Annotated in this window: 53 protein-coding genes and 1 tRNA gene (2 of these 54 only partly in view); 14 read left to right on the top strand and 40 right to left on the bottom strand. The window is 74.7% G+C overall.

Translation table 11 applies throughout. The features are described 5' to 3' along the window. The 5 genes from PHK61_RS02250 to PHK61_RS02230 all read right to left on the bottom strand — a co-directional run. Window positions 1–205 carry the 5' portion of a DUF742 domain-containing protein gene (locus PHK61_RS02250; protein ID WP_274279328.1) on the bottom strand. 176 nt of this gene lie to the left of the window's left edge, so only the first 205 of its 381 coding nucleotides appear in the window; it begins with the start codon at window positions 203–205; its stop codon lies beyond the left edge, outside the window. After that, a complete protein-coding gene (locus PHK61_RS02245; RefSeq protein WP_274279327.1) occupies window positions 202–621 on the bottom strand; it encodes a roadblock/LC7 domain-containing protein in 420 nt (139 codons plus the stop codon). The genes PHK61_RS02250 and PHK61_RS02245 overlap by 4 nt, the downstream gene beginning before the upstream one ends. Then, the gene (locus PHK61_RS02240) at window positions 618–2,696 is read right to left on the bottom strand and encodes an ATP-binding protein (protein WP_274279326.1); all 2,079 of its coding nucleotides are present in this window, start codon (window positions 2,694–2,696) and stop codon (window positions 618–620) included. Before PHK61_RS02240 ends, PHK61_RS02245 begins: the two co-directional genes overlap by 4 nt. A gap of 444 nt (window positions 2,697–3,140) precedes the next feature. Then, window positions 3,141–3,992, bottom strand: a complete 852-nt coding sequence (locus PHK61_RS02235) for an NAD(P)-dependent oxidoreductase (RefSeq protein WP_274279325.1) — start codon at window positions 3,990–3,992, stop codon at window positions 3,141–3,143. A 1-nt stretch (window position 3,993) separates the two neighbouring features. Then, window positions 3,994–5,496, bottom strand: coding sequence for a flavin-containing monooxygenase (locus PHK61_RS02230; RefSeq protein ID WP_274279324.1), 1,503 nt, complete (start codon window positions 5,494–5,496; stop codon window positions 3,994–3,996). A 233-nt stretch (window positions 5,497–5,729) separates the two neighbouring features. Between PHK61_RS02230 and PHK61_RS02225 the strand changes: the two genes are divergently transcribed. Next, window positions 5,730–7,070, top strand: a complete 1,341-nt coding sequence (locus PHK61_RS02225; protein ID WP_274279323.1) for an MFS transporter — start codon at window positions 5,730–5,732, stop codon at window positions 7,068–7,070. A 68-nt stretch (window positions 7,071–7,138) separates the two neighbouring features. Here PHK61_RS02225 and PHK61_RS02220 read toward each other — a convergent pair whose 3' ends face one another. Both PHK61_RS02220 and polA read right to left on the bottom strand, forming a co-directional pair. Then, a complete protein-coding gene (locus PHK61_RS02220; protein WP_274279322.1) occupies window positions 7,139–7,612 on the bottom strand; it encodes a GyrI-like domain-containing protein in 474 nt (157 codons plus the stop codon). A 129-nt stretch (window positions 7,613–7,741) separates the two neighbouring features. Continuing rightward, window positions 7,742–10,498 carry a DNA polymerase I gene (gene polA, locus PHK61_RS02215; RefSeq protein ID WP_420791333.1) on the bottom strand — a complete coding sequence of 919 codons (2,757 nt, stop codon included), beginning with the start codon at window positions 10,496–10,498 and terminating at the stop codon, window positions 7,742–7,744. An 81-nt stretch (window positions 10,499–10,579) separates the two neighbouring features. Between polA and PHK61_RS02210 the strand changes: the two genes are divergently transcribed. Continuing rightward, entirely contained in the window at window positions 10,580–11,023 is a 444-nt protein-coding gene (locus PHK61_RS02210; protein ID WP_274279321.1) for a PaaI family thioesterase, read from the top strand. Window positions 11,024–11,075: 52 nt separating this feature from the next. On the opposite strand, the gene PHK61_RS02205 is transcribed toward PHK61_RS02210, so the two are convergent. The 12 genes from PHK61_RS02205 to lon form a co-directional block, all read right to left on the bottom strand. Next, window positions 11,076–11,795 carry an ABC transporter ATP-binding protein gene (locus PHK61_RS02205; RefSeq protein ID WP_274279320.1) on the bottom strand — a complete coding sequence of 240 codons (720 nt, stop codon included), beginning with the start codon at window positions 11,793–11,795 and terminating at the stop codon, window positions 11,076–11,078. Continuing rightward, on the bottom strand, window positions 11,792–12,778 hold the full coding sequence (locus PHK61_RS02200) for an ABC transporter ATP-binding protein (protein WP_420791332.1): 987 nt from the start codon (window positions 12,776–12,778) through the stop codon (window positions 11,792–11,794). The genes PHK61_RS02205 and PHK61_RS02200 overlap by 4 nt, the downstream gene beginning before the upstream one ends. Beyond that, entirely contained in the window at window positions 12,778–13,953 is a 1,176-nt protein-coding gene (locus tag PHK61_RS02195; protein WP_274279319.1) for a branched-chain amino acid ABC transporter permease, read from the bottom strand. The genes PHK61_RS02200 and PHK61_RS02195 overlap by 1 nt, the downstream gene beginning before the upstream one ends. Beyond that, window positions 13,950–14,936 carry a branched-chain amino acid ABC transporter permease gene (locus tag PHK61_RS02190; protein WP_274279318.1) on the bottom strand — a complete coding sequence of 329 codons (987 nt, stop codon included), beginning with the start codon at window positions 14,934–14,936 and terminating at the stop codon, window positions 13,950–13,952. Before PHK61_RS02190 ends, PHK61_RS02195 begins: the two co-directional genes overlap by 4 nt. 189 nt (window positions 14,937–15,125) lie before the next feature. Beyond that, entirely contained in the window at window positions 15,126–16,289 is a 1,164-nt protein-coding gene (locus tag PHK61_RS02185; RefSeq protein WP_274279317.1) for a branched-chain amino acid ABC transporter substrate-binding protein, read from the bottom strand. A gap of 218 nt (window positions 16,290–16,507) precedes the next feature. After that, entirely contained in the window at window positions 16,508–17,728 is a 1,221-nt protein-coding gene (locus PHK61_RS02180; RefSeq protein ID WP_274279316.1) for a branched-chain amino acid ABC transporter substrate-binding protein, read from the bottom strand. 208 nt (window positions 17,729–17,936) lie between these two features. Beyond that, window positions 17,937–18,566, bottom strand: coding sequence for an ANTAR domain-containing response regulator (locus tag PHK61_RS02175; protein WP_274279315.1), 630 nt, complete (start codon window positions 18,564–18,566; stop codon window positions 17,937–17,939). A gap of 198 nt (window positions 18,567–18,764) precedes the next feature. After that, window positions 18,765–18,838 (bottom strand) — tRNA-Leu (locus PHK61_RS02170). A 99-nt stretch (window positions 18,839–18,937) separates the two neighbouring features. Beyond that, a complete protein-coding gene (locus PHK61_RS02165) occupies window positions 18,938–19,600 on the bottom strand; it encodes a rhomboid-like protein (RefSeq protein WP_274279314.1) in 663 nt (220 codons plus the stop codon). Further along, window positions 19,597–21,342, bottom strand: a complete 1,746-nt coding sequence (locus PHK61_RS02160) for a GGDEF domain-containing protein (RefSeq protein ID WP_274279313.1) — start codon at window positions 21,340–21,342, stop codon at window positions 19,597–19,599. The genes PHK61_RS02165 and PHK61_RS02160 overlap by 4 nt, the downstream gene beginning before the upstream one ends. Window positions 21,343–21,492: 150 nt before the next feature. Next, complete coding sequence (locus PHK61_RS02155) at window positions 21,493–21,810, bottom strand: winged helix-turn-helix transcriptional regulator (RefSeq protein WP_274279312.1); 318 nt, start codon at window positions 21,808–21,810, stop codon at window positions 21,493–21,495. Window position 21,811: 1 nt separating this feature from the next. Then, entirely contained in the window at window positions 21,812–24,124 is a 2,313-nt protein-coding gene (gene lon, locus PHK61_RS02150) for an endopeptidase La (RefSeq protein WP_274279311.1), read from the bottom strand. Between the two features lie 90 nt (window positions 24,125–24,214). On the opposite strand from lon, the gene PHK61_RS02145 reads away from it, so the two are divergent. Beyond that, window positions 24,215–24,577, top strand: coding sequence for a nuclear transport factor 2 family protein (locus PHK61_RS02145; RefSeq protein WP_274279310.1), 363 nt, complete (start codon window positions 24,215–24,217; stop codon window positions 24,575–24,577). 7 nt (window positions 24,578–24,584) lie between these two features. Here the strand turns inward: PHK61_RS02145 and PHK61_RS02140 are convergent, their stop codons facing one another. The 5 genes from PHK61_RS02140 to PHK61_RS02120 form a co-directional block, all read right to left on the bottom strand. Then, complete coding sequence (locus tag PHK61_RS02140; protein WP_274279309.1) at window positions 24,585–24,995, bottom strand: OsmC family protein; 411 nt, start codon at window positions 24,993–24,995, stop codon at window positions 24,585–24,587. A gap of 43 nt (window positions 24,996–25,038) precedes the next feature. After that, window positions 25,039–25,320 carry a WhiB family transcriptional regulator gene (locus PHK61_RS02135; RefSeq protein WP_274279308.1) on the bottom strand — a complete coding sequence of 94 codons (282 nt, stop codon included), beginning with the start codon at window positions 25,318–25,320 and terminating at the stop codon, window positions 25,039–25,041. Window positions 25,321–25,432: 112 nt separating this feature from the next. Further along, window positions 25,433–26,290: an esterase/lipase family protein gene (locus tag PHK61_RS02130; RefSeq protein WP_274279307.1), complete on the bottom strand. Its 858-nt coding sequence runs from the start codon at window positions 26,288–26,290 to the stop codon at window positions 25,433–25,435. A gap of 86 nt (window positions 26,291–26,376) precedes the next feature. After that, complete coding sequence (locus tag PHK61_RS02125) at window positions 26,377–26,832, bottom strand: MaoC family dehydratase (RefSeq protein WP_274279306.1); 456 nt, start codon at window positions 26,830–26,832, stop codon at window positions 26,377–26,379. A gap of 21 nt (window positions 26,833–26,853) precedes the next feature. Then, on the bottom strand, window positions 26,854–27,738 hold the full coding sequence (locus tag PHK61_RS02120) for an SDR family oxidoreductase (RefSeq protein ID WP_274279305.1): 885 nt from the start codon (window positions 27,736–27,738) through the stop codon (window positions 26,854–26,856). 65 nt (window positions 27,739–27,803) lie between these two features. Here PHK61_RS02120 and PHK61_RS02115 point away from each other — a divergent pair, with 65 nt between their 5' ends. The 5 genes from PHK61_RS02115 (at window position 27,804) to PHK61_RS02095 (ending at window position 33,449) form a co-directional block, all read left to right on the top strand. Further along, window positions 27,804–28,994 carry an MFS transporter gene (locus PHK61_RS02115; protein WP_274279304.1) on the top strand — a complete coding sequence of 397 codons (1,191 nt, stop codon included), beginning with the start codon at window positions 27,804–27,806 and terminating at the stop codon, window positions 28,992–28,994. Between the two features lie 61 nt (window positions 28,995–29,055). Then, window positions 29,056–29,814 carry an SDR family NAD(P)-dependent oxidoreductase gene (locus tag PHK61_RS02110; protein WP_274279303.1) on the top strand — a complete coding sequence of 253 codons (759 nt, stop codon included), beginning with the start codon at window positions 29,056–29,058 and terminating at the stop codon, window positions 29,812–29,814. Beyond that, window positions 29,811–30,590: a crotonase/enoyl-CoA hydratase family protein gene (locus tag PHK61_RS02105; protein WP_274279302.1), complete on the top strand. Its 780-nt coding sequence runs from the start codon at window positions 29,811–29,813 to the stop codon at window positions 30,588–30,590. The genes PHK61_RS02110 and PHK61_RS02105 overlap by 4 nt, the downstream gene beginning before the upstream one ends. 219 nt (window positions 30,591–30,809) lie before the next feature. After that, on the top strand, window positions 30,810–32,384 hold the full coding sequence (locus PHK61_RS02100) for a hypothetical protein (protein ID WP_274279301.1): 1,575 nt from the start codon (window positions 30,810–30,812) through the stop codon (window positions 32,382–32,384). A 114-nt stretch (window positions 32,385–32,498) separates the two neighbouring features. Further along, window positions 32,499–33,449 carry a hypothetical protein gene (locus PHK61_RS02095; RefSeq protein WP_274279300.1) on the top strand — a complete coding sequence of 317 codons (951 nt, stop codon included), beginning with the start codon at window positions 32,499–32,501 and terminating at the stop codon, window positions 33,447–33,449. A gap of 85 nt (window positions 33,450–33,534) precedes the next feature. On the opposite strand, the gene PHK61_RS02090 is transcribed toward PHK61_RS02095, so the two are convergent. Together PHK61_RS02090 and PHK61_RS02085 are read right to left on the bottom strand one after the other, a co-directional pair. Then, entirely contained in the window at window positions 33,535–34,056 is a 522-nt protein-coding gene (locus PHK61_RS02090; protein WP_274279299.1) for a VOC family protein, read from the bottom strand. Between the two features lie 20 nt (window positions 34,057–34,076). Further along, a complete protein-coding gene (locus PHK61_RS02085) occupies window positions 34,077–34,856 on the bottom strand; it encodes an adenylate/guanylate cyclase domain-containing protein (RefSeq protein WP_274279298.1) in 780 nt (259 codons plus the stop codon). A 343-nt stretch (window positions 34,857–35,199) separates the two neighbouring features. Between PHK61_RS02085 and PHK61_RS02080 the strand changes: the two genes are divergently transcribed. From PHK61_RS02080 to PHK61_RS02065, 4 genes are all read left to right on the top strand, one after another. Next, a complete protein-coding gene (locus PHK61_RS02080) occupies window positions 35,200–35,754 on the top strand; it encodes a peptidase associated/transthyretin-like domain-containing protein (protein WP_274279297.1) in 555 nt (184 codons plus the stop codon). Continuing rightward, on the top strand, window positions 35,751–36,395 hold the full coding sequence (locus PHK61_RS02075; RefSeq protein WP_274279296.1) for a ferric reductase-like transmembrane domain-containing protein: 645 nt from the start codon (window positions 35,751–35,753) through the stop codon (window positions 36,393–36,395). The genes PHK61_RS02080 and PHK61_RS02075 overlap by 4 nt, the downstream gene beginning before the upstream one ends. Window positions 36,396–36,405: 10 nt before the next feature. Then, window positions 36,406–36,603, top strand: coding sequence for a hypothetical protein (locus tag PHK61_RS02070; protein WP_274279295.1), 198 nt, complete (start codon window positions 36,406–36,408; stop codon window positions 36,601–36,603). A gap of 102 nt (window positions 36,604–36,705) precedes the next feature. Further along, complete coding sequence (locus PHK61_RS02065) at window positions 36,706–42,450, top strand: ATP-binding protein (protein ID WP_274279294.1); 5,745 nt, start codon at window positions 36,706–36,708, stop codon at window positions 42,448–42,450. Window positions 42,451–42,627: 177 nt separating this feature from the next. Here PHK61_RS02065 and PHK61_RS02060 read toward each other — a convergent pair whose 3' ends face one another. Then, entirely contained in the window at window positions 42,628–42,894 is a 267-nt protein-coding gene (locus PHK61_RS02060) for a hypothetical protein (protein ID WP_274279293.1), read from the bottom strand. Between the two features lie 217 nt (window positions 42,895–43,111). On the opposite strand from PHK61_RS02060, the gene PHK61_RS02055 reads away from it, so the two are divergent. Further along, window positions 43,112–43,990, top strand: coding sequence for an enoyl-CoA hydratase-related protein (locus PHK61_RS02055; protein WP_274279292.1), 879 nt, complete (start codon window positions 43,112–43,114; stop codon window positions 43,988–43,990). Window positions 43,991–43,993: 3 nt separating this feature from the next. On the opposite strand, the gene PHK61_RS02050 is transcribed toward PHK61_RS02055, so the two are convergent. From PHK61_RS02050 to PHK61_RS02020, 7 genes are all read right to left on the bottom strand, one after another. Beyond that, window positions 43,994–44,650, bottom strand: coding sequence for a winged helix-turn-helix transcriptional regulator (locus PHK61_RS02050; protein ID WP_274279291.1), 657 nt, complete (start codon window positions 44,648–44,650; stop codon window positions 43,994–43,996). A 138-nt stretch (window positions 44,651–44,788) separates the two neighbouring features. Beyond that, window positions 44,789–45,190, bottom strand: a complete 402-nt coding sequence (locus PHK61_RS02045; protein ID WP_274279290.1) for a VOC family protein — start codon at window positions 45,188–45,190, stop codon at window positions 44,789–44,791. A gap of 32 nt (window positions 45,191–45,222) precedes the next feature. Next, window positions 45,223–46,029, bottom strand: a complete 807-nt coding sequence (locus PHK61_RS02040) for an enoyl-CoA hydratase (protein WP_274279289.1) — start codon at window positions 46,027–46,029, stop codon at window positions 45,223–45,225. A 75-nt stretch (window positions 46,030–46,104) separates the two neighbouring features. After that, window positions 46,105–46,812 (bottom strand): DUF4383 domain-containing protein, encoded by a 708-nt coding sequence (locus tag PHK61_RS02035; protein WP_274279288.1) that lies wholly within the window; start codon window positions 46,810–46,812, stop codon window positions 46,105–46,107. After that, window positions 46,809–47,102 (bottom strand): hypothetical protein, encoded by a 294-nt coding sequence (locus tag PHK61_RS02030; RefSeq protein WP_274279287.1) that lies wholly within the window; start codon window positions 47,100–47,102, stop codon window positions 46,809–46,811. Before PHK61_RS02030 ends, PHK61_RS02035 begins: the two co-directional genes overlap by 4 nt. Before the next feature lie 89 nt (window positions 47,103–47,191). Next, entirely contained in the window at window positions 47,192–47,941 is a 750-nt protein-coding gene (locus tag PHK61_RS02025) for a histidine phosphatase family protein (protein WP_274279286.1), read from the bottom strand. 19 nt (window positions 47,942–47,960) lie between these two features. Next, window positions 47,961–49,043, bottom strand: coding sequence for an alpha-hydroxy-acid oxidizing protein (locus PHK61_RS02020; protein ID WP_337993906.1), 1,083 nt, complete (start codon window positions 49,041–49,043; stop codon window positions 47,961–47,963). Between the two features lie 312 nt (window positions 49,044–49,355). On the opposite strand from PHK61_RS02020, the gene PHK61_RS02015 reads away from it, so the two are divergent. After that, window positions 49,356–49,796, top strand: a complete 441-nt coding sequence (locus PHK61_RS02015) for a nuclear transport factor 2 family protein (protein ID WP_274279285.1) — start codon at window positions 49,356–49,358, stop codon at window positions 49,794–49,796. Here the strand turns inward: PHK61_RS02015 and PHK61_RS02010 are convergent. The 6 genes in view from PHK61_RS02010 to PHK61_RS01985 are tightly spaced (at most 17 nt apart) and all read right to left on the bottom strand, a layout consistent with a single transcriptional unit that may run on beyond the window. After that, window positions 49,787–52,393 (bottom strand): helix-turn-helix transcriptional regulator, encoded by a 2,607-nt coding sequence (locus tag PHK61_RS02010; protein ID WP_274279284.1) that lies wholly within the window; start codon window positions 52,391–52,393, stop codon window positions 49,787–49,789. The genes PHK61_RS02015 and PHK61_RS02010 overlap by 10 nt on opposite strands. A gap of 17 nt (window positions 52,394–52,410) precedes the next feature. Further along, complete coding sequence (locus tag PHK61_RS02005) at window positions 52,411–53,109, bottom strand: alpha/beta hydrolase family protein (RefSeq protein ID WP_274279283.1); 699 nt, start codon at window positions 53,107–53,109, stop codon at window positions 52,411–52,413. Further along, window positions 53,099–53,548: a RidA family protein gene (locus PHK61_RS02000; RefSeq protein ID WP_274279282.1), complete on the bottom strand. Its 450-nt coding sequence runs from the start codon at window positions 53,546–53,548 to the stop codon at window positions 53,099–53,101. Before PHK61_RS02000 ends, PHK61_RS02005 begins: the two co-directional genes overlap by 11 nt. Then, window positions 53,545–54,252, bottom strand: a complete 708-nt coding sequence (locus PHK61_RS01995) for an HAD-IA family hydrolase (RefSeq protein WP_274279281.1) — start codon at window positions 54,250–54,252, stop codon at window positions 53,545–53,547. The genes PHK61_RS02000 and PHK61_RS01995 overlap by 4 nt, the downstream gene beginning before the upstream one ends. Next, a complete protein-coding gene (locus PHK61_RS01990; RefSeq protein WP_274279280.1) occupies window positions 54,249–56,108 on the bottom strand; it encodes a PEP-utilizing enzyme in 1,860 nt (619 codons plus the stop codon). The genes PHK61_RS01995 and PHK61_RS01990 overlap by 4 nt, the downstream gene beginning before the upstream one ends. Beyond that, window positions 56,098–56,699, bottom strand: partial view of a PEP/pyruvate-binding domain-containing protein gene (locus PHK61_RS01985; RefSeq protein WP_274279279.1) — the 3' portion only. 487 nt of this gene lie beyond the right edge of the window; only the last 602 of its 1,089 coding nucleotides appear in the window; the start codon falls outside the window, past its right edge; its stop codon occupies window positions 56,098–56,100. Before PHK61_RS01985 ends, PHK61_RS01990 begins: the two co-directional genes overlap by 11 nt.

Raw genomic sequence — 56,699 nt, 5'->3', positions numbered from 1 at the left:
GCGGCTCGGTGCTCGCCTCGACGATCGCCCGCGCCTCGGGCGGCATCCCGGGCGCCTTCGCGAGGCCCATCTCGGTGGCGGTCACCAGGGCCTCGATGGGCATGTCGCTCCCGGCGAGCGACCTGGTCCGGCCCGCGGTGAACGCGTAGTTCGGGACGACCCGCCCGCCCTCGGCCTGCGGTCGCTGGCGGCGGTCCACGCTCACGGCGCTGACGGGTGGCCGCCACGTCCGGCGGCCACACCCGGGGTGAGGGCGTGCCCGACGCGGGACGCGAGCAGGGTCATCTCGTAGCCGACCAGGCCCATGTCGGCGGACCGGTCGGTGACCACCGCGAGCGTGGAGCCCAGGCTGATCGAGGTCGCGAACAGGTAGCCGCCGTCCATCTCCACGATGGTCTGGGTGACCGGCTCGGCGTCGAGCAGCGTCGCGGTGCCCCGCGCGAGGCTGACCAGGCCCGACACCGCGGCGCAGAGCTGGTCGGCGAGGTGCGGGTCGACCCCGTCGCTGACCGCCAGGCGCAGCCCGTCGGCGGACACGACGAGGACGTGCCGCACCCCGGGCGTGCCGCTCGCGAACTCGGAGAGCAGCCAGTCGAGTCCGCTGTCGGTCGGTGCGCTCACGTCTGCCTCCCGGAGGTGCTCCCGCGCTGCGGGTGGTCGTCGTTCTCCTCGGCCATGGCGGACCGGGCCGCGGCGCGGCTGGCCTGGTAGGCCGAGAGCGCGCTCACGGCGCCGTCACCGGACGGGGCGTCCGGGCGACCGTCCTCCCGGCCGTCCTCCCGGCCCCGGGGTGGCGCGCCGGCCTCGGGGCCGGTGCGGGCCGCGGTCACGGGCGTCGCGGCCGGGATGGAGGGCGTGCGGCGGATGAGCTCGGGCGCCAGGTGACTCTGGGGCCGGCGCCGGGCGAGGACGAGGCCGTGGGGTCCGGCGGGCGCGGGGGCGTCGCCGTCCGGGCGGCGCGGGGCGGGGGCCGCCGGACCGGCCTCGCCGTCGGGCACCGGGGCCGGCGGCGGCACGACGATCGGGTGGATGAGGCCACGTCGGGCGGGGGCCGGCGCGCCCTCGGGAGTCCCGGCGGGCGGGGTGTCCTCGAGTGTGGCGTGCGGGTCGGCCCCGTCGGCGGCGGCCGCGCCGGCGGGCTCGACGGGCGCGTCCGCGGGGGCGGCCTCGTCGTCCCCGGCGGGCGCGGCGTGGGCGGCCCGGCGGCGCTCGGCCCGGGCGGCCGGGGCGTCCGGGGTGTCCGGGGTGTCCGTGTGGTCCGGGGCCACCCGGCCCGGCCAGGCGTGCCGGCCGTTGACCGGGACGGGCCCGGAGGCGGGCCCGGAGCCGTTGCCGCGGGAAGCGGCGTGGCCGGCGTCGGCCGAGCCGCGCCGTGGCACCGGCACCGCCGAGGCCGGGACCTGCTCGAGCCCCCGGTCCCCGACCGCCGGCACGGTCGGCGCCGACTCGGCGAACAGCGCCGCCGGGAGCAGGAGGACCGCCGTCAGACCGCAGCCCGGGGTCGGGGTGAGCGAGACGCCGATCCCGTGGCGCTCGGCGAGCCGCGCGACGACGTGGAAGCCGAGCCGCCGCGCGGCCGCCGACACGTCGGTCTCCTGCGGGTGGGCGAGCAGCTCGTTGGCCGCGGCGAGCCCGGCGGGCGGCATGCCGATGCCGGTGTCCTCGATGACGAGCAGGTGTGCCCCCGGCGTGCGGTGGTAGGGGCGGCTCTGGAGCACCACGGGCGCCGACGGCGGCGAGTAGCGCGCGGCGTTCTCGACCAGCTCGGCGATCATGTGCGTGAGGTCGGCGACCGTGCTGCCCACGAGGCGCGGGCGCTCGTCGACCGCGAGCGTCACGCGGTCGAGGTCCTCGGTCTCGGCGACGCCCGCCCGCACGACGTCGCGCAGGGCCACCGGGGCCGACCACACGCGGGCCGGCTGCTCGCCGGAGAGCACGAGCAGGCTCTCGGCGTTGCGCCGGACGCGGGTCGCGAGGTGGTCCAGCCGGAAGAGGTCGGCGAGCGCGTCGGGGTCGCGCTCCCGCTCCTCGAGATCGTTGATGATGTCCAGCTGCCGGTGGAACATGCTCTGGTTGCGCCGCGCGAGGTTCAGCAGCAGTTCCGACGTGAACTCCTGCTGGCGCACCGTCGACTCGTGCAGTTCCTTGCCGAGCTCGATGCGGCGGCGCTGCTCGTCCTGCGTGATCTTCACGAAGATCGCGACGCCGGCACACGCCAGCAGGACCGCGAAACCGTGGATCGCCGACCACAGCCACGGCGAGTGCTGGGCGGCGTGGTGGTTGAAGAACAGCGTCGGCACGAGCAGCGTGCCGAGGCCGTGGGAGAGCGTCGTGAAGACGATGTTGACCGCGAACGGCACCCAGTGCTGGTACAGCATGAGGAAGCCGATGATCACGAAGAACGAGAAGTGCGCCTCGATGTAGCCGCCGGAGAGGATCACGAGGCCGCCGCACGACGCGGACAGGCCCGCCGACACGAAGATCTCGCCGGCGAGGCGGCCGGGCACGAACCACCCGCCCGCCGCCGTGAGCAGCGGGACGAGGGCGACCAGGCCGGCCAGGAGGAACGTGTTGCCGACGGCCAGCCCGAACACCAGCAGGAGGGGCGCGAGCGAGACCAGGACCCCGACGAGGAAACGGTGGCGCCGCTGCCAGGCCGCGTCGTCGACCATGTCCCCACGGGGGAGGTAGTCCATGACACGGGTCATTGCGGGCGATTCACCGTCCTTCGGGTCACCGGTCCAGTCGGTCGAACGCCGCGGAACCGTACACGCGCCGCTCACCCTGTCCTCCGGACGAAGGGCTCGATGCCCTCCCGCGACCCGACGCGCGACCCGTGCTCTCACCCACCGCAACCACACGGAGGTTGTTCGAGGGCGGACGACGTATCGGCGACGTCCGGGAGGAGTGCGCGTCCTCGACCGTTCGGTCGCGCCGGGATCCGGTGCCCGGGAGGCAGGAAATGGCTCCGAAAGAGTTCGTGGATGGGCCGCAGGTGGGACGGCGCCCGGGGACCGGGGCTCCGCGGCGGAGCGATCGGAGGGACGCGCACACCCGGACGGCTCACGGGTCGGCGAGCGAACGCGCCGGACCCGGACGAGCACGCCCCGTGATGCGGTGATCGCGCTCCGGGACGGAGGTCAGCCGGAACCGTCCGGGCGCAACCCCGAGGGATCGGTGAGGTCCGCGGGGACCTCGTCGGGCCGCCGCCCACCCCACGCGCTCGTCGCGAGCGCCCGGTACACCGCCGCGAGCGCCTCCCCCAGCGCCGGCGTCAGGCCGGCCTCGGCCTGCGTCGCGGCGATCTCGGTCATCTCGTCGACGAAGCGCCACGCCTTGGTCGCCGCCACGGCCGCCGTCGGCACGCCCGCGTCGGGGAAGTCGAGGCGGAGGTCGTCGACGACGGTCTCGAGGACGTCGTGCTCCGCCGCGGTGACGAGCGCCTGCGCGAGCAGCGCCTGGTGGCCCTTGCGGACCGAGGCCGTGCACATCTTCGCCGCGCTCGCGGCGCCCACCGGCCCGTCGATCACCAGCCAGCGCACGCCGGGCGCGACCAGCGTCGCGACCTCGCCGGCGCGCGGCCCGGACAGGAAGACGCGCGTGGGCCGCCCGGCGTCCGGGTGCGGCGGGGGCCCGGAGACGGCCCCGTCGACGAGGTCGGTCGGCAGCTCCTCCGCGACGGCCGCGACCGTCGCCGGGGCGACGGCGTCGAGCTCGGCCACGAGCGGGCGCGCCCCGGTGCGGGTGCACGCCTGCGCGACGTCGGCGCCCGCGGCGCGCGCCGCACCCGGCGGCACCACGAGCAGCAGGACGTCGACGTCGCGGACGAGGTCGTCGAGCCCGCCGGCGTCCTCCAGCACACCGCGGGCGCGGGCGACCGTGTCCGCCGAGCGCCCGGCGAGGCTCGCCAGCACGCGGTGACCGCCCGCCGTCAGGCACCCGGCGAGCGCGGTGCCCATGGCCCCGGGCGCGACGACCCCGACGACGGCCACGTCAGCCCGCGGCGCGCTCGGCCGGGGGCACGCGGCGCGCGGCCGCGGGGACGAAGCGCATCGCCGCGTCGTCGACCCGACTGCGGCGCAACGCCACGGCGTCGACGGCGTAGTTCATCGCGAGCCGCCAGGGGGCGCGGGTGCCCTGCTTCGGGAGCTCGTCGATCGAGCGCTGGACGTAGCCGGCGCCGAAGTCCAGGAACGGCGCCTCCTCGACCTCCGGGTCGCGCTCGGGCACCGCGACGCCGAGCCCGCGGTCGCGGAGGTGGCGCAGGAGCCGCACGACGTACTCGCCGACGAGGTCGACCTTGAGCGTCCACGAGGCGTTGGTGTAACCGATCATGTAGACGAGGTTCGGCACACCGGAGAGCATCATGCCCTTGTAGGCCATGGTGTCGGGCAGGTGCACCGGCTCCCCGTCGACGACGATCTCGGCGCCGCCGAACATCTGCAGCGTCAGGCCGGTGGCCGTGACCACGATGTCGGCCTCGAGCTCCTGCCCCGACCGCAGGCGGATGCCGGTCTCGGTGAACGTCTCGATGGTGTCGGTGACGATGTCGGCGTCCCCGCGGCGGATCGCCCGGAACAGGTCGCCGTCTCCGACCATGCACATCCGCTGGTCCCACGGGTCGTACCGCGGGTTGAAGTGGGTGTCGACGTCGTAGCCCGCCGGGAGGGCGGCCAGCGTGGCCTTGCGGAGCAGGCCGCGGACGAACCGCGGGAACCGCTGGCTGAGCTGGTAGAGCGTGATGATCTGGGCGATGTTCTTCGCGCGCGTCAGCGGGTCGGCGACCGCACGGGGCAGCCACCGCGAGAGCGCCTCGGCCACCACGTCGGTGCGCCCGATCGAGAGCACGTAGCTCGGCGAGCGCTGCAGCTGCGTGACGTGCGCGGCCCGGCCGTCCCCCTGGGTCCCCTCGTCGAGCAGGGCGGGCACCAGCGTCACCGCCGTGGCGCCGCTGCCGATGACCACCACACGGCGGCCGGCGTAGTCGAGCTCGGGGTCCCAGAGCTGCGGGTGCACCACGGTGCCGCCGAAGCGCTCGATGCCGGGGAGGTCGGGCGTGTAGCCGTGGTCGTAGCGGTAGTAGCCCGAGCACATCAGCAGGAACGAGCAGGTCAGCGTGCCCTCGCGCCCCGGCATCTCGAGGGTCCAGCGCTGGGCGTCGGAGTCCCACGACGCGCGGGTGACGCGGTGCCCGTAGCGGATCTTCCGGTCGACCCCGTACTCCTGCGCGGTGTCGCGCACGTACTCCAGGATCGACGGGCCGTCGGCGAGCGCCGTCGCGCTGCTCCACGGCCGGAACCGGTAGCCGAGCGTGTGCATGTCGGAGTCCGAACGGATGCCCGGGTAGCGGAACAGACTCCACGTGCCGCCGAGGTCCTCCCGCGCCTCGAGCACCGCGTAGCGGGTGCCCGGCAGGTCGCGCTCGAGGTGGCACGCCGTCCCGACCCCGGACAGGCCCGCGCCGACGATGACCACGTCGAGATGCTCGGTACTCACGCGTACCACCGTAGCGGGTGGTACCGCGACGTACCAGAGCGGCACCGCGCTCACGGTCCCGACGGATCGCGACGGCGGCGAGGTCGGCGGGACAGGAGGTCGACCTCGCTGACGATCGGGTCGGCGTCCGTCGCCCGGCGGGACCATCGTCCCTGGCCGCGGCCACCACCGGCGGCGACGGTGGTGGGTAACGGGAGTGTGCACAGGCCGGATGATCGGACGCGAGGAGCGCGATGGCAGCCGACGCCGAGGCGCCGCCCAGTACCCGGGGGGAGCGGATCGGCTGGTACTTCTACGACTGGGCCAACTCGGCATTCTCGACCACGGTGGTCACCGTTTTCCTGGGCCCCTATCTGGGGTCGATCGCCGACAACGCGGCCGACGCGAACGGCCGGGTGCACCCCTTCGGCGTCCCGGTCGCGGCCGGTTCGCTCTTCGCGTACACCGTGTCCCTGTCGGTCGTGCTCCAGGTCCTGGTGTTGCCGGTCGTGGGCGCGATCGCCGACCGGTCCCCGCACAAGAAGCAGCAGCTGGCGCTGACGGCCTACATCGGCGCGGGGGCCACGACAGCTCTGGTGTTCCTCACCGGCGACCGATACCTGCTCGGTGCGCTGCTGTTCCTGGTCGCCAACATCGCCTTCGGCGCCAGTGTGGTGGTCTACAACTCGTTCCTGCCGCAGATCGCCGGGCCCGACGACCGCGATCGGGTGTCGAGCATCGGCTGGGCGGTCGGGTACATCGGCGGCGGCCTGCTGCTCGCGCTCAATGTCGCCGCGGTCAGCGGTGCGGAGGCATTCGGTGTGTCCAGCGGCGAGATCGCCCGGTGGAGCATCGTCTCGGCCGGTGTCTGGTGGGCCGCGTTCACCACGATCCCGCTGCGGCAACTGCACGACCGACCGGCGGTCGCGGGTGCGGCAAGTGGCTCGGCCCTCCTCGACGGGTTCCGTCAGCTGGGCCGGACCTTGCGGGAGCTGAAAGGCTTCCCGTTGACCTTGTTGTTCCTGATCGCCTATGTGATCTACAACGACGGCATCCAGACGGTGATCGCACTGGCGAGCGTGTACGCCGACAAGGAGCTGCGCCTACCACAGTCGGTGCAGGTCCAGACGATCCTCCTGGTGCAGCTCCTGGCGTTCTTCGGGGCCCTGCTGCTGGGCTGGATCGCCCGCCGGTTCGGCCCCTGGAAGACCGTTCTCGGCAGCCTCGTGGTGTGGGCGGTGGTGCTCGCCGTCGCCTACACGTTGCCGGCCGGACAGCCGATACCGTTCGTCCTGCTCGGCGCACTGATCGGCCTCGTGCTCGGCGGCAGCCAGGCCCTGAGCCGGTCACTGTTCAGCCAGCTCATCCCGCAGGGCAGCGAGGCCCAGTACTTCGGCATCTACGAGATCTCCGACAAGGGGACGAGCTGGTTGGGGCCACTGCTGTTCGGGGTGACCTTCCAGGTCACCGGCAGTTACCGGACGGCGATCATCTCGCTGATCGCCTTCTTCGTGATCGGATTCGTGGCTCTCGCGGCGCTCCCCCTCCGCAACGCCATCCTGGCCGCCGGGAACACCCCGCCCCGCGTCCTGTAGTCGTGCGCTCGGGGCTTCGCGCCTGCAACCGGGCCACGCCACGCGATGGGGCCGCGGGGAGGCACCGCTCAGTGCGGAGACGTCAACGGCCGGAAGACGACGGTGCGCGTCTCGGCCGGCGACGTCCCCGGGTCGCTCCAGTACTCCTCCCACATCGGGCCCGTGTCATCGACGTGGCGGCCGCGGGCGGCGACCCCCTGACCGAGCGCGTCGTAGGCCTTGTCCAGCTCGTCGTAGGGGCCGACGTGCGTGATGGTCGCGACCTCGACCTCCGGGAGCCGGTACGGCTCGACTCCCTCGCCCGGCTCGAACTCGCGCTCGACCACGAAGCCGGACATGACGTGGAAGGCGTCCTCGTCCGCCTCGAAGATGGAGATGGCCGGGCCGGCGATGGGGACCTCGATCCGGGCGAGGTGGACCGCGACCTTGCGGAAGGCTTCGACGGCCTTCGGTCCGATGTCCTGGGGCCGGGCCTCGTACTGCACGACGGCCAGCCGACGGCCGATCTCATGGGCGAAGGTGACATCGTCGTTCCGGGGCATCGTCGTCCTTCCGGCCTGCTGGGATCGGTCTCCTGTCGCGAGGGGACCGGGAGCCGGCCGGCCGCACCAGGGACGGAGGTCCCGCACCTGGCGGTGCTGGGTGTCCTGTGCCGCCCTGGCATGCGAGCGCTAGTGCGCGGCCTGGTCCCAGGACTTCCCGAAGCCGACCGACACCTCGAGCGGCACGTCGAGCTCGAACGCCGCCCCCATCTCGCGGCGGACCAGCTCGGTGACCGCGTCCTTCTCCTCGGCGGCGACCTCGAGCACGAGCTCGTCGTGCACCTGCAGCAGGATCCGCGAGCGGAAGCCCTCGTCGCGCAGCGCCTGGTGCACCCCGAGCATCGCGACCTTGATGATGTCGGCGGCGCTGCCCTGGATCGGCGCGTTGAGCGCCATCCGCTCGGCCATCTCGCGGCGCTGGCGGTTGTCGCTCGTGAGGTCGGGCAGGTAGCGGCGGCGCCCGAGGATCGACGACGTGTAGCCGTCCTTGCGGGCCTGCGCCACGACCTGGTGCAGGTAGTCGCGCACGCCGCCGAAGCGCGCGAAGTACTCCTCCATCAGCTCCTTGGCCTCGTCGGTGGAGATCCGGAGCTGGGCGGACAGGCCGTAGGCGGACAGGCCGTACGCCAGCCCGTAGTTCATCGCCTTGATCTTGGCGCGCTGCGCCGGGTCGACCTCGTCCTCGGCCACCGAGAACACCCGCGCGGCCGTCGCCGAGTGGAAGTCGTAGCCGGACTGGAACGCCTCGATCAGCGCGTCGTCGCGGGAGAGGTGCGCCATGATGCGCATCTCGATCTGCGAGTAGTCGACGGTCATGAGGTCGGAGAACGCGCCGTCGGCGGAGTCGGAGCCGACGACGAACGTGTCGCGGATGCGCCGGCCCTCGGCGGTGCGCACCGGGATGTTCTGCAGGTTGGGGTCGGTGGAGCTCAGCCGCCCGGTGCGCGCGATGGTCTGGTTGAACGTGGTGTGGATGCGCCCGTCGTCGGACAGCGCGTCGAGCAGGCCCTTCACCGTGACCCGCAGCCGCGTCGCGTCGCGGTGCTCGAGCAGGTGCTCGAGGAAGGGGTGCGGGTTCGACTCGTTGAGCGTCTGCAGCGCGTCGGCGTCGGTGGTGTAGCCGGTCTTGGTGCGCTTGGTCTTCGGCATCTCCAGCTCGTCGAACAGCACCACCTGCAGCTGCTTCGGCGAACCGAGGTTGATCTCCTTGCCGATGACGTCGTACGCCGACTGCGCCGCGGCCTGCACGCGCGCCCCGAACTGCGACTCGAGGTCGTGCAGCGCGCTGACGTCGACCGCGACGCCGGCGGCCTCGAGGTCGGCGAGCACCGCGAGCAGCGGCAGCTCGAGCTCGGTGAGCAGGGCGGTGCCCCCGAGCTCGGCGAGGTCGGCGTCGAGCTTGTCGGCGAGGTCGATCACCGCGCGGGCACGCAGCATCTCGGCCTGCGCGAGCGCCGTGTCGGCCTCCTCCTCGCCGCCGTCGAGGGTGAGCTGCTCGCTGCCGCCCGACTCCTCGACGCGCAGCTCGCGGCGCAGGTAGCGCAGCGCGAGGTCGGCGAGGTCGAAACTGCGCTCGCCGGGGCGGGCGAGGTAGGCCGCGAGCGCGGTGTCGCTGGTGACGCCGTCGAGCGTCCAGCCGCGCGCCCGGACCGCGTGGATCGGCCCCTTGATCTCGTGGCCGGCCTTCGGGACGTCGACGTCCGCGAGCCACGTGGCGAGCGCCTTCTCGTCGGCCTCGTCCATGGCGTGCACGTCGAGGTAGGCCGACTCGCCGTCGGCGGCCGCGAGCGCGATGCCCTCGAGATCGCCGGTGCCGTGCGCCCACCGGCCCCGGAACGCGAGCCCGACCCGGCGGCCGTCGCGGGCGTGGTCGGTGAGCCAGTCGGCCACCGCGCCGGTCTCGAGCGCCGAGCCGCGGACCTCGAAGCCCTCCTCGGCCTCGGGCTCGGCGGCGGTGAGCGTGGAGAACAGCCGCTCGCGCAGCACCCGGAACTCGAGCTGGTCGAACAGCTGGTGCACGGCGTCGCGGTCCCACTGGCGGACCACGAGGTCGTCGGGACCCATCCCGATGCCCTCCACGTCGCGGACCAGCTCGGTGAGCTGGCGGTTGAGCACCACCGACGACAGGTGCTCGCGCAGCGCGTCGCCGGCCTTGCCGCGCACCTCGTCGACCCGGTCGACCAGGGCGTCGAGGGACCCGAACTCGCGGATCCACTTCTGCGCCGTCTTCTCCCCCACCCCGGGGATGCTCGGCAGGTTGTCGCTCGGGTCGCCCCGCAGCGCCGCGAAGTCGGGGTACTGGGCGGGCGTCAGCGTGTAGCGCTCCATGACCTGCTCGGGCGTGTAGCGCACGAGGTCGGACACGCCCTTGCGCGGGTAGAGCACGGTGACGTCGTCGCTGACCAGCTGGAACGCGTCGCGGTCGCCGGTGCAGATCGCCACCGTCATGCCCTGCGCCACGGCCTGGGTGGTGAGCGTGGCGATGAGGTCGTCGGCCTCGTAGCCCTCGACCGCGAGCACGGGGATCGCGAGCGTCGCCAGGACGTCCTTGATGAGGTCGATCTGGCCGCGGAACTCGTCGGGCGTGGAGCTGCGGTTGGCCTTGTAGGCCGCGTAGGTCTCGGCCCGGAAGGTCTGGCGCGAGACGTCGAACGCCACCGCGAGGTGGGTCGGCTCCTCGTCGCGCAGCAGGTTGATCAACATCGACGTGAAGCCGTAGACCGCGTTCGTGGTCTGGCCGGTCGTGGTGTTGAAGTTCTCGGTCGGCAGCGCGAAGAACGCGCGGTAGGCCAACGAGTGCCCGTCGAGCAGCAGCAGGCGCGCCCGCCCGCCCGCCGGGGCGTCCGGGACGGTCTCGGGCTTGGTCGCGGTGCTGGTCGGAGCCACGTCGAGGAGTCTAGGCGCGACCCCCGACACACCCGGGCGGCCCGGGCGGCCCCGGTGCGGCCGCCGTCCTACCCTGCGGGAATGACCAGCTCCCCGGCTCCCGAGTCCGCGGCGGTGCCCGAGATCGAGGTGCAGTACCCCGACGAGCAGCTCGCCGCGCGGATGGGCATCGAGATCACGCAGTGGGAGCGCGACCGCGTCGTCGGCACCATGCCCGTCGCCGGCAACCGGCAGCCGTTCGGCCTGCTGCACGGCGGCGCCAACGGCGTCCTCGCCGAGACCCTCGGCTCGACGGCCGCGGCGATGCACGGGTGGCCCGAGCGCCTGCCCGTCGGCCTCGAGCTGAGCTGCACCCACCACCGCTCCGCGCTGGGCGGGAGGGTCACCGGCGTCTGCACGCCCCTGTCGGTCGGCCGCACGATCGGCACGTTCGAGATCGTGATCACCGACGACGACGACCGGCGCGTCTGCACCGCCAAGCTCACCTGCGTCTACCGCGACCGCCCGCCGGGGTCGGCGAGCTGATCGCGCGCGGGGTGCCCCTGGCAGCGAGGGGGACCCTGCACCCCCGGGCGCCTCAGCTCACGCCGAGGTACGCGTCCTGGATGGTCGGGTCCGCGAGGAGCTCGGCGCCGGTGCCGGAGCGGGTGACCTCGCCGGTCTCGAGGACGTAGGCCTCGTCCGCGAGGCCCAGGGCCTGGGTGGCGTTCTGCTCCACGAGCAGCACCGTCGTGCCCTCCGCGTTGATCTCCTCGATCACCCGGAAGATCTGGGCGATGAACTGCGGGGCGAGGCCCATCGACGGCTCGTCGAGCAGCAGGAGCCGGGGGCGGGACATGAGCGCGCGGCCGATGGCGAGCATCTGCTGCTCGCCGCCGGAGAGCGTGCCGCCGGTCTGGGAGCGGCGCTCCGCGAGGCGGGGGAAGAGCTCGTACACGCGCTCGAGGTCGGCCGCGAACTCCGGGCTGCGGCGGTCCTTGCGCACGAAGGCGCCCATGTCGACGTTCTCGGCCACCGTCATGCCCGGGAAGATCCCGCGGCCCTCGGGCACCTGGCAGATGCCGCGGACCACGCGCAGGTCGGCACGGACCTTCGTGAGGTCCTCGCCGTCGAAGCGCATGGTGCCCGACTGCAGCCCCAGGATCCCCGAGATCGCCTTCATCGTCGTGGTCTTGCCGGCCCCGTTGGCGCCGATGAGGGCGACGATCTGGCCCTCCTCGACGCGCAGGGTGATCCCGCGCAGTGCCTGGATGCGTCCGTAGGCGACGTTGACGTCGTCGAGCTCGAGCAGGCTCACGACGACTCCTCCCCCGTGCTCGTGGTGGCGCCGGTGCTCGGGGTGCCGTCCGCGTCGACGGCGCCGCCCAGGTAGGCCGAGATCACCGCGGGGTCCCGGCGCACGTCGTCGGGGAGCCCGTCGGCGATCTTGCGGCCGAAGTCGAGCACCACCAGCCGGTCGGTGACGCCCAGGACGACTCGCATGTCGTGCTCGACGATGACCACGGTGTACCCGTCGTCGCGGATCTTGAGGATCAGTTCGGAGAGCGCGTCCTTCTCGGTCGCCGAGAAGCCGGCCGCCGGCTCATCGAGGCAGAGCACCTTCGGCTCGGTGGCCAGGGCGCGCGCGATCTCGAGGCGCCGCTGGTCGCCGTAGGGCAGCGCCGTGGCCTTGTCCGCCGCGCGGTGCGCGATCCCGACGAACTCCAGCAGCGCCATCGCCTTCTCGACACCCTCGCGCTCCTCGCGGCGGTGGCGCGGAAGGCGCAGCAGCGCGCCGGGGATCGACGTCCGGTGCCGCGCGTCGGTGCCGACCACGACGTTCTCCAGCGCGGTCATCGCCCCGAAGAGCCGGATGTTCTGGAACGTCCGCGCGATGCCGGTCTGGATGATCCGGTAGCGCTTCATCGTCGCGAGCGAGTCGCCCTCGAGGCGGATGTCGCCCGCGGACGGCCGGTAGACCCCGGTCATGATGTTGAAGCAGGTGGTCTTGCCGGCACCGTTGGGCCCGATCAGGCCCAGGATCTCGCCGCGCCGCACGTCGAAGGACACGTCGTCGAGCGCGGTCAGGCCGCCGAATCGGACCGTCAGCCCGTCCACCGCCAGCAGGGTCTCCCCCATGGCGACGCCGATCTCGCGGCCCGGCGCGACGGCGCCCGACACCTCGGCGTCGTGCTCGGCACGCGACGCGGCGTCCATGTGCTCGAGGTCGGTGAGCAGACCCGCCCGCGTGGGTTCGCCGATCTGTCGGGTCGAGCTCCGCTCGGCGTCGTCTCCCGGCATCACTCACCACCTCCTCGTGGCGAGGTCCCGGCGTGGTCGTCGGGTGTCGTCTCGGGCAGGTCGCCCTCCGCCCTCGTCGACGGTGTCATCCCGCTCGGGGCGACGCCGGTGCGCACCCCGAACAGCTTCTGGTACGCCTCGCGCCCGTACGCCAGCAGGTGCTGGCGCATCCCGAGCAGGCCCTGGGGCCGGAACGCCATGAGGACCATGAGGGCGACACCGAAGACCAGGAAACGGTACTGCGGTTCGAACTGGAACCGGTCCGGGATGTAGGACACCAGGAACGCGCCGACGATGACGCCGACCTTGTTCCCCGCACCGCCCAGCACGACCGCGGCGAGGTAGAGGATCGAGGTCGCGACGTCGAAACGCTGGTTGTTGACGTAGCCGACCTGCGCGGCGAACAGCGAGCCCGAGAGCCCGCCGACCGCGGCGCCGATGGCGAACGCCCAGATCTTGAAGCGGTAGGTCGGGACGCCGGTGAGCTCGGCGGCGTCCTCGTCCTCGCGCACCGCGATCCAGGCGCGGCCGACCCGGGAGCGTTCCAGGTTCCCCATCAGCATGAGCACGATGACGATCAGGCAGACCGCCAACCAGTAGAACCCGAGCACGTCGGTCTGCGTGAACACCGGCGAGCCGTCGGGGTAGCTGGCCTCCGGGCGCGCGATGTTCTGGAAGCCCCGGTTGCCGCGCAGCGGGTCGATGTTGTCGGCGAGCAGGCGGACGATCTCGCCGAAGCCCAGCGTCACGATCGCGAGGTAGTCGCCGCGCAGCCGCAGCGTCGGCGTCCCCAGGATGACCCCGGAGATCATCGTGACCAGCATGGCGATCGGGACGATCACCAGCCACGGGTAGCGCACCCCCAGCAGCGAGTCCGGGCTCGAGAGCAGCGCGGTGGTGTAGGCGCCGATCGCGAAGAAGCCGACGTACCCGAGGTCGAGCAGGCCGGCCTGCCCGATCACCACGTTGAGCCCGATGGCGATCAGCGCGAGCACGGCCGCGTTGAACAGGGCGATCGGGAAGTCGGTCGCCGGCTCGGTGGTGATGATCGGCGGGTTGAGCACCGGCAGCCAGAGCAGGAACACCACGACCGGGATCAGCAGACCCCATTGCTGGAACCGGCTGCGGGCGTTCCAGAACGTCGAGACCTGCGCCATCCGCTCTCGCATCGTCATGCCCGCGACCTCGCCAACGACTCCCCGAGGATGCCGGTCGGCCGGAACATCAGCACGACGACCAGCAGCACGAAGGCCACGATGTCGCGCCAGTCGCCGCCGAACAGGCTCTGTCCGTAGTTCTCGGCCACGCCCAGGATCAGGCCGCCGAGCAGCGCGCCGCGCAGGTTGCCGATCCCGCCGAGGACCGCGGCGGTGAACGCCTTGATGCCCAGCAGGAAGCCGCCGTTGTAGACCGCGCCCTGCGGGATGGTCATCAGGTAGAAGAGCCCGGCGACACCGGCGAGCACGCCGCCGACCAGGAACGTGATCGTGATGACCCGCTCACGGTTGACACCCATGAGCGTCGCGGTGTTCGGGTCCTGCGCCACCGCGCGGATGCCGCGCCCGAGGCGGCTGCGGTTCACGAAGGTGTCCGCGACGAAGAACATCGCGAGCGAGGCCAGGAAGATGATGATCTGCAGGTTCGTCACCGGCGCGCCGAAGATCGTGAACACCGGGGACGGCGGGAGCAGCCGGATCGTGCCCTCGGGGTTCGAGCCCCGCCAGATTCGGATGACCTGCTGGAGGACGAACGACGCGCCGATGGCGGTGATCAGGAACGCGAGGCGCGGCGCGTTGCGCCGCCGCAGTGGCCGGTAGGCCGTGCGTTCCAGCAGGACCGCGGCGAACCCCGAGACCGCCATGCCGACCAGCCCGGCGAGGACGAGGTCGACGATGATGAACCCGAGCGGCAGGTCGGGGATCGCGCCGGGCTCGAAGCCGAGCGCCAGGAACGTCAGGTACACCCCGAAGACCCCGAGGATGAAGATCTCGGAGTGCGCGAAGTTGATCAGCTGGAGCACGCCGTAGACCAGCGTGTACCCCAGCGCGACCAGCGCGTAGATGCTGCCGTAGGCCAGGCCGTTGACCGTGTTGGCCCAGAACCGGTCGATCAGCAGACCGACGTCGAAGTTGATCCAGGGCTCGGTGCTCGCGGCCAACGGTGCCGCGTGTGCGAGTACCGCGAAGGAGGAGATGACGCGCTCCCCGGGGCGTCGGGCGCCGCAGGGGCGCAGGGGCGTTTCGGGTGGTGACGCGGGATGGTGCCAGGCGGTGGCGCCGGGGGCACCGACGCCCGCCGGCCGCGCCCCTCCGCGACGATGCGGAGCGGACGCGGCCGGCGGGTGGGATCAGATCTGGCTGTCGGTGACGATCTGGTTGCCCTGCACCCGGTACATGTAGACCGGGGTCTGGGTGAGCTCACCGGTCGGGCTCCACTGGAACCGCTTGGTGAGGCCCTGGCCGTTGTAGCTGCGCACGAAGTTCAGCAGCGCCGCCCGGTCGGCCGCACCCCGGTCGATCCCCTGGAGCAGGATCGTCGTGGCGTCGTAGCCCTCGGCCGAGTAGGTCTGCGGCGGGACGCCGAAGGCCTGCCGGTAGGCGTTGGTGAAGTCGGTGAAGCCTTCCTGCGGCACGCACGGGCAGGACAGCAGGGCACCGTCGGCGGCACCGGCCGCGTTGACGACGAACTGCTCGTCCTTCACGCCGTCGGGACCGATGAACGGGGTCTGCACACCGGCGTCCCGCAGCTGCTGGACCAGCGGCGAGGCCTCCTGGTAGTAGCCCGAGTAGAAGATCGCCTGCGGGTTGGCCTGCTGGACCTGGCCGATCACCGCGGAGAACTCGCGCTGGTTGGTGCGGACGTCCGCCTGGCAGGTGGCGGCCGGGCCGAGCGCCTGCGTCACCTGCTGGGCGAGCCCGATGCCGTAGTCGGAGTCGTCCTTGATGACGCAGACGTTCTGGGCGTTCAGCCGCTGCTGGATGTAGCGGGCGATCGCCGGACCCTGGACCGCGTCGTTGCCGAGGCCCCGGAAGAAGTTCGTCCAGCCGTTCGTGCTCAGCGCCGGGTTGGTGGCCGACGGGGTGATGTTCACGAGGCCGGCGGCGTTGAGGGCCGGGCCGACCGCCCGCGACTCGCCGGAGAACGGCAGGCCCACGATGCCGAGGACCTGCGGGTTGTTGATCACGGCGGTGACCGGACCGACGGCGGTGTCCGGCGTGCCGCCGGTGTCCGCGCGCACCAGGGTGACCTGGCAGTTCGGGTTGGCCGCGTTGTGCTGGTCGACCGCCAGCTGCACCGCGTTGACGATCGCGATGCCGAGCGCCGCGTTCTGCCCGGCGATGGTGCCCGTGTAGGCGATCGACGTGCCGGGAGCGCAGCGCCCCTGCCCGTCACCGGCCGGGAGCACCGCATCGGTGGGCTGGCTGGGCGCGCCCGCCTGGGGGCCACCGCCCTGCTGCTGCCCGCCCCCCTGGTTGGCGCAGCCGCTCAGGACCAGCGCCACCGCAGCCACGAGCGCACCCGCGGCTGCGAGCCGTCGTCGGATCACGTCCACCTCCGTCACCTGCCGTCAGGGATCCACGTCGGGTCCGCGTGATCGCTCGCCCGGTCGGGTGTGGAAGGTATAGGCGTGTGCGACGCATCGCGCAAGCGGCTGCGCCGTCGTGTTGGTCCGAGACGTCCGATCTCGGTGGAGATCCGCTCCGCGACCTCGGGAGATCCGCAGGACGGTCAGTCGGCCGGACCGACGACCGTCCAGCGCCCGGCCTGCACGCGGTACACGGTGACCGCGTCGGTGACCACGTCGCCGAAGCGGTCGAACGACAGCGGGCCGGTGACGCCGTCGCCGTCGTACCCCTGCACCGACCGGACGACGTCCGGACGCCGCGCCGGCGTCCAGTCGCCGTCGTCGCCGAGGGCGCGAACGGTCGAGTCGACAAGGACGTTCGTCGCGTCGAACGTGGCCGCGCCGTAGGACCCGATGTCGTCGGGGTAGCCCGCCTGCCGGTACGCGTCGACGAACCCCCGTGCGGCGGGCAGCGTCTCGGGGGGCGGGCCGATCGACGTCCCGAGGTCGCCCTCGCGCCCACCGGCGGTGACGTACCCGGGGTTGACGATGCCGTCGCCGCCCACCACCGGCGCCGAGACCCCGCCCGCGGCGAGCGCCGCCGAGAGCGGCCCGCCCTCGGGGTACTCGCCGCCGTAGAACACCGCGTCGGGCCGGGCGGCCGCGACCCGCGAGACGACGGCGCCGCGACCCGCGCCCGGCGCCGCGGTCACCCGGGCGACGACCTGCCCGCCCTCGGTCGCGAGCTGCTTGGCGAACTCCTCGGCGATGCCCTCGCCGTAGGTCTTGCCGTCCGAGACGACGGCGACGCGGCGCTTGTTCTCCGCGCGCGTCAGGTAGCTCGCCGCGGCGGGGCCCTGCACGCCGTTGGTCGCCACGGTCCGGAAGAACGTCTGGTACTGGCGCAGCGGGGCGGTGACGGCGTTCGCCCCGCGCGTCAGGGACGTCGCGGTGCTGCCCGGCGAGATCTGGACGATGCCCGCGTCGCTCAGGACCGGCTGCACGGACTGCGCCACCGACGAGTTGAACGGCCCGAGCACGCCGATCAGCGAGGGGTCCCGGGCGAGCGTCGCGGCCGCGGCGGCACCGGTCGCCGGGTCGGCGCGGTCGTCCTGGCTCTGCACGGCGAGGTGGTAGCCGGGCACGGCGCAGCGGGCGTTGGCCTGGGTGACCGCGAGGTCCGCCGAGTTCTTCATCCCGAGACCGACCGACGCGAGCTCGCCGGAGAGCGGCGCCACGAGCCCGACGACGAGGGTGCCGCGGCTGGTGTCGCAGTCGCCGCCGTCGCCCGCCGCCCCGCCCGCTCCCCCGCAGCCGCTGAGCACCAGGGCGAGCGCCGCCGCGACCGCCCCGAGTGTCCCGACCCGACGCCGTCCCGCGCCCACTCGCCTCGCCCCCTGCCCGCCGTCGGCACCGTGTCCGTCGGCACCGTGTCCGGTGCGCGCTCCGATGCGTGGTCGAGCGCCCACGGTAGGTCACGGCTGAGTGACCACCGCGCAGGGGACGGCAGTGAGGCGTCTGTCCTGGGCAACGGGCCGACAGACAGGTGGGCCAGCGCCTGTCACCCGAACAGGGGACACACGCTGCGTAGTGTCAGCCGAAGGTCTCGACGACGGCGTCGGCGACGGCCCGCATCGTCGTGCGGCGGTCCATCGCCGTGCGCTGGATCCAGCGGAAGGCGTCGGGCTCCGACATCTTCTTCTTGGCCATGAGCAGGCCCTTGGCGCGCTCGACGGCCTTGCGGGTCTCGAGTCGCTCGGTGAGGCCGGCGACCTCCTCCTCGAGCGCCGCGACCTCGGCGTAGCGCGAGGCGGCCAGCTCGATGGCCGGCACCACGTCGGTCTTCGAGAACGGCTTGACCAGGTAGGCCATCGCCCCGGCGTCGCGGGCGGACTCGACGAGCTCGCGCTGGCTGAAGGCGGTGAGCATGACGACGGGCGCCAGTCGCTCGCCCGCGATCGTGCGCGCGGCCTCGAGCCCGTCGGTGCCGGGCATCTTGATGTCCATCATGATCAGGTTCGGCCGGAGCTCACGCGCGAGGCGCACGGCCTCCGCGCCGTCGCCGGCCTCGCCGACGACCTCGTAGCCCTCCTCGCGCAGCATCTCGACGAGGTCGAGGCGGATCAGCGCCTCGTCCTCGGCGACCACCACGCGCAGACCGGTCGGGGTCCCGGCCTCCGGAGCGCTCCCGGTCTCGCTGATGGTGTCGGCCGACTGGCTCATCGCGGCTCCTGGTCTCTCGCGTCGGTGCGCCGCCCCTCGTCGGGCCGCCCCGGTGAGACCGCGGGAGGAACGGCCGACCCGCCCTCCGGAGCACCGTCGGAGCAGGCCGTTTCGATTCAGGAGGGTACCGGGCGGAGGGCCGGGTCCCGACCGTGACGCTGGCCTCGCGGTCGCGCTCGCCGCGGTGCGACGACACGGTGCCCCCGGTGGGATTCGAACCCACACTGTACGGATTTTGAGTCCGCTGACTCTGCCGATTGGTCTACGGGGGCCGACTTCTCGGACTACTGCGGGGCAGGTCCCGGCCAGCGGCAGCATAGACGGCGGGGGCGATCGCCTTCCGGAGACCGCGAGCGGCACACGTCGCATGATCAGGAGGGCCGCGGACCTGCGCGACGTGCCCCTCGCCGCACCGCCAGCCCCACCCCGAACCCGATGCCCGCGGCGACGAGGTGGCCCACCGACGTGAAGTCCGGCCACCACCCGGTCCAGTCGGCGTCGAGCAGCGGCCACCCCGCGACGACGAGCGCGGCGGGCACACCGGCTCGGCGCGGCAGCAGCACGGTCGCGGCGGCCGCCGCGCCCTGGGCGCCGTAGCTGACGCCGACGTCGACCGCGGAGAGCACCGACGCCGGGTAGGCGCCGGCCTCGACCGCCGCGAGGATCAGCGGCACCGTCAGCACCGTCGCCCCCACGTGGCCGCCGAGGAAGGCCGCGCCGGCGGTCGCGACACCGCGGCGGGCCTCGAGCCACCAGAGCGCCCCGCCGATGCCGACGCCCACGATCGCGACGGTGCCCGGGGTGATCTCGCCGCTGTTGCCGAGGTGGAACGGGCTGGTCGCGAGGGCGCCGAGCGGGTGGTCACGCAGGTTCTCGACGTTCGTGCTGCTCCACGTCCGGGCCGCCGGGCCCGTGCCCGTGGCGGCGAGGACGACGTGGGCCGCGACGAGAGCCCCGAGGTAGGTCGCCGTCGCCGGGCCCGCGCGGACCCACCGACGCAGCGCCCGGCCCGCGACCGCCGTGCCCGCCGTCATCCCGCGCGGTGGACGCGGTTGCGGCCGGCGTTCTTCGCCGAGTAGAGCGCGCGGTCGGCCTCGCTGAGCAGCGCCTCGCCGTCGCCGGCGTGCTCGGGCAGGCCCGCGACGCCGAACGACGCCGTGAGCAGCTGCTTGTCGCCGCGGCGGAAATCCTCCTCGACGCGGACCCGCAGGCGCTCCGCGAGCGCCACGGCCTCGTCGACCCCGCCGCGCGGGACGAGGACCGCGAACTCCTCGCCGCCCCAGCGGTAGGGCGTCTCGCCGTCGTGCACGCCCGCGCGCAGGACCGCGGCGACCTCCTGGAGCACGACGTCGCCCTGCTGGTGGCCGTAGCGGTCGTTGAGCTCCTTGAAGTGGTCGAGGTCGAGAATGATCACCGACATGGGCGTCGACCACCGCTTCGCGTCGGCGACGGCGCGCTCGAGGTCGGCGTTCAGGCGGCGGCGGTTGGCGAGCTGGGTCAGCGGGTCGAACTCCGAGAGCCGCTCGGTGGCCGCGTGCAGGCGGCTGGCCTCGATCGCCGAGCCGGCCAGCGTCGCCAGCATCTCCACCGAGGAGAGCCGCTGCCCGTCCACCTCGCCGTCGGGCGGGTCCCAGCACTCGACGACCCCGATCACCCGCGCGCCCACGACCATGGGCACCGCGACCGCCGGGTCCTCCCCCGCGGTGGGGTCGCCGCGCGAGATCTGGGCGTAGCGCGCCGAGCGGCCCACCACCCCGACCGCGAGCGGGCAGTCCTCCTCCATCGGCGAGACCGACCCGCGGTCCGAGTCGTGGGCCAGCTCGAGGGCGGTGCCGTCGTCGAGCAGCAGCCACAGCAGGACGCGCCCGTCGGTGACGGCGACGGCGGCCTGCACCGTGGCGTCGATGACGTAGCGGGTGTTGAGGCTGCCCGCGATCTCGCGGGTCATGATCAGGATCGTGCGCAGCCGGTCGGTGCGGACCTGCAGGCGCTCGGCCTGCGCCGCGGTCTCCTCCTGCTGCCGGCGCAGGGCCACCGTCATCTCCGCGATGCCGTCGCGCAGGGCGACCAGTTCGGCCGACCCGGCCACCGGTTCCGGGGGTGTCAGGCGGCCCTCGCCGATGCCCCGCACCGAGGCCAGGAGCCCGTCGACCGGGGCGACCACGTGCGCGAGCAGCCGGCGCCGCGCCCGCAGCGCGACCACCAGGGCGGCACTCGCCACGACGGCGGTCACGACGATGAGGGACCGCTGGATCAGGCGGGACGCCGCATCCTGGGCCTCGATCACCTCGATGACGGCGGCGCGGGTGGCGGCGCTGGCCTCCCGGTACTCGCGCATGAGCACGTCACCGCGGGCGACGAACTCCCCGACGCGCTCGGGCGTCACCGCCTGGATCTCGCCGACCCAGCCGGACTGCCACTCGCGCTGGGTCGCGACGAGGTCGAGGACCAGCGGGAAGACTCCCGGCTGGTCGAGGGTCGCGAGCATGGCCCCCTCGGCTGCGGCGATCTCGGGCGCCCGCTGCGCCGCCTGCGCGACGAAGTAGGGATCGCGGGTCGCGAGGTAGGCGCGCAGGAGCGAGTCGGTGCCCATCACCGCGTCCTGGGAGTCCTCGACCGCGAGGAGACCGGTGCGCAGCTCGTCGCCCGCCGGCACGGTCACGAGGGCGGAGTACGACAGCCGCCCGAGGTTGATGACGACGATGACCAGGGCGGCGACCGCGACGACGGCACCCAGGCGTTGCACCTCGGTGACCATCCGCAGCGGAGGCGCCACGCCCTTCCTCCAGGGGTCCGCGGCCGGCCGGTTCCACACCCGGGAACCCCCGATGCTCACCGGATGTGCCCCCGACGGCACCGGACGCTACCGCTGCTCGGCTGTCCGGTCGACGTCTCGGGCGTCCGATTCGCGCAGCGTGACCGCCGGTCAGGGACGACGGCGGTCGCGACTGCACACCGTGAGCGCCTCCAGCAACGGGGCGAGCCGGCGGCCCTCCGCGGTGAGCGCGTACTCGGTGCGGGGCGGGCGGGTGTCGAGCACCCGCCGCTCGACGAGCCCCGCGGACTCGAGATCGGCCAGGCGCGCCGCGAGCGTCGCGGGCGGCACCTGGCCGAGGGCCTGCTCGAACTCGGAGAACCGGACCGCACCGAGGTGCGCGGCGTAGAGCACCGAGAGCGACCAGCGTCGCTCCAGCAGTGCCGTCAGCGCGCGCACCTCGGGCGGTACCGGTTCCCGCGGGCACATGTCAGGCCGCCACCTCGAGGGCCTGGCCCGGGATCGTCTCCGGCGCCGGCTCGAGGGCGACGTCGAGGACCTCGGTGATGGTCATCGACGGGTGGAACTCCAGCTGGGCGGCCACGTCGGCGGGCACGTCGTCGAGGTCGGCGCGGTTGCGCTCCGGCACGACGATCTGCGTCAGGCCCGCCGCGTGCGCGGCCAGCACCTTCTGCTTCACCCCGCCGATCGGCAGGACGCGCCCCTGCAGGGTCAGCTCGCCGGTCATGGCGACCGTGTGCCGCACGGGGCGCCCGGTCAGCAGCGACACCAGCGCAGTGGCCATGGTGACGCCGGCCGAGGGTCCGTCCTTCGGGATCGCGCCCGCGGGGACGTGCACGTGGAACGAGCGTCCCGTGAACGCGTCCTGCGCGATGCCCAGCTCCGCGGCGTGCGAGCGCACCCACGACAGGGCGATCCGGGCCGACTCCTTCATGACGTCGCCGAGCTGACCGGTCAGGACCAGGCCCTCGTCGCCCGTCATCCCGGCCGCCTCGATGAACAGGACGTCGCCGCCCGCCCCGGTCACGGCCATCCCGGTCGCGACGCCGGGGACCGCGGTCCGCGCGACGGCCTCGGTGAAGACCCGCTGCCGGCCGAGGTGCCGGCGGATGACCTCGGTGTCGACGACCACGGGACCCGAACCCGACGCCACCTCGGTGGCGATCTTGCGGGTCAGCTTGCCCAGCGAGCGGTCGAGCTGGCGGACGCCGGACTCGCGGGTGTACTCCGACACCACGAGGCGCAGCGCCGACTCGTCGGCCGTGACGTCGTCGGGCGTCAGACCCGCGCCGCGGACCTGGCGTGGCAGCAGGTGGTCCCGCGCGATCGCGACCTTCTCCTCGACGGTGTAGCCGTCGAAGGAGATGACCTCCATGCGGTCGAGCAGCGGCCCCGGGATCGTGTCCGTCTGGTTCGCCGTCGCCAGGAACACCACCTGCGACAGGTCGATCTCGACGTCGAGGTAGTGGTCGCGGAACGCGTGGTTCTGCGCCGGGTCGAGGACCTCGAGCAGCGCGGCGGACGGGTCGCCGCGCCAGTCGGCGCCGACCTTGTCCACCTCGTCGAGCAGGATCACCGGGTTCATCGTGCCCGCGTCCCGCAGCGCGCGCACCAGGCGTCCGGGCAGCGCGCCGACGTAGGTCCGCCGGTGACCGCGGATCTCGGCCTCGTCGCGGACGCCGCCGAGCGACATCCGGACGAACTCCCGGCCCATGGCCCGCGCGACCGACTCGCCGATCGACGTCTTGCCGGTGCCGGGCGGGCCGACCAGCGTCAGGATGGTGCCGGCCTTGTCCTCCTCCACGCCGCGGTCGCGGCGCAGCTTGCGGACGGCCAGGTACTCGACGATGCGGTCCTTCACGTCCTCGAGACCGGTGTGGTCGGCGTCCAGGACGCCGCGCGCCGCGGTCGGGTCGAGCTGCTCGGCGGAGCGCTGCGACCAGGGCAGGGCGAGCAGCCAGTCGAGGTAGGTCCGGATCATCGACGACTCGCCGGACTGGTCGCCGGCGCGCTCGAGGCGGGCGAGCTCGCGCTCGGCCTGCTCGCGCACGTGGTCGGGCATGCCGGCCTCGGCGATCTTCGCGCGGTAGTCGTCGCCGGAGCCGGCGTCGTCGCCGCCCTCGCCGAGCTCCTTGCGGATCGCCTCCAGCTGGCGGCGCAGCACGTACTCGCGCTGCTGCTTGGCCGCGCCGGACTCGACGTCCTCGCGCAGCGACTTGCGCACCTGCAGCTCGGCGAGCCGCTCGCGCTGCAGGCGCAGGGCGAGCTCCAGGCGCTCGCGGACGTCGAGCGTCCCGAGCAGGGCCACCTTCTCGTCGTAGGGAATCTCCGGCGCCCAGCCGGCCGTGTCGGCCAGCGCGCCGGGCTCGTCGATGCCGCGCAGGAACGCGGCACCGCGCCCGTCGTCACCGCGCAGCTCGAGGACCTCCTCGACGACGGCGCGGTAGGTGGTCTCCAGCTCACGGATCCGCCCGTCGCGCTCGGTGGCGTCCGGGTGGGTCGTCACGTCGACGCGCAGGCGGCCGTCGTCGTCGGTGCGTCCCGACCCGGCGCGGCCGCGGGCGACGCCGGTCAGCTGCACGGCGGTCACGCCGTTCGGGAGGCGCGTGCGCTCGCTGACGTCGGCGACGGTGCCGACCTCGGCGAACGTGCCCTCGCGCCGCGGGACGAGCAGGACCTGCTCGCCCGCCTCGACGGGCCCGACCTCCGCGGCCGGGATCACCACGGTCATGCCCGGGAAGACCACGTTGTCGTCGACGGGGACCAGCAACAGCTCGGTCATCTCGTCACCCCATCACTCGTTCTGATAGCAGCTACAAGAGTTGAAGTGGCGTCGGTATTCCTGGGGCGGCGGGACGGGCATGATCGCCGCATGGCCGGTGTCGACGAGCTCCTCATCCGCAACCTCCTCGAGGTCTTCGGTGAGCGCGACGGCGGGCGCCGCCGCGCCGTGATCGCCGAGCTGTACGACCAGGACGTGCTGTTCCAGGACCCCGAGGGCGCCGTGCACGGGCGCGACGCGATCGACGCGAAGGTCGCCGCGCTGCTCGGCGACGCGCCGGCCGGGTTCGTCTTCCACGCCACCGATCCCGTCCGCGTCAGCGGCGACCTCGGGGTGCTGACCTGGGCGTTCGGCCCTGCGGACGGCGCGCCCGTCGTGTCCGGCACCGACATCGCGCTGACCGCGGGCGGGCGCATCGTGCGCCTCCACACGCTGCTCGACGGCGGCGCCTGAGCCCGGTTCAGCCGGGGGCGGTGACGTCGAGGCGCGTCACGATCACCAGGGCGTCGCGCAGCAGGATCGTCACCGGCGTGCTGTCGACGACAGCGGCGAGCTGGGCACGGTGGTCGGTGTCGAGATCGGCCGCGAGGCCCACCCGCCGGTGCAGGACCGGGGGCGGGCCCGGCTCGAAGGAGACGTCGACCTCGACGCCCGACCCGTCGACGCCGAAGCGCTGCAGGAACGTGCGCACCGACATGGCGGTGCACGACGAGAGCGAGGCGGCGAGCAGCCCGTACGACGTGGCGCCGTCGGGCTCGCCGTGCTCCGCCGGCACCGTGCAGTCGACCGACAGGCCGTTGACGTCGAGACAGACGACGCGCCCGTCGCCGTCGGCGAGCCGGCCCCGGGCCCACACCGCGGGCTTGTCCATGAACACCAGCCTGGCACGGCCGGCCCGGGCCCGGCGTCGCGCGTCAGTGGTGGCTGCGCGACAGGTGCGCCCGCCGCTCCTGTTCGCTCTCGCCGCCCCACACGCCGTAGGGCTCGTTCACGCGCCGGGCCCAATCACGGCAGGGCTCGCGGACGGGGCAGCCGGCGCAGATGCGCGCGGCGTCCGCCACACGCCGGCTGCGCCGGGGGTCGCGCTCGCCGTCGGGATGGAAGAACAGCTCCGAGTTCATGCCACGGCAGGCCGCGTGGACCTGCCAGTCCCAGTGGTCGGTGATCGCCCACGGAAGTCGGGACACATCAGCCATCGATCACACCTCCTACCGACTGTCGTACACCTCGTCGGCGGAGCTCGGCGTGAGATCCCGGTCTCCTGCGCGCGCCGGTGGGCCGGGATCGGTCACTGCCCAGCGGCGTGGTTCAGGCGGCGGCCGGGACGGGTGCGGGAGCGGGCGAGGCGTCGGCGCCGTCGCGCCCGTCGCCCGACAGACCGTGCGACACCGCCGAGGTCCAGCGGAAGGGCCGCCAGCGGTCGAGCGGCACCTCGAGCCGGTCGGCCACCGCCACGAGCGCCGCGGGGTTGTGGGTCAGCCCGCAGTGGCTGCCCGGCACGACGACGTTCTCGCAGAGGTCGCCGTCGTCCTGGCGACAACCGTCGCCGTGGAGCAGCCCGTCGAACGGCGAGTAGACCGCGATCGAGCGCACCGGCACCGGCCTGCGGATCAGCTCGACGATGTCCTCGGTGTCGGCGGAGAAGCCCCAGTGCCGCTCGGCGGCCCGGAACGCGCCCGAGACCCGGTTGATCTCGGCCTCCGGCCGCCACGGCGAGCCGAGACAGACGATGCGTTCGACCGCGTCCGGGCGGATCTGTGCGAGCCAGCGCGCCATGAGACCGCCCAGGCTCCACCCGACGATCGCGATCGGGCGCCCGTGGCGCGCGTGCAGCTCGTCGAAGCGGTCGATCAGGCCGTCGAGGATCGCGTCGGTGAACCCGTGGTTGAGGCCCAGGGTCCAGCGGTGGGTGTGGAAACCCCGGGTGCGCAGGTGGGCCCGCAACGCCGCGGTGGTGATGTCGCTGGTCACGAACCCCGGGATGACGAGCACCGGCTGTCCGTCACCCCGACCGCCCTGCGGCAGGACGTGGCGCACGGTGTGCCACGCGGCCGTCTCGACCGACGCGCGGACGAGGTCGGTGGCCGTGAGCCACCAGGAGGGGAAGGGCAGGGTCGCGCCGCCGGGGTCGACGCCGGTCCGCCAGATCGGTGTGGGGGCGTCCATGACGACCACCTCCTCGTCCGGCCCCGCGCCGACGCGGTCCGGTGAACGATGACTTACCCGACCGCGTCGTCCGGCAACCCCCGGCCTCAGAAGTAGGCGCGGGTGACGAGGTCGGCCACGCAGGCCGGCTTCGCCGAGCCCTCGACCTCGATCGTCACGCGGGTGACCAGCTGCAGCCCGCCGTCGCCGACGTCGGTGGCGTCGACCAGCGTCGAGCGCGCCCGCACCCGGGTGCCCGACCGCACCGCCGACGGGAACCGGACGCGCTCCAGGCCGTAGTTGAGGCCCATCCGCGTGCCCTCGACGCGGCGCAGCCCGTCGAGCAGCAACGGCACGAGCGAGAGCGTCAGGAACCCGTGGGCGACGGTGGCGCCGAAGGGTCCCGAGGCCGCGCGCTCGGGGTCGACGTGGATCCACTGGTGGTCGCCGGTGACGTCGGCGAACCCGTCGATGCGGTCCTGGCCGATCTCCAGCCACTCCCCCGGCCCGAGCTCGCGGCCCAGCGACGCGAGGAGCTCCTCGCGTCCGTGCAAGGTCTCCATGACCCGGAAGCTACCGCGTGGCTACAGGCGCGCGGCCCGGATCGCGTCGGCGAGGGAGGTCGGCGCGCGACCCAGCAGGTTCTCGAGCGCCGGGCTGTCGGTCTCCAGCTCGCCCTTGGCCGTCGACTCCTCGAGCGCGGTGACGAAGCGGGCCGTGTCCTCGTCGGCCCCCGCCGCGCGCAGCGTGTCGGTGAACTCGGCGGACGGGAGGTCGCGGTAGGTGACCCGGGTGCCGGTGACGTCGGTGATCGTCGCGGCCAGGTCGGCCATCGAGAACGCCGGCCCGCCGAGCTCCCAGTAGCCCTGCTGGTCGGCGATGTCGCCGGTGAGCAGCGAGACGGCGGCCTCGGCGTAGTCGGCGCGGGTCGCGGCGGAGACCCGCCCGTCGCCGGAGGCACCGACGATCTCGCCGCGGGCGAGGTACTCGTCGAGGCGACCGGTGTAGTTCTCCGTGTACCAGCCGTTGCGGGCGACGGCGAACGGCAGGCCCGAGCCCTGCAGGGCGTCCTCGGTGGCAGCGTGCTCGGGCGCCAGGACGAGCTCGGTCTCGTCGGCGTGCAGCACGCTCGTGTAGACGACGAACCCGACGTCGGCGGCGTCCGCGGCGCGCAGGACTCCTGTGTGCTGCTCGAGGCGGTTGCCGACCGTCGGGCTGGACACCAGCAGGAGCCGCTCGATGCCCTCGAGGGCGGTGTCGAGGGTCTCCGGGCGGTCGTAGTCGGCCTCGCGGACGCCGACGCCGAGGTCGGCGAGGTCGCCGGCCTTGTCGGGGTGGCGCACCAGCGCGAACACGTTGCGGGCCGGGACGCCGCGACGCAGCAGCGCGTCGACCGCGAGGCGTCCGAGGTGGCCGGACGCGCCGGTGACGGCGTAGGTGGCGGTGGGGAGGACGGGCGGCTCGCTCATGCGGCGCAGGTGCCCCGTGGCCCTCGCCCCGGAAACGGCGTGGCCCGATGGGTGATGATGGACGCGTGGCGGGAGCGGTCGGCGGCGGCGTCGCCACCTACCGGAGGGTGCTCGTTCTGCCCGGTCTCGCGCCCCTCTACGCCATCGGGTTCGCCGCGCGCCTGCCGGTGACCGCGACCGGCGTCGTGCTCACGCTGCACGTCGCGATCGGGCTCGACCAGGGGTTCGCCGCGGCCGGGCTGGTCGGCGGCGCGGTCACCGCGGGCATCGCGCTCGGTGCCCCGTTCGTGGGGCGCCTCGTCGACCGCCACGGTCTGCGCCGGGTGCTCGTGCTCTGCGGGCTCGCGCAGGCCGTGTTCTGGGGCATGGTCCCGTTCCTCGACGCCGCCGCGCTCGTGCCCGCAGCGCTCGGCGCCGGGCTGCTGGCGCCGCCCGCCTTCGCGGTGGTGCGCCAGTCGCTGGCCGCGTCCGTGCCCGCCGAGCACCAGCGCCCGGCGTTCGCGCTCGACGCGATGTCGACCGAGGTCGCCTACGCCGTGGGCCCGGCCCTGGGCACCCTCGTGGTGCTCACGCTGCCCGGCACCGGGACGTGGCTCGTCGGCGCCGCGTTCGTCGTGGCCACGATCGCGCTCGGGTGGCTCGACCCGCCCGTCCGCGCCGCGGGCCGGCGTCCCGGCGAGCACCCGGCGCCGCCGGTGCGCACGTGGCTGCGCGGCGGGATGCTCGTGGCGCTGGCCTCGACGGCCGCCGCGATCCTCATGCTCACGGCCACCGAGCTGTCGGTGGTCGCGATGCTCACCGCGCGCGACGAGACCGCCTGGTTCGCGCTGGCCAACACCGTCTGGTGCGCGGCGTCGCTGGTCGGCGGCTGGATCTACGGTGCGGCGCAGCGGCCGCCGCCCACCGCGGTCCTGCTCGGGCTGCTCGCGCTCGGCTCGCTCCCGGTCGCCCTGGGCGGGCCGTGGTGGACGCTGACGCTGCTGCTGGTGCCGGCCGGGGCCTTCTGCGCACCCGCGCTGGCCGCGGCGGCCGAGACGGTGGGCCGCCTCGCACCCGACGACGCGCGGGGGGTCGCGACGGGCCTGCACGGCTCGGCGCTGATGGTCGGCGCCACCGTCGCCGCCCCGCTCACCGGCGTGCTCATCGACGGGGTCGCCCCGGCCGCCGCGGTCGCGGTGGCCGCCGGGATCACCCTGCTCGTCGCCGCCGTCGCGGCGCTCGTGACCGGGACGCGGACCGGCAGCCGGGGCCGGTGACACGGTCAGCCCTGACCGTTTATGGTGCGGTCCACGTCACCGTCACCGAAGGGACCTGATCATGGACTTGCAGGGCGTCTCGGCCCTCGTCACCGGCGGCGCGTCCGGCCTCGGGCTGGCCACCGCCAAGGCGATCACCGCGGCGGGCGGCCGCGTCGTCGTCGCCGACCTGCCGTCGTCGAACGGCAAGGAGGTCGCCGCCGACCTCGGGGGCGAGTTCGTGGCCGCCGACGTCACCGACGCCGACGCCCTGGGTTCCGCGGTCGCGGCGGCCGAGGCGGCGGGCCCGTTCCGCGCGCTCGTGCACTGCGCCGGCATCGGCAGCCTCACCCGCGTCGTGGAGAAGAACGGCGAGCCCGGCGACATGGAGGCCTTCGAGCGGGTCGTCCGCGTCAACCTCTTCGGCTCGTTCAACGCCCTGCGCCTCGCCGGCGCGGCGATCGCGCGCACCGAGCCGGTCGACGGCGAGCGCGGCGCGATGATCATGACGGCGTCGGTGGCCGCGTTCGAGGGCCAGATCGGGCAGATGGCCTACTCGGCGTCGAAGGGCGGGGTCGTGTCGATGACCCTGTGCGCGGCCCGCGACCTGGCCTCCAAGCTGGTCCGCGTCAACACGATCGCCCCGGGCCTGTTCGACACGCCGCTGTTCGCGACGCTCTCCGAGGACGTGCGCAAGGCCCTCGGCGACTCGGTGCCCAACCCGCGCCGCCTGGGCGACCCCGCCGAGTACGGGCAGATGGCGGTCGCGATGCTGCAGAACCCGATGCTCAACGGCGAGACGATCCGCCTCGACGGCGCGATCCGGATGGCGCCCCGGTGACCGCCGCCGAGGAGGAGACCGTCCTGCGCACCGAGCGCGACGGGACCACGCTGGTCATCACGATCGACCGGCCGAAGGCCCGGAACTCGGTCAACACCGCGGTCGCGCAGGGCATCGCCGACGCCCTCGACGAGCTCGACGGCGACGACGAGCTGGTCACCGGCATCCTCACGGGCGCGGGTGGATTCTTCAGCGCCGGCATGGACCTCAAGGCGTTCCTGCGCGGCGAGCGCCCGCACATCGGCGACCGCGGCTTCGCGGGCATCACCCAGCGCCCGCCGGCCAAGCCGCTGATCGCGGCGGTCGAGGGTCCGGCGCTGGCCGGGGGCTGCGAGCTCGCGCTCTCGTGCGACCTCGTCGTGGCCTCGGAGGAGGCGAGCTTCGGCATCCCCGAGGTCAAGCGCGGTCTGGCCGCCGCCGCGGGCGGGCTGCTCCGGCTGCCCGCGCGCATCCCGCGGACCGTCGCCATGGAGCTCGCCCTCACCGGCGACCCGATGTCCGCGGCGGACGCGCACCGGTGGGGCCTGGTCAACCACCTGACCGCACCCGGCGGGGCGCTCGAGGGCGCCCGCGAGCTCGCGGCCCGGATCGGTGCCAACGGCCCGCTCGCCGTGCGCGCGAGCAAGCAGGTCATCGTCGAGTCGCCGTCGTGGCCCGCGTCGGAGATGTGGGCGCGCCAGGGCGAGATCCTCGGACCGGTGCTCTCCAGCGAGGACGCCCGCGAGGGCGCCGCCGCGTTCGCCGAGAAGCGCGCCCCGGTCTGGAAGGGGCGCTGACCGGGCAGGACCGACCGAGCGGGGACGCCCGGACGACACGTCCGGGCGAATCCCTGCGTGATCAGGTGTCGACGCTCGTTGGGGCGTCGACGGCTCCGCTGATCACGAAGCCGCTTCGAACGCTTCGTGATGGGTGCTCACATGGTCACGTCAGGTCCGGTCCGCCATCGACTCCGGCCGTCTCGCCGTCCGGCCCGCCTCGCCGTGGTGGGTGCAGCCGTGGCGCTGCTGTCCGTCGGCACCGTCGCGGACGGATCGGCCACGCCGGGCCCGGGGACGGCGCCGCCGACGATCGTGCCGTGCGACCTGACCGGACCGACGGGCTGCACCCTCACGGCCGCGGGCGGCCGGGTCGGCGTCGTGGTCCCGCCGGGGGTCGACCGCGTGGTCGCCCTCGTGACCGGGGGTCAGGGCGGGTCGCCGGGCTCGGGTCGGGGTGGCGACGGCGGCGGGGGCGGCGAGACCGTTGCCGAGTTCCCCGTGCGCCGGGGGCAGGTGCTGACCGTGTGGCCGGGCACCCGTGGGGGCGCCGCGGCCGTCGGGCGGGGCCTCGTCGACGGCGGCCCGCGGGGCCGGGCGTACGGCGGGAACGACGGCGGGTCCGGCGGCGCCGCGAGCGCGGTGCTGGCCGGTTCGACGCCGTTGGTCGTCGCGGGCGGAGGCGGCGGTAGCGGCGGTGACAACGGCACCCGCGGCGGTGACGGCGGCGCGGGGGGCTCCCCCGCGGACGACGGCGAGGACGGCAACGGGACCTGCTTCGTCGGGACCCGCGACGTCCAGGTCGGCTTCCCCGGCACCGGCGGGCGGGGCGGCGGTGCGCGGACCACGCGTGGCGACGGGGGCCAGACCGGCTACCTCGGCCCCGGCGGAGGCGGTGGCGGTGGCGGTGACCCGCGTGGTGGCGGCGGCGGCACCCGCGGTGCGGGGTTGTGCGGCGGCGCGGGCGGGGGTGGCGGCGGGCGGTCCTCCGTGGGCGGCGGAGCCCGGGCGCTCGCCTACAGCGGGGTCGCGGGCAACGGGGACGGCACGATCACGCTGCGGCGCTACACCGGGAGCAGGCGCTTCGACTGCACGCGGTCCTCGGTCCCGTGGCCGGTCCCGGCGGGGGTCGCGCGAGTCTACGCGATCGCGGTGGGCGCCGAGGGGGGCCGCCCGACCGGCGTCACGGCCGGACACGCCCCGGGACACGGCGCGCGGGTGGCCGGCGACCTCGACGTCACCGGGCGCGCCGGCCTGGAGGTCACGACCGGGTGCGACGGCAACCGGGGAGCTGGCCACGGGCGGGGATCCGGCGGCTCCCGCGGCACGGCCGGCCCGGCCGACTCCGCCGACGGCGGCGGGGGCGGCGGCGCCAGCGCCATCCGCGCCGGGGACACCTCGCTGCTCGTCGCGGGCGGCGGAGGCGGCGCCGGGGGCAGCACCGCGACCGGGGCACCGAACGGGTCGCGCTACGCCGGTGGTGCCGGCGGCCAGGCCGGCCACGGGCCGGGGAAGGCGGGCGCCCGGGGCGGTGCCCGCGGTGAGGGCGACTTCGGCGACGGGGGTGGGGGCGGGCCGGGCGCGCGCCGCCCCGACCGCAACGGCGGCGACGGCGGGACCTCGTCGACGGGCGGGGGTGGCGGCGGTGGCGGCGGGGGCTGCCTGCACGGCGGCGACGGAGGCAGCCACGGCGGCGAGTTCGGCGGGGGCGGCGGCGGAGGTGCCGGCGACTCCTGCGCGGACGCCGCGCTGACCGGCGCCCGGATCACCCCGAGCACCGACCCCGGCGACGGCTTCGTGCTCCTCGTCTACTGAGGGCTCGGCCCGGTGGATGGTCCGGGTCGTCCCGACGACCCGGACACTCACGGGCGCCGGAGGTGCCCGCGTCCCCTACGATGCGGGGCCACGCCCGCCCGGGAGGGAGCCCGCATGCACCTCCACCACGCCGTCGTCGAGGCCGAGGTGCTGCTCACGCGCATCGAGCGCGGTGAGATCGAGACCGGGTGGGACGCGGCGGGCGGCTGGGACGTGCGGCGCCAGCAGCTCCTCGTCGACACCGTGCTGCGCGAGTGGCCGCTGCCCGCGATCGTCCTCGCGGGCGGCGACGAGTCCGACGTGCTGCTCGACGGCCGCGAGCGCCTGCGGGCCCTGTGGCGGTTCGTGCACGACGAGCTGCCCGTGGGCGGCACGGCGTCCGCGGACGGGGAGTACCTCGAGCAGCTCGACGGCCTGACCTACAGCCAGTTGCCCGAGCGGTTCCGGCGTCGCGTGCGGCGCCACGGCGTGCTGGTCGTGCGGGTGCCGGGCCACGCCGAGGGCGAGGTGCGGGAGCTGGTGGCGCGCTGGGACCCGACGACGCCCGCCTTCCGCGCGCCGTCGGCCGCGCCCCCGACGCCCTCGTCGGCCCCGGCGATCACCCCGCCGGAGACGGTGCCCCCGCCGCCGGCGACGCCTCCCCTGCCGGCGGCCCGCGAGCCCGGTGAGTCCTTCCGGCCGGCGGTGCCGGAGGTACCGGCGTCGCCCGCGTCGGAGCAGGCGACCGGCGCCCACCGACGGGCCGCGGCGAGCGAGCCGATCTTCGACGAGCTCTCCGCGTGGTTCCTCGAGGAGTCGGGCCCGCCGGACTCCTCCGGCTGGTCCTCCATCGCCGACCCGGCGCACGAGGCGGCGCGCTCCGCGCTGCGGGAGTCGACGGTGGAGCTGACGCCCGCCGGGCTCCCGATCCGCCAGCCCGCCGCGCGCCTCGCCCCCGGCGGCATCCAGGCCCCGGCGCAAGCGCGCCCGGCGCCCACCCCCGACGCCCGCGCGGTCGGCGAGCACCTCAACCGCTTCCGCGAGGGCGCCAGCGCCGCGCGCCACGACCTCTCCCCGCCCGCCTGACCCGGCCCGGCGTGTCGCCGCTCGAGGATGTGGCGATCCTGGCGTCACACGCCAGCGATGCCGCATCGCTCGCCAGGGCGAGGGGTCAGACGGTGTCCTCGCCGTACATCTCGCCGAGCGGGTCCATGATGAACTCGACGCGGGCGCCGTCGGGGTCGTGCGTGTAGATCGAGACCTCGGACTCGATCATGTACTCGATCCCGCGCTCGTCGAGGCGGCGCTTGATCCCGTACCACTGGCTGCCGGGCACCGAGATCGCGATGTGGTGCAGGCCCCCGAGCACCTCGGCGTAGGGGCCCGGGTCGACGCCGGGCAGGTCGAAGAACGCCAGATTGTTGCCGTTGCCGACGTCGAAGAAGAAGTGCGTCGAGCCCGCCAGGTCGCGGTTCTCGAACAGCACGGTGACCGGGAAGCCCGCCACGTTCTGGTACCACTCCACGGTCGTGCGGACGTCGCGGCAGACCAGCGCGGTGTGGTGGATGCCCTTGCCGGTCGACGGCGGACGGTTCTCGCGGGAGTGGAGGAACTCCTCGCGGATGCGGTCGCGCGCCTCGGTCAGCCGCTGCCGCTCGTCCTCGCTGATCAGTGAACTCTTCTCGGCGCTCATGCCCCGAGACCGTAGACCGTTCAACCGAGATCGTGGACCGCCAGCGAGCCCGCGTCCCGCTCGGCCTTCCCGCCGGCGGCGCCGCCGTCGCGGGTGAGCTCGGCGAGCACGCGGTAGGTCATGCCCCGCGGGCGCAGTCCGAGCTCGGCGGCGGTGTCCTCGTCGAGGCGTTCGACGAGGTTCTTGGTGACGAGACGCTGCCCGCCGGTCGCGACCTGCTCGACGCGCGCGCACTCGTTGACCTCGTCGCCCAGCGCGGTGACCTCGAGCCGGCCGCCGGTGACGATCTGGCCGATGAACAGGTCGGAGCCCCAGTGCGCGCCGACGTTCATGCGACAGTCCTGCACCCGCACGTCGGCCCCGCTCTCGGCGAGGTCGGCGACCACCGCGGCCACCACCTCCGGCAGCTCCTGCACGGCACGCAGCGCGGCGCCCGCCGCCTGCGCGTCCGACCCGTGGCCCTCGCGCAGGAAGTAGGCGCTCGCCCCGTCGCCCGCGTGCTTGCCGACGATGCCGCCGTGGCGCGCGACCAGCTCGTCGAACGCCGTCGTGACGCCGCGGATCAGCTCGAAGTAGACCGGCGTGGGCAGCCGCCGGGACAGCGGTCCCGACCCGTCGATGTCGGCGAAGACCACCGCCGCGGGCCGCTTGGCGGGCGCCGAGAGGTCGGCCATGCGCGTGAACATGGCCTCGTCGCCCTCGCTGACCAGCGCGAGCACCCGAGCCGGCAGCAGCGGCGCGTAGATCAGCACCGCGCCGAGCGGGCTCCCGTCGGGGTGGCGCAGCGTCACCCCGAGCATCCCGACGCCCCGCTGCCGCCCGCCGATTCCGGAGGCGCGCGGTGATCGCCACCGACGAGCTCTCCACGCGGCTCGTCGGCCTCGCGGTCACGCCCCGCCCCGCACACGTGGTGGAGGCCGTGCTCGCCGACCGGGCGCTCTCCGGGCGTCTGCCCGACCGGCGGGCCCGATGTGCGCGCGGCGAGTACGCCCTCGAGCAGGCCTGGGCCCGCCGCGTGCTCGCCGCCCCTACCCCGCCGCCGAGCTGGACGCGGAGGCCGCGGCCCTCGCCCACGTCCGCGCGCGGATGCGCCCCGGTGCCACTGCTCGCCCGCGTCCCGGCCCGATCGGGGACGCTGTCCCCGTGCCCACCACCCGCACCGGTCCCCACCCGGCGGCGGTCGTCGCGGTCGTCCTGCTGGCGGCGATGATCGCCGCCGCGCTGTGGAACTCCGACGAGTCGGGGACCGGCGCGCGCCAGGTGGGCGCGGCCGCCCCGGCCCCCGTCGCCGTCCCGGCCGCGGTGCCCGGTGCCTCGTGCGCCCCGACGGTGACCAACCCGGGCGGGCGCAACAACTACCGCGAGGACGCGCCGCCCGACGTGCCCCTGGGCCGCGGCCTGGTGATCACGGGAACGGTGCGGGACACCGCCTGCCGCCCGCTGCCCGGCGTGCGGGTGCAGGTGTGGCTGCAGACCTCCCTGGGCAGCGAGCGCGAGAACCGCACCACGGTCCTGACCGGGCCCGACGGCGTCTACCGCGTCACCAGCGACCCGGCCGTCGCCCAGTTCGGCGAGCCCAACGTGCACGTGGCCCACGACGTCGACGACAGCCCGTGGGCGTCGGTGTGGCAGCGCCACGTCCTGCGCTCCGACGACACCCTCGCCGTCGTCGACCTCACCCTGGCGGCGGCGTCGTGAGGTGGGTCGCCGGGGTCGCGGCGCTGGGCGGGGTGCTCCTGCTGGGCCTCGCGCTCGCCGCGCCGCACCTCGCGGAGGGCTCGCCGCTGCTGGTGGTGTCGACGCTCGCGGCCTGCGTCGCGGTCGCCGCGCTCGCGGCGCAGCCGTGGCTGACGCGCCGCCGGGTGCCCGCGCACGTGCGGGTCGGCGGGGTGATCGCCGTGCTGGTGGCCGTGCACGTGCTCGCCCTGGTGCTCGAGAGCCCCGACGACGCGCTCTACTCGATGTCGATCGACGGCCCGACGCGGGCGCGGATGGCGCTGTTCGCGACGATCCTGCTCGCCGTCGTCACGCTGCTCGGCGTGCTGCGGCGACGGCTGCGCTGGTCGGCGGCGACGTGGCGGTTCGTGCACGGAAGCCTGGCCGGCGGCGTCGTGCTCCTGGGCGTCGGGCACGCGGTGCTCATCGAGGGCGCGCTCGACGGCTGGGGCACCCCGGTCCTGCTCGCGCTCGGGGCACTCGGGGTGGTCGGGGTCGTGGTGCGGCTGGTGGCCGTCCTCCGGGCGGGAGACGGGGCGCGACAGGGCCCGACCCCCCGGGACGGTGGCGCGACGCCCCACGATCGTGGGCGGGTCCCGTCGGCGGACGACGGGCGCCCCTAGCGTCGGCGCCGTGGAGCCCACGCCGATCTTTGCCGCCCTCACCCACCCCGACGACGACCGGACCACCCCGCGCGGCACCCACGGCGCGCACGGCTCCGGTCGCTCGGTGACCGATCTGCTCCGCGAGCTGCGCCACGAGACCCCGGGCGCCGGGCGGGCGACGAGCGTCGGCCGGGTCCCCGGCCTGCTCACGTTTCCCCGCGACTGACCCCGCCCGACGACGGAATCGGTCACGAGTTCGTCCTGACGGCCCAGCGAGCACCCGCGAGGACTCCGCGGGACCCGGCCGTCGCCGTTAGGGTCGGCGACCGTGAGCGTGCCGCCTCGTCCGTTCCAGCGCCTGGCGATCGTCAACCGTGGCGAGCCCGCGATGCGCCTCATCAACGCCGTCCGGGAGTGGAACGTCGAGCACTCCGGCGTGCTCCCGCCGATCCGCACCATCGCCGTGCACACGGCGGTCGACCGCCACGCGATGGCGGTGCGCGAGGCCGACGAGGCCGTCCTCATCGGGCCCGACGATCCCGACGACATGGGACCGGTGCCCTACCTCGACCTCGCCGAGCTCGAGCGCGCGCTCGTGTCCCGCCGGGTCGACGCCGTCTGGCCGGGCTGGGGGTTCGTCAGCGAGCGCGCCGAGTTCGCCGCGCTGTGCGAGCGGCTGGGCATCACGTTCGTCGGGCCGGGCTCCGAGACCATGCAGCGGCTCGGCGACAAGATCGAGTCGAAGCGGATCGCCGAGAGCGTCGGTGTCCCGATGGCCCCGTGGAGCGGCGGGCCGGTCGCCGACGTGGACGCGGCGCGCGAGGCCGCGGAGAAGATCGGCTTCCCGCTCATGGTCAAGGCGACCGCGGGCGGCGGCGGGCGCGGTATCCGCTTCGTCGCCCGCGCCGAGGACCTCGACGACGCCTTCACCCGCGCGTCGAGCGAGGGTGAGCGCACCGCCGGGGACGGCACGGTGTTCCTCGAGGGCGCGGTGCGCGGCGGGCGGCACGTCGAGGTGCAGGTGGTCGCCGACACCCACGGCGGCGTGGTGACGCTCGGGGTGCGCGACTGCAGCGTCCAGCGCCGCAACCAGAAGGTGCTCGAGGAGTCCGCCTCCACGGCGCTCGACGCCGAGCAGGACCGGCTGCTGCGCCAGAGCGCCGCGGACCTCGCCCGCGCGGCCGGGTACGTCAACGCCGGCACCGTGGAGTTCCTCTACGACCCCGCGAACGAGGTGCTCTCGTTCATGGAGGTCAACACCCGGCTGCAGGTCGAGCACCCGGTCACCGAGGCCGTCACCGGCGTCGACGTCGTCAAGCTCCAGCTGCACGTGGCCATGGGCGGGTCGCTCGCCGACGTGCTCGGGGACGCGGTCATGGCAGACCCGATCAACCCGCCGGCCTCCGGGCACGCCATCGAGGCCCGCCTGACCGCCGAGGACCCCGAGCGCGGGTTCACCCCCGCGCCCGGCGCGATCCGCCACCTCGTGCTGCCCGCCGGTCCGGGCATCCGCGTCGACACCGGTGTGGCCGCCGGCGACGTCATCCCGCCGCAGTACGACTCGATGATCGCCAAGGTGATCGCCTGGGGCCGCACCCGCGACGAGGCCCGCGCCCGCCTGGCGCGTGCGATCCGGCAGACGGCCGTGGTCGTCGAGGGCGGCACCACCAACAAGGCGTTCCTGCTCGACCTGCTCTCGCGCCCCGAGGTCACCGAGGGCACCGCGGACACCACCTGGCTCGACACGATGATGGCCGACGGCTACACCCCGCCGCGGCGCGTCGACATCGCCCTGCTCGCGGCCGCGGTCGAGGCCCACGAGGCCCACGAGTTCCGCCAGCAGGGCCGCCTGTTCCTCTCCGCCGAGCGGGGCCGCCCCGAGGTGGGCCACGAGGTGTGGCACCAGGTCGACGTCCGCGTCGTCGGCGAGTCCTACCGGCTGCGGGTGGCCCGCACGCGCCCGTCGCACTACCGGGTCGTGCTCGACGGCGACGGCGCGGGCGGGAGACGAAGCGGAGCGGAGCTCGACCCATCCCAGACCGGGGTGGACGTCGTCGTCGAGCGCTCCGGGCGCTTCGAGCGCCGCCTCACCGTCGGCGGCCGCACGTTCGGGGTCCTGTCGGTGGCCCAGGGACCCGACTACCTCGTCGAGGTCGACGGCGCCGTGCACCGCATCGCGGGCGGCGAGGCCGGGCTCGTGCGCGCCCCCGCACCGGCCATGGTGGTCTCGATCCCCGTCTCCCCCGGCGACACCGTGACCGAGGGCGACACCGTCGCCGTCGTCGAGAGCATGAAGCTCGAGACCGCGCTGCGCGCCCCGGTGTCCGGGCGGGTGGCCGAGGTGCTGGTCGACGCCAACACCCAGGTCGAGGGCGGCTCGCGCCTGGTCCGCCTCGAGCCCGACGCCGACGACCCCGGCGCCGCGTCCGGCGAGGAGCGGGTCAGCCTGGCCGCGCTGGCCTCGCCGCTGCCCGAGGACGAGCAGGCCGACGCCCGCACGCGCGCCCGCGACGCGCTGGCCGCCCTGCGCGCGCTCGTCCTGGGCTACGACGTCGACGAGCGGGAGGCCGAGCCCCTGCTCGACGCGCTCGACCGCGCCCGCGAGGAGCTCCCGGCCGACGACGCGGGCCTGCTGCACGACGAGATCGGCATCCTGTCGATCGTCGCGGACCTCTCGGCGCTCTCGCGCAATCGCCGCCTCGAGGGCGGCCCGGACGAGCTCGACGACACCGCCGTCGACGAGGAGTCGGCGCGCAACCCGCAGGAGTACTTCTACGCCTACCTGCGCAGCCGCGACGCCGACGCCGAGGTGCTGCCCGAGTCGTTCCGGCTCAAGCTGGGCCGCGCGCTCGAGCACTACGGGGTCCCCGAGCTGGGCGCGGCGCCGGAGCTGCTCGGTCCCGCGCTCTACCGCATGTTCCTGGCGCACCGCCGCGCCGGCGCGCACCAGCCGGTGGTCGCGGCCCTGCTGCGGGCGCGCCTGCGCCGCCCGGAGTCGGTGAGCGCCGACGGCGAGGGCTACCGCGCGGTGCTCGACCACCTCGTCGCGGCCACCCAGGTGCGGCACCCCCAGATCGGCGACCTCGCCCGCCAGGTGCGGTTCCGCTGCTTCGACGCCCCGCTCATCGAGTCCGAGCGCGAGCAGACCCAGGAACGGGTCCGCGCCGAGCTCGACGCCCTCTCCGGCGACCCCGCGACCCGGTCGCGCCAGATCGACGAGATCGTCGCCTCCGGCGAGCCGATCCTCGGGCTGTTCTCCGAGCGGCACCACGCCGTGATGCTCGAGGTGATGACCCGGCGGTACTACGGGCTCATCCGCGACCTCGGCGACGTGCGCGTCGAGGAGCACGACGGCCGCCCGCTGCTCATCGCGCGGTACACCCACGACGGGCACTCCTACGTCGTCCTCGCGACCGTCGCCACGGTCGACCAGCCCGACGGCGCCACCGCCCCGGCCACGGTGTCGACCGACCTCCACCAGCTCATCGACTCGCTCCCGGCGGGCGACACCGTGCTCGTCGATCTCTACGTGACCTCCCCGCGCGGCCCGGAGGCCCCCGACGGGCCCGAGGAGCGCGCGACGCGCATCCGCCACTCCATCGGCACCGTCCCCGCCGCGGTCGGGCGCGTCACCGTCGGCATCCGGGGCACCGTCCACGACGGCGACCACGGCGGTGGGGCGACCAGCTGGTTCACCTTCCGCCCCGAGGACGGACAGCCCGTCGACGGGTCGAGCTCGGCTCCGCTCCGTCACCCGGTCGAGGACCGCACGCTGCGCGGCCTGCACCCGATGGTCGCCGAGCGCCTCGGCCTGTGGCGGCTGCGCGACTTCGAGCTCACCCGCCTGCCCTCGGCCACCGACGTGCACCTGTTCCACGCGCAGGGCCGCAACGTGCCCGAGGACCGCCGGCTCATCGTCACCGGCGACGTCCGCGACCTCACGGTGCTGCGTGGCGACGACGGGGCGGTCCGGGCGCTGCCGCAGGTGGAGGCCGTGCTCGACGCGGCGCTCGACAGCCTGCGCTCGGCGCGCGCCGCCGACGCCGACCTCGCCGCGCTGCGCTGGAACCGCGTGCTGCTCTACGTCTGGCCGGTCGTCGAGGTCCCGCTCGCCGAGCTGGACGGCATCGTGCGCACGCTCGCCCCGCGCACCGAGTCGCTGGGCATCGAGCAGGTCATGGTGCGGTTCCGGACGCCGGACGGGGAGTTCCTGCTGCGGATGTCCCGGCCGCCGGGCGCCGGGCTCACGCTGCGGGTCACCGCGCCGCCGTCGCACCCGATGGGCGAGCTCGACGCGTACACCCAGAAGGTCATCAAGGCCGCGCGCCGCGGGGCGCTCTACCCCTACGAGCTGGTCCCGCTGCTCACGCGCAGTCCCGACCAAGGCGGCGATCCGGGCACGTTCACCGAGTACGACCTCGACCCCGAGACCCTCCGGCCGGTGCCGGTCGACCGGGCGCCGGGATCCAACACCGCCAACTTCGTCCTCGGCATGGTCTCCACGCCGACGCACCGCCAGCCCGAGGGCCTCACGCGCGTGGTGCTGCTCGGCGACCCGACCCGCGCGCTGGGGGCGATCGCGGAGCCGGAGTGCCGGCGGGTGCTCGCCGCGATCGACCTCGCCCGCGAGCACCGCGTGCCCATCGAGTGGTACGCGGTCTCGGCCGGCGCGAAGATCGCCATGGACTCCGGAACGGAGAACATGGACTGGATCTCCCGGGTGCTCCGGGAGATCATCGAGTTCACCCAGCAGGGCGGCGAGATCAACGTCGTCGTCACCGGCATCAACGTCGGCGCCCAGCCCTACTGGAACGCCGAGGCCACGATGCTCATGCACACCCGCGGCGTGCTCGTCATGACCCCGGACTCGGCGATGGTGCTCACCGGCAAGCAGTCGCTGGACTACTCCGGTGGCGTGTCCGCCGAGGACAACTACGGCATCGGCGGCTACGACCGGATCATGGGCCCGAACGGCGAGGCCCAGTACTGGGCGCCGGACCTGTCGGGGGCGGTCGACGTGCTGCTCGCGCACTACCGGCACACCTACGTCGTGCCCGGCGAGCGCTTCCCCCGGCTCGCGCCGACCGACGACCCGGTCGATCGCGATGTGCGCACCGCGCCGCACCACGGTGACGGGTTCTCGGTCCTCGGCGAGATCTTCGATCCGGCCGTCAACGCCGAGCGCAAGAAGCCGTTCGACATCCGCTCGCTGATGGGCGGCGTCGCCGACGCCGACCACCCGGTGCTCGAGCGCTGGGCCGACATGCAGGCCGCGGAGTCGGTGGTGGTGCTCGACGCCCACCTCGGCGGGCAGCCGGTCGAGCTCATCGGCATCGAGTCCAAGCCGCTGCCCCGCCACGGCCCGCCGCCGGTCGACGGTCCGTCGCAGTGGACCGCGGGGACGCTGTTCCCGCGCTCGTCGAAGAAGACCGCGCGGGCCATCAACGCCGCGAGCGGCAACCGGCCGGTGGTGGTGCTCGCCAACCTGTCGGGCTTCGACGGCTCACCCGAGTCGCTGCGCGGCCTGCAGCTCGAGTACGGCGCGGAGATCGGCCGGGCGGTGGTCAACTTCGACGGGCCGATCGTGTTCTGCGTGGTCTCGCGGTACCACGGCGGCGCCTTCGTCGTGTTCTCCGGGACGCTCAACGACGAGATGGAGATCGCCGCGGTCGAGGGCTCCTACGCCTCGGTGATCGGCGGGGCGCCGGCGGCCGCCGTGGTGTTCTCCGGCGAGGTCGCCAAGCGGACCGCCGCCGACCCGCGCGTCGCCGAGCTCGAGAGCCGGATCAGCGAGCACCTCGAGCGCGGCGAGGACGTCGCCGAGCTGCGCAGCGAGCTCGCGAACGTCCGGCCGGTGGTGCGCTCGGAGAAGCTGGGCGAGGTGGCCGACGAGTTCGACACCAAGCACTCGGTGGCCCGGGCCCAGGAGATGGGCTCGGTGCACGCCATCGTCGACCCGGCGCGGCTGCGGCCCTACCTCGTCGACGCTGTGCGGCGCGGGATGGAGCGCACGCTCGCGCGGGGCTCCTCGTCGGGGTCCCCGGCGGCGTCCTCGTCCCGACCGTCGTCCTGACCCTCGCCCTCCTCGTCCCCCGTGCGGGGGGCGGGGAGGGACAGGTCCAGCTGGTCGTCCCCGGCCCGCTGGGGGCGCCGGTAGTGCGACACCACCCACCCCGACTCACGCGGGTGCCCGTGGACGAACGACATGCCCCCAGGAAACCACGGGGGTCCGACAGGTGCCCCGGCGTCGTCAGCGCACGACGAAGCCGAGGCCGCGTCCGGCGGCGGCGTCGCGGGCGCACGCGAGCACGCGGGCGAGGTCGGGATCGTCGGCCCGCTCGCCGGCCTCGACGACGATCGTGAGCGCCGCACCCTCCCCGGCACCGGCGATGACGCCGTGCAGGCGGCAGCTCAACGTGGCGGCGTCGACGGCGGGGTCGCCGGCGACGGTGACGACGACCTCGGTGGGATCGGGCATGTCGGTCGACTCACTCGACCTCGGCAGCGCAGTGGTCACGGGCCCTCCTCGGGCGCTCGGAGCGCCGGTCGGGTACGGGCGACCGCACCGTCGACCCGGACTCCTCACTGTTGTACCCCGATCGGGTCATGTCCACGCCCCGCGGCGCCCGAGACCGTCCCGTGTCCGGGCCGAGCGCCGGCCGTTTCCGGTCAGGGTTGACCGTTCTCGTCGACGGCGGGAGGCTGCGCCGCGGCAGCGGTGACGAGGAGGTCGTGTGCAGGACTTCACGGAGATCGAGTACTCGGTGGCCGACGGGATCGCCACGATCGTGCTCGACCGGGAGGCCCGGATGAACGCGTTCACGGGGCGGATGTGCGACGAGCTCGTGGCCGCCTGCGACGCGATCGACGCCGACGACGCCGTCCGGGTGCTCGTGATCACCGGGCGGGGCCGGGCGTTCTGCGCGGGCGCGGACCTGGGCGAGGGCGGGAGCACGTTCGACGACCGGGGCCGCGAGAAGGCTGCTCGCTACGGCGAGGTCGACGGCGTCGGCCGTGACCGGGGCGGCGTGGTGTCGCTGCGCCTGGCCGCCCTGCGCGTGCCCGTCATCGCGGCGGTCAACGGCGCGGCGGTGGGCGTCGGGGCGACGATGACCCTGCCGATGGACGTGCGCATCGCCGGCGAGTCGGCGCGCTTCGGCTTCGTCTTCGCGCGCCGCGGCATCGTGCCCGAGGCCGCGTCGAGCTGGTTCCTGCCCCGCGTCGTGGGGATCTCGCGCGCCATGGAGTGGGCCGTGACGGGGCGGGTGTTCGGCGCGCGCGAGGCCCTCGAGGGCGGGCTCGTGTCCCGCGTCGTGCCGGACGCGGACCTGCTCGACACCGCCTACGCGCTGGCCCGCGAGGTCGCCGAGAACACGTCGTCGGTGTCCGTGGCCGTCACGCGGCAGATGATGTGGTCGATGCTCTCGGCCTCGTCGCCGTGGGAGGCGCACGCCCTCGACTCGCGGGCGGTCGCCCTGCTCGGGCGCGACGCCGACGCCGCCGAGGGCGTCACCGCGTTCCTCGAGAAGCGCGCACCCGAGTTCCCGCTGCGGCGCACCCGCGACCACACCGACCTGGTGCCGGAATGGCCGCGGCGACCCGAGGGCCTGTAGGGGTCAGGCCGGGAGCGGCTCCGGGAGCCGGAACGCGCCGATCAGCGCGTCGAGTGCCGCGGGGTCGCCGGTGACCTCGAGCAGGCCGTCGGCCTGCGCGTCCGCGACCGGGAGCCCCCGGTAGACCACCCCGGCCAGGATCGTCGGCGAGCAGCGGACGGTGGCGGCGGCGCCGGCGACCTCGCCGCGCTCGATGTCCAGCTCGCCGTGCGCGAGGCGGACCCGGAACGGCTGCTCGTCGAGGACCAGCTGCAGCGTGGTGTCCGCGTCGGCGGCGAGCTCGGGGTGGAACATCGTCCGCAGCGAGAGGACGAACGAGTCGACCTTGATGCTGTCCGACTCGGGCAGCGACCGGGCGGCCCACCGTCCGAGCGCCTGCAGCACCGGCTCGAGCTCCTGGCCCCACTCGGTGAGCTCGTAGACCGCGGACGCGGCGGGCGGCGGCAGCCGGCGCCGGCGCAGTACGCCCGCGTCCTCGAGCTCGCGCAGGCGCTGGGAGAGCACGTTCGGGCTCGCGTGCGGCAGGCCGGCCCGCAGGTCGGTGAAGCGCTTGGGCCCCAGCACCAGTTCGCGGACGACGAGCAGCGCCCAACGCTCACCGACCAGGTCGAGCGCGTGCGCGGCGCCGCAGCCGTCGAAGTAGTCCCGTCGTGCAGCCATAGCCGCAGCCTACCACCGGATACGTCCGACGACTCGACAAGTTGCTTTGTAGGACCAAGGCGCGCCCGGCTCGTTCATCTCTGCGCGCGGCACCCGGGCGGGCGCCCTCCCGCGAGCGGGCGGGTCGTCCGGCGCGGCTCAGGTGCCCGGCGCGATGAAGAACTCGAGGGCGATGTTGTCGGGGTCGCGGAACGAGATGCCCGAGCCGTAGTGCGCCTTCTTGATGCCGCCGTGCTGGATGCCGAGCTGGTCGAGCTTGTCGCGCCACTGCTCGAGCTCGGCGGTGCCCGAGAGCCCGAAGCTGATGTGGTCGAGACCGGTACGGCGCTCGTCGGCGCGGTCCTTCGCCTCGCGCCCCATGTGCGTGTGCAGCCCGAAGAGCGAGCCGCCGTCGAGGGCGTAGACGACGTGGTGGAACTCGCCGCCCTCCTCGTCCTCGGTGAGCACCGGGTCGGCGCCGAAGAGGCGGGTGTACCACTCGGTGCTGCGCCGGATGTCGGAGACGGTGACGGCGACGTGCTGCAGGCCGGGGAAGGCCATGGACGGGCTCCTTTGCCTCGTTGGCGACGGGGTCAGTCGTGGTGCTGCCACTGCGGGGGCCGCTTCGCGAGGAAGGCCGACATGCCCTCCTGGGCGTCGCAGGTCATGGCGTTGGTCGCCATCGTCTCGCGCATCTCCTCGTAGGCGGCGTCCTCGGGCAGGTCGATCTGCCGGTAGAACGCCTCCTTGCCGATGCGCAGGGTGACCGCGCTGGCGTCGGCGACCTTGGCCGCCAGCGCCCGCACCGCCCCGTCGAGCTCGTCGGCGGCGACCACCTGGTTGACCAGGCCCCAGTCGGCGGCGGTGGCGGCGTCGATCGTCTCGCCGGTGAGCAGCAGCTGCATCGCGCGCTTGCGCCCGATCGCGCGGGTCACCGCCACCATCGGGGTGGAGCAGAACAGGCCGATCTTGACGCCCGGGGTGCCGAACACCGCGCCCTGCGCGGCGACGGCGAGGTCGCAGGCGGCGACGAGCTGGCACCCCGCGGCCACCGCCACGCCCTGCACCGCGGCGATCACCGGCTGGGGCACGGCGTGCAGCGCGGTCATGAGGTCGGTGCACACCGCGAAGACCTCGCGCTCCTCCTCGAGCGTCCGGTCGACCATCTCGGAGAGGTCGTGGCCCGCGGAGAAGGCCGGGCCCTCGGCGCGCAGCACGATCGCCCGCACGCCCGCGCGCGCCGAGACGTCGCGCAGCGCCGCGGTCAGCTCGGTCATCGTCGCGACCGACAGGGCGTTGCGCCGCTTCGGGTTGTCGAGGGTCAGCACCGCGGTCGGTCCGTCGACCTCGACGCGCACGGCGGAGGAGGTGGTCGTGTCGGTGGCCGCGATCGCGCTCATGCGTCCACGTCTATCAGTCGTGCGCGAGCGGGGCCAGATCGGGACGGGTCGCGGTGCCCCGTCCGACCGGAGGGGTCAGTGCCCGGAGGGCTCGGACTGCTCGGTGTGCCGCATCCAGATCGCCCGCCGCTCCTCGTGGGTGCGGGCGTGGTCGATGGCCGCCAGCCGCCGGCGCTGCTCGTCGTCGGCCGCGCCCTGCGCGAGCGCCCGCTCGGCCTCGGCCATCGCGAGGTCGGCCCGGGCCTCCTGCGGGGAGGACGGGCGGGGCTGGCGGTGCGAGTCCTGCGGCGCCTCGGCCGCGTCACCGTGGTCCTCGGGGTCGCCCGGGCGGCGTTCGAGCTTGTACGGGTTGTCCGGCGGGAGCTTCGCCGACGCCCGCCCGTAGGCGCCGGTGAACAGCAGCAGCATCCCGGCGCCGATCGAGAAGAAGACGTTGGGCAGCCGGAACGCCAGCAGGTTGTACGCGGTGCCGATGAGCCCCAGGTTGACGAACGCCGAGACGAGGAACAGCGTCCCGACCACCATCATCAGCGTCGACGCCAGGCGCCCGCCGCGGATCGCCGCGGCGACGAGCACCACGGCTGTGACCAGCGAGATCGTCGACAGCGCGCCGTTGGTCGAGAGCCCGAGCACCGGCGCGCCCTCGGTGTCGAAGAACGACAGCCCGCCGACGAGCCCGAGCACGCCGAACGTCGCGATGACCAGCGCCACGACGACCGCGCCGACGCGGTGCACCTTGACGACGCCCTGGTCCGGGCGCACGGCGCCCTGGTCGGTGGTCATCGCTCGTCCCGCTGCTGGGCCTCGCGCCGGGCCTCGGCACCGGTCTCGCCCGCGTAGCCGAGGTCGCGGCCCGCGGCGCGGCCGACGAAGGTGTCCGTGTCGCCGGTGCCGGTGACCGCGCCCTGGTCGCTCCGGTGCTGCTCGTGCGCGCCGCCGGTGGGCCGCGACGCGGCGGTGCGCGGGTCGTGCCCGGCGTCGGACTCGGTGGGCGTCCCGGTGGACGGGCCGACGGGCCCGCTCTCGCCGGTGAGGCGGGCGCGCCAGCGGGCGAGGGTGTCGGCGAGGGACATACGGGTGCTCCCTGGTGCGGTCGGCGGTACCCAGGAGCATCGGCCGCTCGCGACGACCCGAAACGTCCACCTCGGCACGCCCACCGCCCTCACCACCGGTGCGCGGTGCGCTCCCCGGCGTCGAGGTAGGACGGGTCGAGCCACGGTGGCACCACGGTCGGGACGTCGACCTCGGTGCTCTCGTCGCGGTAGGTGACGGTCGCCCGGTCGCCGTGCAGCTCGACGTCGACGTGCTCGAGGTTGCGGGGCTCGCCGACGTCGTGGCCCAGCGCGGCGCTGGCGAACGCCCGCAGCAGCGCCGAGTGCGAGCTGGCCAGCGCCACCGTCCCGGCGGCCTGGGCGCGGATGCCGGCCCAGGCGCGGTAGGCGATGACCTGGGGCGGCTCGAAGTGCAGGTCGGTCGCGACCATCCAGCGGTCGATCGGCCCGCCCGCCTTGGAGCCCGCGCCGAAGTCGGTGTCGAAGCGGTCGAAGGCCCGCGCCCAGTCGGGCCGCTCGCCCTCGAGCCCGATCCGGTGCTTCGCGACCCCCGACGACTCGCGCGCCTCCCCCGCGTAGAGGAACTGCAGGCTGTCGAAGCGGGCGTCGGGCACCAGCTCCCCGACAGTGACGTCGGTGCCCGGGCCGAGCTCGGCGAGCAGGACCTCCCGCAGCGTCACCGCGGTCGCGGTGCCCCGGGCGGTCGGGGCGTGCGGCATCGTCACCCGCGCGCCGGGGGGCAGCGCGGCCGCGAGCTCCTTGCCCTTCGCCCGGGCCTGCGCCTCGCCCTGCTCGGTGAGCCCGACGTCGTCGTGGTAGCCGTGGGTCTCACCGTGGCGGATCAGCAGCACCCGGGTCATGCCCTCCACCCTGGCGTGATCACCGCCGCGGGCGCACGGCGGGTTCCGCCGTGGCGAACGAGGGGTCGAACGGTGCGAGCTCCACGTCGGCCGGGGTGCGGGCGCCCGCCAGGGCCAGGGTCAGGTCCAGCTCGGCGAGGACGTCTCGGGTCACCTGCGCGACCCCGGCCGCCCCGGCCAGCGCGAGCCCGTACACCCACGGCCGCCCGAGGCACACCGCGCTCGCGCCGAGCGCCAGCGCGCGGGCGGCGTCGGAGCCGCTGCGGATCCCGGAGTCGAGCAGCACCGGCGCGCGCCCGTCGACCGCCTCGACCACGCCGGGCAGGGCGTCGAGCGTCGGCACCGACCCGTCGACCTGGCGCCCGCCGTGGTTGCTGACCAGCACCCCGTCCACGCCGTGGTCGAGCGCGCGCCGGGCGTCGTCGGGGTGCAGGACGCCCTTGAGCACCACCGGCAGGCCGGTGCGCGAGCGCAGGGTGGCGATGTCGGCCCAGGAGAGCGTGGGGCGCGAGTAGACGCGCAGGAACGTCTCGACGGCCGCGCGCGGCAGCGGCGAGCGCAGGTTGTCGACGAAGCGCCCGGGGTGGTGGCGGCTGATCTCGAGCAGCGTCCGGACCGCCGCCGGCGTCGGGCGCGGACTCCCCCGGCGCGGACCGTCGGCGGTCTCCTGCGCCAGCCGCGCGAACACCGGGTCCGACGTGTACTGCGCGATGCCCAGGCCGCGGGCGAAGGGCAGGTGCCCGAGGTCGAGGTCGCGCGGACGCCAGCCGAGCGTGGTCGTGTCGAGGGTGACGACCACCGCGCCCGCCCCGGCCGCCTCGGCGCGCTGCAGGAAGCTGTCGACGAGGTCGTCGGAGGTCGACCAGTACAGCTGCGACCACCAGCCGGCCGTGGCCCGCGGCGCGATCTCCTCCATGGCGAAGCCCGCCTGGTTGGAGACGATCATCGAGACGCCCGCGTGCGCCGCGCCCTCGGCGACGGCGAGGTCGGCGCGCCGGTGCACGAGGTCGGTGGCCCCGATCGGCGCCAGCAGCAGCGGGTGGTCGTGGCGGCGGCCGAAGAGCTCGACCGACGTGTCGCGCTCCCCCACCCCGCGCAGCATCCGCGGCACGATGCGGTGCCGCTCGAACGCGGCCCGGTTGGCGCACCGTCTCCTCGCTGCCCGCGCCGCCCGCGACGTAGGCGTGCGCCCGCCGCGACATCGCCCACCGCGCCCGACGCTCCAGCGCCGGGAACGCCGTCGGCACCGCCGGCCGGCGTCCCGTGATCCCCGCCCGGTACACCTCGTCCTGTCGCACCCGCCCGCTCTGGCTCACGCGCCCCATCCTCGCCTGTGCCGGCCCGGGGGCCACGCTTGCGTCCGTCGTCGGGGAATCCGCATCCTCGCCCGGCACAGTCGATCGAGGGAGGCGCAGTGGGCGGGACGACGTCGGCGGGGCTCGAGGCCACGGTGCGGGGCTACATGGACGCCTGCACGTCCGGGGACGCCGACGCGGTGGCCGCCTACCTCGCCGGGAACGCCCGGCACTACTTCCCGCCCGACATGTACGACGGCCCCTGGGTCGGCGCGCGGGTGATCGCCCAGCGCTGGGCCACCGCGGTCCGCGAGCGCGGGTCGTCGTGGACGGTGGACGCGATCGTCGTCGACGAGCCGCGCCGGCAGGCCGTGTGCGAGTGGACCCACCACAAGGGCTCGCTCGGGGTGATCCTGCGCGGGGCGGAGTGGTACGAGTTCGACGAGGAGGGCCGCATCACCGAGATCCGCGCCTACTACGCCTCGCCCCAGGCGCCGGGCTACGAGCGCCTCGAGCTCGGCGGCTTCGAGTACGCGGAGCGCGGCTACCCCTACGCCTGACGCGGCGTCCGGCGGCGCTCGGGCACGAGACCGAGCGCGCGGGCCCGCGCCGCGGCCTCCCGGCGGGTCCGCACGTCGAGCTTGCCCAGGATCGCCGAGACGTGGTGGTCCGCGGTCTTCTCCGAGATGACGAGGCGGGCCGCGATCTCGGCGTTGGTCAGGTTCTCGGCGAGCAGGAGCAGCACCTCGACCTGGCGGTCGCTGAGGCCGGCGGGGTTGGCCCGGGTGGCGGCGTAGGGGCCGCGCGGGATGTGCGAGACCCCCAGCGCGCGCAGCCGCTGGCGGGCCAGCCGGGCCGTCGCCCGGGCCCCGAGACCGTCGAGGATCCGCAGCGCGCGCAGGGTCGGCTCGGGCACGCCGGAGTCGAGCAGCTCGAGCGCCTGGTCGTAGGGCACCCCGTCGGCCTCCCACGCCGCGGCCGCGGCCGCCCAGTCGCCGCGCAGGCCGGCGGCGTGCACGGCGCGCGCGCCCGCCGGCACGGCGACTTCCCGCCCGAGGCGCCGCTGCCAGCGGGCCAGCTCGCCGCGGTCGAGCTCGCGGCCGGGACGGGCGGTCAGCTCCCCCAGCCGCGCGAGCGCCGCGTCGGCGTCGGCGTGGCGCCCGGTGAGCCACGCCGTCTCGATCTCCAGCAGCCCGGAGGTCCACCAGATGTCGTAGCAGTCCACGCGGGCGGCGAGGTCGCGCGCCCACGCCCGGTGGCCCGGGGCGTCGTCGTCACCCCGGCGGACGAGGAGGCGGGCCAGGGCCGGGAGCGCGTAGCGCAACGAGCCCCGCTCCGGCTCGCCCCGGGTGCCGGCGATCCCGCGCAGGCCGGCGATCGCGCCGTCCCAGTCACCGTGCACCGCCTGCAGGCGGTACCCGACCGCCTGCCACGACGTGGCGAGGAACCACGTCTCGAGCTCCTCGGCGTAGGCGATGGCCTCGTCGAGGTGGCGCCGGCACTCGTCGAAGCGCGCGAGGGCGAACAGGTCGAGGACGAGCAGCCCGTGCGCGATGAGGGTGAACGTGTGCGCCCCGGCCGCCCGGGTGGCCGCCAGCCCGTCGCGCATGAGCGCGAGGCCGGTGTCGTGCTCGCCCCCGATGACCCGCGCCCGGCCGAGGCAGGTCAGGGCCATCCCGAGGTGCTCGGGGGCCCCGGTGCGCTCGGCGGAGGCCGCGGCCGCCTCGGCGGAGGCCAGGACGTCCTCGTCGCCGATCATGGCCAGCAGCACCGAGTACCACAGCAGGGCGAAGGTCCGGGCCGGCGTCTCGGGCACCGACCCGAGCAGCTCGACGGCCCGCGCCAGGCTCACCTTCGCCTCGGCGGTCCGCGCCAGCGACCACTGCGCGGGCCCGAGCACGACCAGGGCCTCGCCCAGCCCGGCGACGTCGCCGAGCTCCTCGAGGATCCGCACCGCGACCAGCCCGTGCTCCAGCGCCTCGGCCGGCTCGTCCATCGCCCAGAGCGCCGTCGCCAGGCGGTGGCGGGCCGCCGCGACGTCGGCCGCGGGCACCAGGTGCTCGCGCTCGAGGAGCAGGCGCAGGCACCCGATCACCTGGCCGTAGCTGCCGTCGCGCGAGGCCCCGGCCGCCGCCCGCGGGGCGAGCTGGACGACGCGCTCGTCGTCGGCGGCCTCGACCGCGTGGTGCAGCACGCGCGGCAGGTCGACGTGGTCGCGGGCGAGCAGGGCGTCCAGGACCGCGGCGTGCGACCCCATCCGCTCGCTCGCCGGCAGCGAGTCCTCCACGGCGCGCCGGGCCAGCTCGTGCCGGAAGGCCACGGCGTCGGGGCGCACCTCCAGGACCCCGCGCCGCTCGGCCTCGGCGAGCACCGTGAGGTCGCCCAGCAGGGCCCGGGCCAGCGGCAGCTCGACCTGCGAGGGGACGACGGCGAGCTGCTCGAGCGCGGCCCGGGTCGCCGCCGGGAGGCCGTGGACGCGGGCCATGACGGCGTCGGCGACGGTCAGCGGGACGGCGTCCTCACCGGCCGCGACGACCTCCGTCACGTAGAACGGGTTGCCGCCGGTGAGCGCGAACAGCGACCCCGAAGTGGTCCCGGCGAGCCGCGCCACCGCGGCCTGGGAGAGCCGCGGCACGACGACCCGGTGCGCGGGCGTGCCGGTCAGCCCGCCGAGCAGGCGCTGGGCGGGGTGGTCGCGCCCGACCTCGTCGTCGCGGTAGGAGACCACCAGCACCGCGGAGGTCCGTTCGATGCGCCGCGACACATAGCGCAGCACGTCGAGGGTGGCGTCGTCGGCCCAGTGGACGTCCTCGACGACGAGCACGGTCGGCCGGCCCTCGGCGAGCTCGGCGAGCACCCCGACCAGCACGTCGTCCCGCGTGCCCTCGGCGAGGACGCGGTCGAGGCGCGGCGAGTGGCCCGCGAAGGCGTCGCGGACCGCCCCGAGCGTGCGGGGCGTGACGAGGTCGTCGCAGGCGCCGACGAGGACGCGGAAGCCGGACGGCACCGCCGCCGTGAACGACCGGATCAGGCTCGTCTTGCCGATGCCCGCCTCGCCCGCGAGGAGCACCACGCTCCCCTGCCCGGCGGCGGCCGGCGCGAGCGTCCCGGAGAGCACCTCGAGCTGCGTGGCGCGCTCGAGCAGGACGGTGCTCACCTGCCGATCGTCGCAGGTCAGCGGCCTGCGGAGAAGGAGAGCAGATCCGCGATCTGTCCGTACACGGTCGGCCACGCGGCGTGGGTGGGATCGACGAGCGTGAAGTGGTCGCCGGGCACCTCGACGAGCTCCGCGGGGTCCCCGGCGGCACGGGCGGCGTCGACGTAGGCCGCGCTGATCGCGAACGGCACCCGCTCGTCCTCCCGCGCGTGCACCGCCCGCACGGGCACGCCCAGCGGCAGCAGGGCGACCGGGTCGGCGGCGGCGTAGCGCTCGGGCACCTCGTCGGGCATCCCGCCGACGAGGTCCGGGACGGCACCGCGCCCGACGCCGTCGCGGGCCGCGTCGGCCAGCGTCAGCACCCCGGCCAGGGACACCACGCCGAGCACCGGGACCCGCGCGGCCACCCAGGCCGCGAGGTGCCCGCCCGCCGAGTGCCCGACGAGCACGGCCGGGCCGTCCACGGTGCGCAGTGCCGCCTCGACGTCCGCCGTCGTGGCCGGCCACTCCCCCTGCCCCACCCGGCGGTACTCGACGTTGACGACCGTGTGCCCGCGGGCGTGCAGGTCGGCGGCCACCGGGGCGATGTGGTCGAGCCCCACCCGGGCCCGCCAGAACCCGCCGTGGAGCAGCACGACGGTCCCGGCACCCGACCCCGGGTACACGTCGACGAACTGCCGGGGATCGTCCCCGTAGGCCCGCCGCTCACCGGACACGCAGCATCGCGTCCAGCTCGACCGCGAACCCCTTCGGCAGGGCCCGCACCCCGATCGCGGTGCGGGCGTGCTCGCCCCGCTCGCCGAACACCGCGGCGAGCAGGTCCGACGCGCCGTCGACCACCGCGGGCTGGTCGACGAAGTCGTCGGTGCACGCGACGAAGCCGCGCAGGACGAGCACCTGGGCGACGCGGTCCAGCGAGCCCAGGGCGTCGCGGGTCTGGGCGAGCAGGTTCAGCGCGCAGGCGCGGGCGGCCGCGTAGCCCTGCTCGACGCCGAGGTCGGCCCCCAGGCGCCCGGTGTGCCCGTCGGCGCCCTGCCCGGCCAGGTGCAGGACGTCGCCGGCCGTGGTCCACCCGCGGTAGTGCCCGGCGGGCCGGCGCAGCGGCGGCAGCACGAGACCCAGCTCCTCGAGCCGTGCCTCGGGAGTGACGCTCACGGCGACCACACCCTCCGCCGCCGCGGCTCCTCCGCCGGCAGCCCGAGCGCGCGGGCCACGCGGGCCACCGACCCCGCCGGGTCGGTGACCTCGAACAGCTCCGCACTCATCCCGGCCGCGCGGGCGCCGTCGAGGTTCGCGGCGAGGTCGTCGACGAACAGGCAGCGCCGCGGGTCCTCCCCCAGCGCGTCGGCCGCGACGCGGAACGCCCGCGGGTCGGGCTTGAGGACGCCGAGCTTGGCCGCCTCGAGCACCCCGTCGAACCGGGCCACCGCGGGGAAGCGCGCCGGCCAGTCGTCGCCGAACCAGTGCGCCATGTCGTTGGTGAACGCCACCACCCGCACCCGGCCCGCGAGCCGCGCGATCAGCCCGAGCACCTCGTTGCGCACGTAGGAGCAGTCGCGCCACAGCGCCCCGATGTCGAGGTCGGGGCGCCGCCGGGCGAGCCGCGCCCAGTAGTCCCGCTCCGGGGACGCGCCCGCCTCGACCGCCCGGTAGTCCTCGTCGACCCCGGTCGGGCCGGCCGGGAAGCCGGGGACGGCCGTCGACTCGAACAGGGTCGGGATGACGACCCCGCCCATGTCGAGCAGCAGGGTGCCGCTCGCGGTCCGGGTCCGCCGCAGGGCCCGCCGCCGCGCCGCGCGCACGGCGTCCGGCGGAGCGGGCTCCGGCGACCCGGGGGGCCGCGGGGCGCAGGACGTCACGGGGTCCTCGATGGTCCGGCTCCGCTGCGCTCCGCGTCCGGCTCCAGGACCGTGACGACCCCGGTGTCCCCGTCGACGCGCACCCGCTGGCCCGTCCGCAGCGTGGACACGGCGTTGCCGGTGCCGACCACCGCGGGCATCCCGTACTCGCGGCACACGATCGCGGTGTGGCTCATGATCCCGCCGACGTCGGAGACGGTGGCGGCGATCCGGGCGAACACCGGCGCCCACGACGGCGAGGTCGCCGGGCAGACGAGCACGTCGCCGGGCTGGACCTCGGTGAGCTCGTTGGGGTGCGTGACGACCCGGACCGGGCCCTCGACGATCCCGGGCGAGCCGGCGGTGCCGCGCAGGACGCCCTCGTCGCCGTCGGCGCGCAGCCACTCCGACACCGTCGAGGTCGTGATGCCCCAGAGCATCACCGTGAACGGCTCGTCGATCTGGGTCGGCGGCGGGCCGAGCGCCGGCGGCGGCTCCCACGCCCGCAGTGCCGTGTAGATCTCGCGGCGCCGGGCGATCGTCGGCCGCAGGTGGTCCGCGCCGCGGGGCCGCGAGCCGACCGACCAGGCCGCGACGCAGTCGTAGATCGCCTCGGCGACCTCGTAGCGGCGCAGGAAGAACATGTCCTCGGGCTCGTCGATCTCGCCCATCGCGGCCAGCGCGCGGGAGAGCTCGTGGGACTTCGCCCAGAACGTCGCCCACATCCAGTGCTCGATGTAGAGCACGTGCTCCTCGATGAACGCGAACACCTGGCGGGCCAGCGCCACGGTCTCGTCGAACGTGGCGCGGTCGGCGTCGTTCAGCAGCTCGCGGTAGCCGGCGGTGATCCGGTCGCGCTCGGCGAGCACCTCGTCGGTCGGGCGGTCGATCGACTCGCCCTCCTCCAGCCGCCGCAGGTACTCGCGGACCGAGGCCAGCGGGATGTCCGGCTGGTCGGCCCAGGTCGGGTAGGTGTGGTAGCCGCCGGGGTGCCCCGGGTCGGTGTTGATGAGGAACCACGGGTCGGCGGTGCGCTCCCAGTCGGCGACCCACTCGGCGCCGGCGTCGTCGGCCCGCAGGGCGTCGAACAGCGTCGCGGCGTCGTCGGTGCCCGAGAGCCGCCCGACCAGCCCGAGGCGCTGGGCCTCCTTGGCGAGGCGCTTGAGCTCGTCGTCGGGCCGGTAGAGCTCCACGCGCAGCCCGCCGACCATCCGTGAGATCGACTGGTCGGAGATGTCCGGGAACGCCTGGCGGCACAGGGCGAAGAACGTCAGGTAGGCCGCGTAGCCGATGTTGAGCAGCTCGAAGTGGTACTGGTAGGTCTCGTACATCGTCAGCACGAGCCGGTCGAAGTCCCGGATCATCCGGAACCCCGCCGAGTGTCCGACGTGCTCGAACACCGTGCTCTCGGGCTCGAGATCGGGCAGCGGGTCGAACCGCAGCGACCGGATCTCCTCCAGCTTCGCGGTGACCTTCTCCTTCCACTCCGCGTAGATCGCGTCCCAGCGCTCGTAGTAGTGCCCGGCGCGGCGGCCGAACTCCTCGGCGCGGGCCGCGATGTCCTCGGCGGGCGCGGCCACGGGGGTGACGTAGAGCCGCCCGTTCACGATCCGCTGGTCGACGCCGAACGCCGGCGGCATCGCGAAGATCCGGGTGTTGAACGCGCCCAGGGCCTGCCACCAGCACTCGCACTGGATCTCGTCGTACGGGTGCAGGACGTCGGGGTGGTGCAGGCGGTCGGCGAACCAGAACCGGCCCTCGTCCAGCTCGCGGCGCTCCGGACCGAACAGGTGGTACCAGTCGTACATCGACTCCCACCCCTCGGCGCCGGGCGGGGTCTCGATGTCGAACGGGCTCGGGAAACGGTCAGCCGCCATGGTCGGGCGTCCCTTCGTGGATGGGGCGGGCGGCACTGGTGCCGCGGGTGAGGGTCGCGAGCACCGCCGACAGGGCGCTCCGGGCACCGTCGGTCGCCGCGCGCGGGGCGCGCGTGCTCCAGACCGTCTCGGGGCGGGTCTGCAGCAGGTGGACGCGGGCCGGGCCGCCCGGATCGGCGACCGCGAACTCGCCGTCCTGCGGCACCCCGGCGTCGCGCTCGACGCGGCGGGCCAGCTCGAGGATCTCCGCGAGCTCCGCGTCGTCGAGGCACGGCTGCTCACGTCGCTCGGCCGGCACGTCGGTCTCGTGGGTGCCGGGGTGCTCGGGGTCGCGGAGCAGGCAGCGCTCCTTGCTGGCCACCTCGCGGCGCACGACCTCGCCGCTGATCTTGTCGATGACGAAGCGGTCGGGGGTCACGGTCCCGGAGACCAGAGGCTCGCCGAGACCCCAGACGGCCTCGCAGACCACGGTCGAGCGGTCGCCGTTGGCGGGGTTCAGGGTCATGAACACGCCGGCGGCGCGGGCCGGCACCATCTCCTGCACGACCACGGCCATCGCGCCGGCCGGGCCCGCGCCGGCGTGCTCGCGGT

The organism is Actinomycetospora lutea, from assembly GCF_028737205.1.
Lineage (GTDB): Bacteria > Actinomycetota > Actinomycetes > Mycobacteriales > Pseudonocardiaceae > Actinomycetospora > Actinomycetospora lutea.
The sequence above is the reverse complement of the archived record's forward strand: the minus strand, read 5'-3'. Positions and strand labels throughout refer to the sequence as shown.

What these genes read in the sequence shown, in the direction of transcription:
- PHK61_RS02240 (WP_274279326.1), bottom strand. Translation starts at nt 2,696, where the DNA reads ATGGACTACCTCCCCCGTGGGGACATGGTCGACGACGCGGCCTGGCAG.
- PHK61_RS02225 (WP_274279323.1), top strand. Translation starts at nt 5,730, where the DNA reads ATGGCAGCCGACGCCGAGGCGCCGCCCAGTACCCGGGGGGAGCGGATC.
- PHK61_RS02220 (WP_274279322.1), bottom strand. Translation starts at nt 7,612, where the DNA reads ATGCCCCGGAACGACGATGTCACCTTCGCCCATGAGATCGGCCGTCGG.
- PHK61_RS02210 (WP_274279321.1), top strand. Translation starts at nt 10,580, where the DNA reads ATGACCAGCTCCCCGGCTCCCGAGTCCGCGGCGGTGCCCGAGATCGAG.
- PHK61_RS02200 (WP_420791332.1), bottom strand. Translation starts at nt 12,778, where the DNA reads ATGCCGGGAGACGACGCCGAGCGGAGCTCGACCCGACAGATCGGCGAA.
- PHK61_RS02195 (WP_274279319.1), bottom strand. Translation starts at nt 13,953, where the DNA reads ATGACGATGCGAGAGCGGATGGCGCAGGTCTCGACGTTCTGGAACGCC.
- PHK61_RS02175 (WP_274279315.1), bottom strand. Translation starts at nt 18,566, where the DNA reads ATGAGCCAGTCGGCCGACACCATCAGCGAGACCGGGAGCGCTCCGGAG.
- PHK61_RS02165 (WP_274279314.1), bottom strand. Translation starts at nt 19,600, where the DNA reads ATGACGGCGGGCACGGCGGTCGCGGGCCGGGCGCTGCGTCGGTGGGTC.
- PHK61_RS02155 (WP_274279312.1), bottom strand. Translation starts at nt 21,810, where the DNA reads ATGTGCCCGCGGGAACCGGTACCGCCCGAGGTGCGCGCGCTGACGGCA.
- lon (WP_274279311.1), bottom strand. Translation starts at nt 24,124, where the DNA reads ATGACCGAGCTGTTGCTGGTCCCCGTCGACGACAACGTGGTCTTCCCG.
- PHK61_RS02145 (WP_274279310.1), top strand. Translation starts at nt 24,215, where the DNA reads ATGGCCGGTGTCGACGAGCTCCTCATCCGCAACCTCCTCGAGGTCTTC.
- PHK61_RS02140 (WP_274279309.1), bottom strand. Translation starts at nt 24,995, where the DNA reads ATGGACAAGCCCGCGGTGTGGGCCCGGGGCCGGCTCGCCGACGGCGAC.
- PHK61_RS02135 (WP_274279308.1), bottom strand. Translation starts at nt 25,320, where the DNA reads ATGGCTGATGTGTCCCGACTTCCGTGGGCGATCACCGACCACTGGGAC.
- PHK61_RS02130 (WP_274279307.1), bottom strand. Translation starts at nt 26,290, where the DNA reads ATGGACGCCCCCACACCGATCTGGCGGACCGGCGTCGACCCCGGCGGC.
- PHK61_RS02125 (WP_274279306.1), bottom strand. Translation starts at nt 26,832, where the DNA reads ATGGAGACCTTGCACGGACGCGAGGAGCTCCTCGCGTCGCTGGGCCGC.
- PHK61_RS02120 (WP_274279305.1), bottom strand. Translation starts at nt 27,738, where the DNA reads ATGAGCGAGCCGCCCGTCCTCCCCACCGCCACCTACGCCGTCACCGGC.
- PHK61_RS02110 (WP_274279303.1), top strand. Translation starts at nt 29,056, where the DNA reads ATGGACTTGCAGGGCGTCTCGGCCCTCGTCACCGGCGGCGCGTCCGGC.
- PHK61_RS02095 (WP_274279300.1), top strand. Translation starts at nt 32,499, where the DNA reads ATGCACCTCCACCACGCCGTCGTCGAGGCCGAGGTGCTGCTCACGCGC.
- PHK61_RS02090 (WP_274279299.1), bottom strand. Translation starts at nt 34,056, where the DNA reads ATGAGCGCCGAGAAGAGTTCACTGATCAGCGAGGACGAGCGGCAGCGG.
- PHK61_RS02085 (WP_274279298.1), bottom strand. Translation starts at nt 34,856, where the DNA reads ATGCTCGGGGTGACGCTGCGCCACCCCGACGGGAGCCCGCTCGGCGCG.
- PHK61_RS02050 (WP_274279291.1), bottom strand. Translation starts at nt 44,650, where the DNA reads ATGGCTGCACGACGGGACTACTTCGACGGCTGCGGCGCCGCGCACGCG.
- PHK61_RS02045 (WP_274279290.1), bottom strand. Translation starts at nt 45,190, where the DNA reads ATGGCCTTCCCCGGCCTGCAGCACGTCGCCGTCACCGTCTCCGACATC.
- PHK61_RS02040 (WP_274279289.1), bottom strand. Translation starts at nt 46,029, where the DNA reads ATGAGCGCGATCGCGGCCACCGACACGACCACCTCCTCCGCCGTGCGC.
- PHK61_RS02035 (WP_274279288.1), bottom strand. Translation starts at nt 46,812, where the DNA reads ATGACCACCGACCAGGGCGCCGTGCGCCCGGACCAGGGCGTCGTCAAG.
- PHK61_RS02030 (WP_274279287.1), bottom strand. Translation starts at nt 47,102, where the DNA reads ATGTCCCTCGCCGACACCCTCGCCCGCTGGCGCGCCCGCCTCACCGGC.
- PHK61_RS02025 (WP_274279286.1), bottom strand. Translation starts at nt 47,941, where the DNA reads ATGACCCGGGTGCTGCTGATCCGCCACGGTGAGACCCACGGCTACCAC.
- PHK61_RS02020 (WP_337993906.1), bottom strand. Translation starts at nt 49,043, where the DNA reads ATGCTGCGCGGGGTGGGGGAGCGCGACACGTCGGTCGAGCTCTTCGGC.
- PHK61_RS01990 (WP_274279280.1), bottom strand. Translation starts at nt 56,108, where the DNA reads ATGGCGGCTGACCGTTTCCCGAGCCCGTTCGACATCGAGACCCCGCCC.